Genomic DNA, 57,671 nt, shown 5'->3' with positions numbered 1-57,671 from the left:
AGAAAAACATGTTTTCGACATAATTCACTGCATGTGGACAATTTAAATAACAAGATGTTTATACTTCTCCACACTTTATCCACAATCTGTGGATAAACAGAAATCTATTTTTCATTGTTAAGAGTTAAAACACAAATATAATATCAAAATAAGTCAATAGTTGCAATGCTTTTAAAAAACTTATCCACATAACTAATATATTGTTTAAAAAACTTGTCCACAATGATATAATATGTGAAAAACATGTCGATAAATGATGTGGATAATAAAAAAGATGTTAAAAACTTATCCACATAGAAACTTAAAATCGATGAAGATCGTTTTAAGTTTTTTTTATTTACATTGGAGAAATTAATAGGGCTGTAGAGGTTGACAAATTTCAGCTAACTCACTATAATTAGCAAGACTGTCTTTAACAGCTATTCCTCAGAGGAGGTGTTATATATGAAACGTACTTATCAACCAAATAAACGTAAGCGTAGTAAAGTTCATGGTTTCCGTAGCCGCATGAGCACTCCAAACGGACGTAAAGTTCTTGCTCGTCGTCGTAGTAGGGGAAGAAAAGTATTATCAGCATAGACCACTGAAAATTATCAGTGGTCTTTTTTCACATATAAGGATTAATCGTTTAAATCACTTACATAATTGACATAATGATGGTGAGATTTTTGTAATCACAACCGGAGTGAAGAAAATGAATAAAAAAAATAGAATAAAAAAAAATGAAGATTTTCAAAAAATATTTAAACAGGGGAAATCAATGGCAAATCGACAATTTGTCATTTATTTTCTTGAAAGAGAAGAAAGTGAACTTAGGATCGGCCTTTCTGTCAGCAAGAAAATTGGGAATGCAGTTACGAGAAATAGGGTAAAAAGATTGATAAGACAAGTTTTTTTAGAAGAGAAAGAGCGGATTGTAAATAATAAAGATTTTATTATTATTGCAAGAAAGCCAGCTGCTGAAATGTCATATGATGAAGTAAAAAGCAGTTTGAACCATCTATTTAAAAAAATGAAGCTGTATCGTCCTTGAAATTTTATTCTATATTTAACCGGTAAGTAAGACTACCGACTAAAGATTCTAAAAAAGACAAGGAAGCCGAATGGGAGATTGGGAAATCAATTGCCAGTAAAGGTCCAATTAGTTGAATTTTATAAGAAATTGTAGAAATTCAGCTAATGAAAATCGAGAAAAAATCATGAAAAGATGGTAAAATGTGAGATGTAAAAATAATTATTCTCTCTTCTCGTTTTAAAGTTCATACTAGTGAAAGTCCTTTGTCACTACTTAATTTTTAGGAGGAAAAAAGATTGAAAAGGCGAATATTGCTATTGATTGGATTAGCGCTTCTTCTATCCTTATTAACTGGATGTATGGATGTGAATGAGCCGATCACAAAAGAAAGTGAAGGTTTTTGGAATACATATATCGTATATCCACTATCTTGGTTAATTACATATTTTGCAACTTTATTTGGTAACAACTATGGATTATCTATCATTGTCGTTACATTGATTATCCGTTTAGCTATTTTACCTCTTATGATAAAACAAATGAAAAGTTCTAAAGCAATGCAGGCATTACAGCCTGAAATGCAAAAGTTAAAGGAAAAATACAGTTCAAAAGATCAGCAGACCCAACAGAAATTACAACAGGAAACGATGGCATTATTCCAAAAGCATGGTGTTAATCCGATCGCAGGATGTTTCCCGTTACTTATTCAAATGCCGATTTTAATAGGTTTCTACCATGCCATTATGAGAACGCAAGAAATTGCACAGCATAATTTTCTATGGTTTGACCTTGGTGAACGTGATCCATTCTTCATCTTGCCAATCGTAGCCGGTATCACAACATTTATCCAACAAAAATTAATGATGGCCGGAACATCAGGACAAAATCCAGCGATGATGCCGCAAATGCAAATGATGCTTTGGCTTATGCCGATCATGATCGTTATCTTTGCTGTAAATTTCCCTGCTGCATTATCATTATATTGGGTAGTTGGTAACTTATTTATGATTGGGCAAACATTTTTAATTAAAGGTCCTGATCTGCAGGGGAATAAAGGTAAATCGGAGGGAACTAAAAAGTGAAAGAAATAACTGCTAGTGGACTCACCGTCGATGAAGCAGTAAAATCCGCTTTAGCCGAGTTAAATGTAGGCACTGATGAAGTAGAAATAAATGTTATTAGTGAAGGAAAACGAGGTTTTCTTGGATTATTCGGGCAAAAGCCTGCAACAGTTCATATTAAATTGAAAGTTAATCCTGTTGAGGAAGCCAGGAAATTTTTGATAGATGTAATCAAAAAAATGAATATTGAAGCAGATATAGATGTAGAACAAGGTGGAAGGCAGGTCCTATTTTCAATTAGAGGGAAGGAAATAGCTCTCTTAATCGGAAAAAGGGGCCAGACACTGAATTCACTTCAATATTTGACACAGCTTGTTGCAAATCGATATTCAAAGCAGTATTTACAAATTATTGTTGATGCTGAAAACTATCGTGAGCGAAGAAAAGCTACTTTGTCAGAGCTCGCAAAACGTTTGGCAAGACAAGTAGTAAAAGATAAAAAAGAAGTGAAGCTTGAGCCTATGCCTTCATATGAGCGAAAGGTAATCCATGCGGCACTTGCCAGTATAAAGGGGATAAAAACATCCTCCATTGGAGAGGATCCTAACCGTTATATCGTTATTTCTCCAAAATAAAATGAAAGCCTATCTAATATTCACAAGATTTTGTGAAATACTTAGATAGGCTTTTTTATGTAAATAATAACTTTTTTCTTTTCTGATTGAGAGTGAAAAATGATGGCTATTTTCTATCATTTAAAAATTTAGATGGGTATTCAGCAAATATTGTTATTAACATGTGGATAAGTTAAAATAATAAATAGAAAAATAAAAAAAGAACGATTGTGGATAATATTTATTTTTTATTTGGATTATGGTATCTTTAAGTTTTGCTGTTACTAGTTAATTTCAAATTTATTTTATATAAAAGAGAGGAATAAAGAGAGGTGAGTATAGGATGATATTTGATACGATAGCGGCTATTTCGACACCGCTTGGAGAAGGTGCAATTGCTATTATCCGTTTAAGCGGGGATGAGGCTTTTAAAATTGCTGATAAAGTTTTTAGAGCTCCTTCTGGTAAAAGATTAGCAGAAGAAAAGTCACATACGATCCATTACGGTCATATTATTGATCCTGATACAGAACAGATTGTCGAGGAAGTAATGGTTTCTATTATGAGAGGACCAAAAACTTTTACTAGAGAAGATGTTGTAGAAATAAACTGTCACGGCGGATTAGTGACAGTAAATAAAGTACTGCAATTGGTCGTAAGAAATGGAGCAAGAATTGCTGAGCCAGGGGAATTTACAAAGCGCGCATTTTTAAATGGAAGAATCGATCTTTCACAGGCAGAGGCTGTGATGGATTTAATTCGTGCAAAAACAGACCGTGCAATGAACATGGCTCTTGGTCAAATGGAAGGAAGACTGTCAAAGCTTATTAATAAACTGAGACAGGAAATAATAGAAACATTAGCACATGTAGAAGTGAATATTGATTACCCGGAGTATGATGATGTAGAAGAAATGACACATCAGATGCTGATTGAAAAAGGGACATATGTGAAGAAGGAAATAGAAAAATTATTATTAACATCAAGCCAGGGGAAAATATTAAGAGAAGGTTTATCAACGGTTATTATCGGTAGGCCAAACGTTGGTAAATCCTCTTTATTAAATAGTTTAGTTCAGGAAAATAAAGCGATTGTAACAGACATCCCGGGAACGACGAGAGATGTTATTGAGGAATATGTCAATGTAAGAGGTGTTCCGCTAAGACTTGTTGATACAGCGGGAATTCGCGAAACAGAGGACATTGTCGAAAGAATCGGAGTAGAAAGGTCAAGACAGGTATTAAAAGAAGCAGACCTTATTTTACTTGTGCTTAATTATCACGAAGAGCTTTTAGATGATGATCTTCAGTTATTTGAAGTAACGAAAGATATGGACATTATCGTGATTGTTAATAAGACAGATTTAAGTCAGAGAATTGATTTAGAAAAAGTGAAAGAATTAGCAGGAAATCGACCGGTTGTAACAACTTCCTTATTAGAGGAAAAAGGAATAGATGAATTAGAAGAAGCAATAAGCACGTTATTTTTCCAAGGCAATGTCCAAAGCGGAGATTTAACATATGTTTCAAATTCGAGACATATTTCTCTCTTAACAGAAGCTGAGAAAGCAATAGATGATGCGCTTACTGGGGTTCATTCCGGTGTGCCGATCGACATTGTACAAATTGATTTAACACGTTGTTGGGAGCTTTTAGGTGAAATTATCGGTGATGCAGTACATGAAAGTTTAATTGATCAATTGTTTTCCCAATTTTGTCTTGGCAAATAGGGAATTGGAGGTTTAAAAATGGGATATGAAGCAGGAAATTATGATGTAATCGTTGTAGGAGCGGGTCATGCTGGAATTGAGGCGGCGCTTGCCGCTGCCCGTGTAGGCACGAAAACATTAGTATTAACAATTAACTTAGATATGGTCGGCTTTATGCCATGTAACCCTTCTGTAGGCGGTCCTGCAAAAGGGGTTGTTGTTCGTGAAATTGATGCACTTGGCGGGGAAATGGCTAAAAATGTGGATAAAACACATATTCAAATGAGAATGCTCAATACAGGCAAAGGCCCTGCCGTTCGTGCACTTAGAGCACAGGCTGATAAATTTGCTTACCAGCATGAAATGAAGAAAACATTAGAGAATGAGAAAAATTTAACACTCGTACAAGGAATGGTAGAACGTCTTATTGTAGAAGATGGAAAATGCTGCGGGGTTATAACGAAAACAGGGGCGGAATACCGTTCGAAGGCAGTTGTCTTAACAACGGGTACATTCTTAAACGGCAGAATCATTATTGGAGATTTAAGCTATTCAAGCGGTCCGAATAATCAGCAGCCGTCCATTAAGCTGTCTGATCATTTAAAAGAGCTTGGATTTGAATTAGTTCGCTTTAAAACAGGTACGCCTCCACGTGTAAATGGCAATACAATTGACTATAGTAAAACAGAAATACAGCCTGGTGATGAAGAGCCGCGTGCTTTTTCATATGAAACAACAAAATTTATTACAGATCAGCTTCCATGCTGGTTAACATATACGAATTTAGAAACACATCAAATTATTGATGATAATCTGCATCGCTCCCCGATGTTTTCTGGAATGATTAAAGGTACAGGAACTCGCTATTGTCCTTCAATTGAAGATAAAATCGTTCGCTTTAATGATAAGCCGCGTCATCAAATCTTTTTAGAGCCAGAAGGACGCAATACGGAAGAAGTATATATTCAAGGATTATCGACAAGTCTTCCTGAAGACGTGCAGCATGAAATGATAAAAACAGTACCAGGGCTTGAGAATGCCCGAATGATGCGTCCTGGTTATGCGATTGAATATGATGCCCTCATTCCGACACAGCTTTGGCCAACACTTGAGACCAAACTAGTGGAAGGTCTTTATACAGCAGGTCAGTTAAACGGTACATCAGGTTATGAAGAGGCCGCTGCACAGGGTATTATGGCAGGAATAAATGCCGCACAAAAAGTTTTAAACCGCAAGGAAGTTATTTTAAGCCGTTCTGATGCCTATATAGGCGTATTGATTGACGATTTAGTAACGAAGGGTACGCTTGATCCTTATCGTCTTTTAACTTCAAGAGCCGAGTATCGCTTACTATTACGTCATGACAATGCCGACTTGCGTTTAACAGAAGTTGGCCATGAAGTAGGATTAATTTCAGAAGAACGTTACACTCAGTTTTTGGAGAAGAAAGAAGCTATTGAGAAAGAAAAGGAAAGACTTTCTTCGACGATTATTAAACCGAATGAACAAACTCAAGAAGTCATCAGATCAGCCGGCGGCAGCGAGCTGAAGGATGGAATTAAAGGTTCAGATTTATTAAAACGTCCAGAAATGTCTTATGAGCATATAAAAAAATTAATTCCTGCCGATAATGAAGTTAACGGCGATGTAGCAGAACAGGTGGAAATTCAAATCAAGTATGAAGGTTATATAGAAAAATCATTACAGCAAGTAGAAAAGCTCAAAAAGATGGAAAGCAAGAAGATTCCAGAAAATATTGATTATGATGCAATATCTGGTATCGCTACAGAGGCGCGTGTGAAATTAAAAGATGTAAGACCAATTTCTGTTGCCCAAGCATCGCGAATATCTGGCGTAAACCCAGCTGATATTTCTATTCTTCTCGTCTATCTTGAACAAGGTAAAATTGCAAAGATTGCAAATGAATAAGGCAGAAAGGTTTTGACTATGGATAAGGCACAATTTGAAGCAATGCTGAAGGAGAAGGGAATCATCCTTTCTCCAGAACAGCTTAGACAATTTGATTTGTATTTCCAATTGTTAGTTGAGTGGAATGAAAAGATGAATTTAACATCAATTACTGATGAAAAGGATGTCTATTTAAAGCATTTTTATGATTCTATCTCAGCTGCATTTTATTTTGATTTCACAAAACCGCTAACAATCTGTGATGTCGGAGCAGGCGCTGGTTTTCCAAGCTTACCCATTAAAATATGTTTCCCGAATTTAAAGGTTTCCATTGTTGACTCTTTGCAAAAGCGGATTAATTTCCTTACTCATTTAACAGAGCAGCTAGGTTTAACTAATGTGTCCCTTTATCACGACAGAGCTGAAACATTTGGGAAAAATAAGCTCCATCGTGAATCATATGATGTCGTTACAGCTAGGGCAGTTGCAAGACTTTCTGTTTTAAGTGAGCTATGTATTCCATTGGTAAAACAAAATGGAAACTTTATTGCAATGAAGGCTTCTTCTGCACAGGATGAATTAGAAAATGGAAAAAAAGCAATTCAAGTATTAGGCGGGAAAGTAAAGGACGTAAAGTCTTTTGAATTACCAATCGAACAAAGTGAAAGATCAATTATTATTATTGAAAAGCAGAAGTCTACTCCAAATAAGTACCCAAGAAAACCTGGAACACCTAATAAACTCCCGCTAGAATAGTTGTTCCGTAGAAAAGAGCTATTTTCTCTTTTAATACTTTAGCAGGGGAAAAGGGGAAAAAGAGAGAATAATAATAATTGGTAGTTTCTAAAGGTGGTGTAGGATCATGAAGCATACATTTTCTCGTTTTTTCGGTTTGGGAGAAAGGGAAGCAGCCGAAGTTGCCATTGAAGAGATCGATCGAGATAAACTGGAAGAAGTAAAGCAAATTCCTATTAAAAATATTATTCCTAATCGTTTTCAGCCTCGGACAGTTTTTTCAGAAGAAAAAATAGAAGAATTATCATTAACGATTCATACTCATGGCATTATTCAGCCTATCGTTGTTAGGCAGATAGATAATCATTACGAGCTTATTGCCGGAGAAAGACGCTGGCGTGCTGTTCAAAAATTAGGTTGGGATACGATTCCAGCGATTGTGAAAGATTTTAATGATGCTGAAACTGCAAGTGTTGCTTTAATAGAGAACTTACAAAGAGAAGAGCTCTCTTCCATTGAAGAAGCGGTTGCATATGCTAAATTATTAGAGCTGCATAATTTAACACAAGAGGCGCTAGCCCAGCGATTAGGCAAAGGACAATCGACTGTCGCTAATAAACTGCGCTTACTAAAGCTGCCTGAAGAAGTACAAAATGCTTTACTTCAAAAGGCAATTTCAGAACGTCATGCACGTGCACTTATACCATTAAAAAATGTTGAGTTACAGTTAAATTTATTAGAAGAAGTAATAAAAAAGCAGCTAAATGTGAAACAAACCGAAGATCGTGTCGTAAAATTATTAGAGAATAAACAAGAGAAGGCAAAACCGAAGCGTAGGTCATTTAGCAGAGATACGAGAATTGCCATGAATACAATTCGCCAATCACTCAGTATGGTTGCTGATAGCGGTGTAAATATAAATACAGAAGAAGAAGAATTTGAAGAATACATTCAATTAACGATAAAAATACCAAAGTAAAGTATATTTTTATTTCTTTACATAAGAGGGTAACAGCATTTGCTTTAGTTACCCTCTTATTTGTGTTGGAAAGATAAATGAATTGTTTCCCAGGAAATGAAATGTGGTCCTATGAATAAAGTCTAGTATCTCTAAGGATTGTGACACATCTTTACAATATAAGAAAAAGTGCAACTTTCCTTTCTTTTTCATGATAGAATAAAAAATAATGTTAGATAGATTCCATGTTTAATGAAAGCAGGTGACATTGTGGGAAAAGTAATTGCGATCGCAAACCAAAAAGGTGGTGTCGGGAAAACGACAACATCTGTTAATTTAGGTGCTTGCTTAGCATATATCGGAAAACGGGTGCTTCTCGTTGACGTTGACCCACAAGGAAATGCAACGAGCGGCACAGGTATTGATAAAGCAGAAGTCGAGCGTTGCATTTATGATATATTAGTTGATGATGTCAATGTTAAAGAAGTTATTAAACAAACAGAGATAGAAAATTTAGAGATTATTCCAGCAACGATTCAATTAGCAGGGGCTGAGATAGAGCTTGTCCCTACTATTTCGAGAGAAGTCCGATTGAAAAGAGCATTGGAAATGATAAGAAATGAATACGATTATGTCATTATTGATTGTCCGCCTTCACTAGGTTTATTAACAATTAATGCACTGACAGCATCTGATACCGTATTAATTCCTGTCCAATGTGAATACTATGCACTTGAAGGATTAAGTCAATTATTAAATACTGTCAGACTCGTTCAAAAGCATTTAAATATTGATTTAATGATTGAAGGGGTGCTTCTAACGATGCTGGATGCACGAACAAATCTTGGTATTCAAGTCATTGATGAAGTAAAGAAGTATTTCCAAGATAAAGTATACAAGACTATTATTCCAAGGAACATTCGATTAAGTGAAGCACCGAGCCATGGAAAGCCAATTATTATTTACGATCCGCGTTCAAAAGGGGCAGAGATGTATCTGGATTTGGCAAAGGAAGTGGTTGTAAATGGCTAGAGGTCTAGGTAAAGGCATTAATGCATTATTTTCTAATGTTGAAATAGATAAGGAAGAAGTTATTCAAGAAATTAAGCTTCATGAATTACGTCCAAATCCTTATCAACCTAGGAAAGTATTTGAAAAAGAAGCCATAGAAGAGTTAAAGGAATCGATTGAACAGCATGGTATTTTACAGCCTATTGTTGTGAGAAAAAGTATTAAAGGCTTTGAAATTGTTGTTGGAGAAAGGCGATTTCGGGCAGCGAAAGAAGCAAAATTAGCTACTATTCCTGCTGTCGTTCGTGAATTTTCGGAGCAGCAAATGATGGAGCTTGCTTTACTAGAAAATTTACAGCGTGAGGACTTAACACCGATTGAAGAAGCTCAAGCTTATTCTACTTTACTCGAAAAATTAAATTATACTCAGGAACAGCTGGCAAAAAGATTAGGAAAAAGCAGACCGCATATAGCGAATCATATTAGATTATTGTCATTGCCTAAACTAGTTCAATCCCTTATTTCAGAAGGGAAACTGTCAATGGGACATGGGCGGACAATTCTTGGCTTAAAAAATAAAGATAAGCTCCAGCCATTAGTTGATAAAATTATCAAGGAACATTTAAACGTTAGACAAGTGGAGCAAATTGTCCAGCAACTAAATGAAAATGTTCCACGTGAAACAAAACAAAAGCCGAGTAAAAATATTTTTATTCAAGAGAGAGAATCTCTTTTACGCGATTATTTTGGAACAGGCGTAACGATTAAGCAGCAAAAGGAAAAAGGAAAAATTGAAATTGAATTTTTCTCAAAAGAGGATTTAGAGCGTATTCTGGAACTAATTCACACAGATGAAACATTATAATAAATGCAGATAAGATAAACACCGTTTTCATTAAGTTGGGAAAGGTGTTTATCTTTTTTTTTCCACATATTTATAATCTGCCTCCATTGAAATGAATTATTAAATTACTCTTATTTATATTGGCATGGAGATAAAATTAGAATGTATTATCCATTTTATCCATCCAATTTGCTTTTAAGGAATTTCGTTTATGCAGATAAGATTTTTCGGTTTCAATAATTCCTTCTGCAATAATATTAGCCATATCCATCACAAGATGTAACCTTGTATTTTGTAAAACGAAATACTCCATAAATCCGCTTACATTTACAATTCCTGTAATGTGCATATTTCCTACTGCTGGAAGAACTTTATTCACGCCAGCCCCTGGTTTAATAGGCCCTTTACCTACTTGAATATATCCAACACTTTTTATTTTTCCTAAGCAAGCATCAATTGCAATGATGAAAGGATTATTAAACTCATTTTTAATTTTTTGCATCGTGTCCTCTAGATTTACAGCATGGACTGGATCTTTTAATGTACCAAATACATTAAAATGCGAGAGTTGTTTTTTTATTGTTGTACCAACAATAGGCCCTAGACTGTCGCCAGTCGACCGATCTGTTCCGATACAAACGATAACGATCGGCTTGGTCATTATTCGTGGTAGCAGTTCATATAGTGAGGACGATAAGATTTTATGGGCATTTTCTTCATCATAATAAATACGGTTTCGATCTTTATCAGCTTGAAATAGTCCCGATTTTAGATTCATAGAATTCACTCCCACGTCATAGTAGTAACAGTATACGGAAGAATATTCATTTCTATACATCAACGGTAAAAAATTGGACATCCTTACGAGGTGAAAATATGATTAGGTCAGGTTTGAAATGGATGTTTTTAATTTTAGGAACGATTATTGGAGCAGGATATGCATCTGGAAGAGAATTATGGGAATTTTTTGGTTTTGAAAGCGGACTAGCTATTTGTATTTTTACAGTTATTTTCATCGTTGCCTGCTATGTCATTATGAAAATCAGTTATGAAGAACAATCAGAACATTTCTTTCCAGTTATTGAGAGATTAGTTGGGACGAAATTATCTTATGTGTATGATGTATTAATTGTAGTATATTTATTTACTACGACAGTTGTGATGATTGCAGGCGGTGGAGCGACACTTGAAGCATACAATATTCCATATTGGGCGGGAATTATTTTTTTCTCAGTCCTGCTTGTGTTACTTTTTTTTAGTAATATCAATGGAATTATTCGCCTGAACGTTGTCATTATTCCATTGCTGATTACTGGTCTGCTTTATGTTTTATTTTCATACAGTGTTTCTAATAATCACTCATGGCTGCTAGATCTAAAACAGCAATATAATTGGCCGTCTGCATTTACATTTACATCCTTGAATATTCTTCCGCTTATTGCTGTTCTTTCGGCAATTGGAAAAGAAATTAAGGGGTTAAAAGAAGCAAAGATTGCAAGTGTTGGAAGCGGGGTAGTGCTCGGGGTTATTTCCTTCGTATATAATGAAGCACTAATCCAGATTTCTGATTATATAGGTGAATATGAAATTCCGTTATTTGCAGTTTTAAAAGGTTCTCCATTTTCCTTATTTATTTTTATGTCTTTTATGCTTTGGGTAGCAATTTATACGACAGCTGTTTCCGGAGTTTTTGGACTGGCATCAAGGTTTAAACAACAAATAAAAATACCTCTATGGTTAATGGCTTTTATATTAGTGTTGCTTATGATTCCATTCACAAAATTTGGATTTTCTAACTTGGTGGCCATTCTTTATCCGCTGTATGGCCTAATTAATTTATACTTACTTATGTCTATTTTGCTTTTCCCAATAACGAACCGCTACAAATAATAAAGAAAACTTGCTAAAATAGAAGAGACTTCTTAAATAAGGGTCCGCTTTTTCTAATTTTATTTTAGAAAAAGCGACCCTTATTTTTAAAAAGGTGATGAAAATGAGAGTAGCAGAAACGTTTTGGATTCAGTTTTACGAAAAAGTAACACAGCCTGAATTATGGATAATGATCGGTCAAGGAGCATTTAAGATTTTCCTGATTGTCATTGTCTCTTCCATTGTTATTAGAATTGGAAAAATAGCGATTCAGAAAATCTTTTTATTGCGAATGAAATCTCCTTTGAACTATTCAGAGAGAAGGGAAGCAACTCTTTTAAGACTGCTCCAAAATGTATTGAGATATGTTATTTATTTCAATGCTATTATTATGATTTTAGAAACGCTGACATTTAAAGTCGGCGCATTATTAGCAGGGGCCGGAATTGCTGGTTTAGCAATCGGTTTTGGTGCGCAGAACCTTGTTCGAGACATTATTACAGGATTTTTTATTATTTTTGAGGACCAGTTTTCAGTCGGAGATTATGTGAAAATAGGAAACTTAGAAGGAACGGTTGAAGAGATTGGTTTGAGGACTGTAAAATTTAAAAGCTGGACAGGGGAAGTACATATTATTCCGAATGGAAATATTGTCGAAGTAACAAATTATTCTGTTCATAATAGTGTTGCTTATGTAGATGTTAGCATTGCGTATGGAGAGAATATTGAAAGAGTGGAAAATATAATTAAAGAGGTATTGGAGGAAATGACTGATAAATACGAAGAGATCGTTAAGCCTCCGGAACTTTTAGGTGTACAAATGCTTGGAACATCAGAAATTGTGCTGCGTGTTACATGTGAAGTAAAACCAAGGCAAAATTTCTATATTGCAAGGGAACTTCGTAAAGAGATTAAAACAAGATTAGACGAAAACGGAGTTGATATTCCGTACCCGCGTATGGTCATGTATAGCAAAGAAGAAGTAAGAAGCAGTAATTAGGGGGTTTTTTCCATGGTTGATAAGGAATTCGGAATGAACGATGTCGTTGAGATGAAGAAGCAGCATCCGTGTGGAGCAAATCGATGGAAAATTATCCGCATGGGTATGGATGTACGAATTAAATGCGAAGGCTGTGGACATAGTGTGTTAATACCAAGAAAAGAATTCGCAAAGAAAATGAAAAAAGTGTTAGTGAAGCATGAGGAGTAATTAGGGATAAGCTTGTCTTTTCATAGATTGATAACTATAATTGGAAAGATAATAAAGAAGATTTCCATCAGTGGAGATCACACGTCCTTCACTGATGGTTAGTTGCACTTATCGGACCTTTATGGGCAGTTGGGTCTCCCGTCTATCTTCTTTGTATCCTCAAATTTTGAGATGAGAGTCTTACTGCCCGTTAAGAGTGGGATAAATGGAATTTAAAAATAAGAAAGTATAATTTTCTAATGGAGAGAATTGTGTGGCGTAAGCAAGTCTGCTTGCGCATTTCTTAAGAATAGAGGAGTGGAAACATGGCGTTAACAGCTGGAATCGTTGGTCTTCCGAATGTCGGTAAATCAACTTTATTTAATGCAATTACACAAGCAGGTGCAGAATCTGCAAACTATCCTTTCTGTACGATTGATCCGAATGTAGGAATCGTAGAAGTACCTGATCACCGTCTGCAGAAATTAACGGACCTTGTTAAACCGAAAAAGACTGTACCGACAGCATTTGAATTTACTGATATTGCTGGGATTGTTAAGGGTGCGAGTAAAGGGGAAGGATTAGGGAATAAATTCCTTTCTCATATTCGTGAAGTGGATGCAATTTGTCATGTTGTTCGCTGTTTTGCTGATGATAATATTACACATGTTTCTGGTAAAGTTGATCCAATTTCAGATATTGAAACGATTAATTTAGAGTTAATCTTAGCCGATCTTGAAACTGTTGATAAGCGAATTGACCGTGTTGGTAAATTAGCGAAGCAAAAGGATAAAAATGCTGTGTTTGAACATGAAGCATTAGTGAAATTAAAGGAAGCATTTGAGCAGGAAAAACCAGCTCGTTCAATCGAATTTACAGAAGAACAATTAAAGCTTGTTAAACAGCTCCATCTTTTAACGATTAAACCAATTTTATATGTTGCTAATGTTGGGGAAGATGAAGTAGCAGATTCAAATGATAATGAATATGTTCAAAAAGTTCGTGAATATGCAGCAGTAGAGAATGCAGAAGTAATTGTCATTTGTGCAAAGATTGAGTCTGAAATTGTTGAGCTTGAAGGCGAAGAAAAGGCAATGTTCTTAGAAGAGCTAGGAATTGAAGAGTCTGGACTGGATCAATTAATTAGAACTTCTTACCATTTACTTGGACTAGCTACTTATTTCACAGCAGGTGAACAGGAAGTAAGAGCATGGACATTTAGAAAAGGCATGAAGGCACCACAATGTGCGGGAATTATCCATACTGATTTTGAAAGAGGATTTATTCGTGCAGAAACAGTGTCATACGATGACCTTCTCTCAAACGGATCAATGACAGCTGCACGTGAAGCGGGAAGAGTGCGTTTAGAAGGAAAAGAATATATTGTCCAAGACGGTGATGTTATTCATTTCCGATTTAATGTTTAATTAAAAGTTGCGGGATATGAAAAAACTTGGTATAATCTCTAACTGTGAGTAATTTAATAACATTAATTGCTCCTTGCTCAATTTTTGAGCCGTTTAGACCAAAAGGAGGTGTAAGATGATGAAACAATACGAAATCATGTATATCATCCGCCCAAACATTGAAGATGAAGCAAAAACTGCTGTAACAGAACGTTTCAACGGTATTTTATCTGATAATGGTGCGGAAGTAGCTGAAGCAAAAGAGTGGGGAAAACGCCGCTTAGCATATGAAATTAACGATTTCCGTGATGGTTACTACATGCTTCTTCAAGTTAATTCTGAAGCTGCTGCTGTTCAAGAATTTGACCGCTTAGCGAAGATTAGCGAAGACATTATCCGTCATATCGTTATTAAAAAAGAAAATTAATCTTTTATTAGAGAAAAGATATTAAAAAAGGATGGTTCTGATGTTAAATCGAGTTGTCTTAGTCGGAAGATTAACAAGAGACCCTGAGCTTCGTTATACTCCAAGTGGAGCAGCTGTTGCTACTTTTACATTAGCTGTTAACCGTACGTTTACAAACCAGCAAGGTGAGAGAGAAGCAGATTTTATTAACTGTGTTGTTTGGCGCCGCCAGGCAGAGAACGTTGCAAATTTCTTGAAAAAAGGAAATTTAGCAGGCGTTGATGGCCGTTTACAATCACGCAGTTATGAAGATCAGACGGGAAAACGGGTCTATGTAACAGAGGTTGTTGCAGAGGGCGTTCAATTCTTAGAGCCTAAAGGCAGTAGCGGTGGCGGCGGTAATTTTGCTAATAACAATAATTACGGCAGCGCAGGTAATTACAACAGCAATAATAACAACTTTGGTCCTAATAACAACAGCAACCAAGATCCTTTCGGTTCAGATCAAAATCAGCGTAATCAAGAGCGTACAAGCTTTGATAATGATCCATTTGCTAACGATGGCAAACCGATCGATATCTCTGATGATGATTTACCGTTTTAATTTATATAAAAATAATAGGAAGGGAGGAAATTGACAATGGCAGGTGGACGCAAAGGTGGACGTGCTAAACGTCGTAAAGTCTGTTTCTTTACATCAAATGGTATTACACATATCGATTATAAAGATGTAGATTTACTAAAAAAATTCGTTTCTGAGCGTGGTAAAATTTTACCTCGTCGTGTAACAGGAACAAGCGCAAAATACCAACGTAAATTAACTGTTGCTATTAAGCGCTCTCGTCAAATGGCATTACTTCCATACGTATCAGGCGAGTAATAGTTTCTTTAAAAAAAGATACTCATTTTGAGTGTCTTTTTTTTATTTAGTAGAGTAATGGTGGCTTATAAAGATGTTATTGACTTGCATACTTCATTATCGGAGAAAATAAAAAGTAACTTCAATATTCTGCTGATTAATCATTATGAGGGGAATGAGGTTTCCGAAATGGATAGGGGTTTAAATAATATATGTTTAATTAATATTCCGAATGAATTGATTAGGTGACAAGGAAATGATACATGCTGGGATGAAATTTTAAAAGGTGGGGCACTTGTAATTAATAAATAATGTTTTATTGATAAGTTAAAATATGAAATGTAGTTATTAAATCAGATAATAGAACTCTAATTTTTAAAACAATTTATAATTTTCTATATCTAATTGAAAAATAATTTACTAAATGTTATATGTAATAAAATAGAAGTACTCTTCTTTTTATCGTTTAAATCATTAATATCTTCTTATCACTATAATTTTATACATGGTAATATGAGTATGTGTTAAAAGTGAAAAACAATTTTTAAAAAAATATTTCCCCTAACTGAATTTTTCCCTTTAATTAAAGAAAGGATATTCCATTTTCTTGAAATATAGTAATTTGAAAATATTAGCTAACGATATCACTATAAAATCTAGTTAAATATTGACTTGAAATTTTTACTCATTCTATTGGATTATTTAGGATAAATTCCTTGCGTCGAAAATTCATAAATGAATTCAAAAAATTGAAGAATGGTTTAAATATATAATATACTTAATGCTAAATAGAATTTTTATTTTTATTGCTTAAATATTTTTTATGACATATTATAAACAAAGGTTTCTGATTACAAAAGTTCTTTATTTAGAATATCCATAATGGATATTCTAATAAGTTATACAGATGTATTCGAATATGCATGCTTTTAGTAATTATCATCTGTTTTATATAATATTTTTTATGCTGTAACAATATTAGTTATAATTAACATAGACTTAAATATACGTGGAAATTTTAAATAATAGTAATGTTGGCTTCGCTGCCCGCGAGGAGATGAGAATGATTGCCAAGTTTTTATGATAAATCATTATTGAGATATCCTTTGATTGCTTTAATTGGGATAACGATAGCTGCTATTTTAGCTCTTCTTTTTTTCAACTGGATAATAGGAGTAATTGGAATCATTATATTATCCATTGTTTTATATTTTTTAAAGCAAGCTGATTTGAAAATCAAATCTATGATGGAAGATTATATTTCAACGCTTTCTTACCGGTTGAAAAAGGTTGGGGAAGAGGCATTAATGGAAATGCCGATTGGAATTATTTTATTCAATGAAAATTATTCCATTGAATGGACGAATCCATTTATTTCAGCAATTTTCGGTGAAAATTCATTGGTAGGTCAGTCTTTATATAATGTTGCTGACTCTCTGGTACCATTAATAAAGCAGGAAGTAAATACGGAAACAATTACACTGCATGAAAGAAAATTCAAAATTATTATAAAAAGAGAAGAACGTCTTCTTTATTTTTTTGATGTGACAGAGCAGATTGAAATTGAAAAACAATATGAAGATGAAAGAACGGTATTAGGTCTTATTTTTCTTGATAATTATGATGAAATAACACAGGGAATGGACGACCAATCACGGAGTACGATTAATAATGAAATTACATCTTTACTTAACAAATGGGCGAAAGATTTTGATATATATTTAAAGAGAGTTTCATCAGAACGTTTTTTAGCAGTCCTAAATGAAAATATTTTAACAGAGCTTGAAAAGTCAAAGTTTCTCATTTTAGATGAGGTAAGGGAAAAAGCAATGATACAAAACGTATCATTAACACTTAGTATTGGAGTTGGCTGCGGTGTTTCCTCTCTTTCAGAGCTTGGGGATTTAGCACAATCAAGTTTGGATTTAGCTTTAGGCCGCGGTGGGGACCAAGTAGCGATCAAGCAGACGAATGGAAAAGTGAAATTTTTTGGAGGAAAGACAAATCCAATAGAGAAACGGACGAGGGTAAGAGCACGTGTGATTTCTCATGCACTTAGGGAAATCATTATAGAGAGTGATAAAGTCATTATTATGGGACATAGATTTCCGGATATGGATGCGATCGGATCGGCACTTGGGATTTTAAAAGTTGCGCAAGTGAATGGAAAAGAAGGGTTTATTATAATTAATCCTGATGAGCTTGATTCAGGAATTGAGCGGCTGATCTTTGAATTGAAGCAGCATTCAGAATTATGGTCCTGGTTTATTACTCCTGATGAAGCTAATGAAATTATGACAAATGATTCATTATTAATTGTGCTTGATACACATAAACCTTCACTCGTTATTGATGAGAGACTGCTTTCCAAAAGTGAAAATGTTATTGTTATTGACCATCATCGCCGCGGGGAAGAATTTATTCAAGATCCGCTGCTCGTTTATATGGAGCCGTATGCTTCTTCTACAGCAGAGCTTGTGACAGAGCTTTTAGAGTACCAGCCAAAGCAATTAAAAATGAATGTTATCGAAGCAACTGCACTATTGGCAGGAATTATTGTTGATACAAAAAGCTTCACATTAAGAACTGGTTCAAGAACGTTTGATGCAGCTTCCTATTTAAGAGCTAAAGGGGCAGATACTGTACTTGTTCAAAAGCTTATGAAGGAAAATATTGAAAACTACGTTCAGCGTGCTAAACTTATTCAAAAGGCTGTTATTTATAAAGCTGGAATTGCTATTGCTGCAGCAGACTATCATGCGGAGGAATATTTCGAACAGGTGACGATTGCACAAGCTTCTGATACATTATTAACAATGAATGGAGTAGAAGCTTCATTCGTTATCGCCATGAAAGCTGAGGCTGTAATTGGTATTAGTGCAAGATCATTAGGTGATATAAATGTCCAGCTTATTATGGAAGCATTAGGTGGCGGCGGCCATCTAACAAATGCAGCCACACAGCTTCATAATACGACATTAGAAGAAGCTGAAAAGAGATTAAAGAATGCAATAGAGGAGTATCTTGAAGGAGGAATAAAGTGATGAAGGTTATCTTTTTGAAAGATGTAAAAGGAAAAGGGAAAAAAGGCGAAGTGAAAAATGTGGCTGACGGCTACGCACATAACTTTTTACTTAAACAAAATTTAGCTGTTGAAGCGACAAATGCTAGTATGAAAACATTAGATGCACAAAAGAAAAAAGAAGAAGTTATAGCTGCTGAAGAATTAGAACAATCAAAAGAACTGAAAGAAACTTTAGAAAAATTAACGGTTGAGTTAACAGCAAAATCAGGTGAAGGCGGCCGCCTTTTCGGTTCAATTACAAGTAAGCAAATTGCGGATGAGTTAAATAAATCCCATAAAATAAAGATTGATAAACGTAAAATTGAGCTTCCAGATGCAATTCGTTCACTAGGTTATACGAATGTACCTGTTAAGCTTCATCCAGAAGTAACAGCAACTGTAAAAGTTCATGTAAAAGAACAGTAATTTTTAAAAATGTGATTTTGTGGAAAGAGTCATAAATCTCTTGAAGCATGATCACATTTTTCATATGCTTAGTACTTAAGATTATTTTAATTAAATATAAAGGACGGTGATCATCATAAACGAGTTATTTGGTGATCGTATTCCACCACAAAATATTGAAGCAGAGCAAGCGGTATTAGGTGCTATTTTTCTAGAACCTTCATCATTAGTATTAGCTTCTGAAGTATTAATACCCGAAGACTTCTACCGGGCAACACATCAGAAAATATACAATGCGATGCTCACGTTAGCTGATAAAGGCGAGCCGGTTGATTTAGTGACGGTAACATCTATTTTAGCTGATCAGGAATTACTTGAGGAAATAGGTGGAGTTTCTTATCTGAGTGATTTGGCAAACTCGGTACCGACAGCGGCAAATATTGAATACTACAGTAAAATTGTCGAAGAAAAATCGATCTTACGACGTCTTATCCGAACAGCGACTCAAATTGCCACAGATGGCTACAGCCGTGAAGATGAAGTCCAGGTTCTGCTTGGTGAAGCCGAGAAGAGAATTATGGAAGTTGCTCAAAAGAAAAATGTCGGTGCCTTTCAGAATATAAAGGATGTACTAGTACAAACTTACGATAATATTGAACTTCTTCATAATAGGAAAGGTGAAACGACTGGTATTCCAACAGGGTTTACTGAGCTCGACAGAATGACTGCCGGCTTCCAGCGAAATGATTTAATTATCGTTGCAGCGAGACCTTCAGTAGGAAAAACAGCCTTTGCTTTAAATATTGCACAAAACGTAGCAACTAAAACAGATGAAAATGTGGCTATATTCAGTCTGGAGATGGGGGCTGACCAGCTCGTCATGAGGATGCTCTGTGCCGAGGGGAATATCGATGCACAAAATTTACGTACAGGCAATTTAACAGCGGAAGATTGGGGTAAACTAACTATGGCGATGGGAAGCCTATCAAATGCTGGTATCTATATTGATGATACACCAGGTATTCGCGTCGGTGATATTCGGGCAAAATGCCGTAGATTAAAGCAGGATAGCGGTCTTGGCATGGTATTGATTGACTATCTCCAACTTATTCAAGGGAACGGTAGAACAGATAATCGTCAGCAGGAAGTTTCTGAAATTTCTCGTTCGTTGAAAGAACTGGCTCGTGAACTTAAAGTTCCAGTTATTGCCTTGTCACAGCTGTCCCGTGGAGTGGAACAGCGTCAAGATAAACGACCGATGATGTCTGATATAAGGGAATCGGGAAGTATTGAACAAGATGCCGATATCGTCGCTTTCTTATACCGAGATGATTATTATGATAAAGAAACAGAAAATAAAAATATCATTGAGATCATTATTGCAAAACAGCGTAACGGTCCTGTTGGGACAGCACAGTTAGCTTTCGTAAAAGAATACAATAAATTCGTTAATTTAGAACGGCGATTTGATGATGCTACTGTACCGCCAGGAGCATAAACGAGTTTTTTTAAAAACTTTGTACCGATGCAGTTTATTCACCGACGCATTAAATTTGAAGTATATTTGCCAGTCCGAAACTATGGAGGTGCAGAAATATGTCATCAGTAGTAGTTGTTGGAACACAGTGGGGAGATGAAGGTAAAGGGAAGATAACCGACTTTCTTTCTGAAAATGCTGAAGTCATTGCACGTTATCAAGGTGGAAACAATGCAGGTCATACAATTAAATTTAATGGGGAAACGTATAAGCTTCATTTAATTCCGTCTGGTATTTTTTATAAGGATAAAATCTCTGTCATTGGAAATGGCATGGTTGTTGATCCTAAAGCATTGGTACAAGAATTAGCCTATCTGCATGAACGTAATATAAATACGGATAATTTGCGGATAAGTAACCGTGCCCATGTTATTTTACCTTATCACTTAAGATTAGATGAAGTGGAAGAAGAGCGAAAAGGTGCAAATAAAATTGGAACAACGAAAAAAGGGATTGGCCCGGCTTATATGGATAAAGCTGCGCGTATCGGGATTAGAATCTCTGATTTATTAGAACGCGATGTGTTTGAAGAGAAATTAGAACAGAATTTAAAAGATAAGAATAGACTTTTCGAGAAGTTTTATGAAATAGATGGATTGAGATCAGAAGAAATTTTAGATGAGTACTATGAATATGGCCAGCAAATTAAGCATTATGTGTGTGATACTTCCGTCGTTTTAAACGATGCACTAGATGTGGGACGCCGTGTCCTTTTTGAGGGGGCACAAGGGGTAATGCTGGATATTGACCAGGGAACTTATCCATTTGTTACATCTTCAAACCCTGTTGCTGGAGGTGTAACGATCGGTTCCGGTGTCGGCCCATCTAAAATTGATCATGTTGTAGGTGTTTCAAAAGCATATACAACAAGAGTGGGAGACGGCCCATTTCCAACGGAATTAAATAATGAGATTGGAGACCGCATTCGTGAAGTCGGACGTGAGTATGGAACAACCACTGGGCGACCGCGCCGTGTCGGTTGGTTTGATAGCATTGTAGTTCGACATGCACGTAGGGTAAGCGGTCTGACAGATCTTTCATTAAATTCAATCGATGTCCTAACAGGTATTGAAACATTAAAGATCTGTGTAGCATATAAATATGATGATCAAGTAATTGAGGAATACCCAGCAAGCTTAAAGATATTAGCACAATGTGAACCTATATATGAAGAGCTTCCAGGCTGGACAGAAGATATTACAAGTGTAAAAACTCTATCTGAACTGCCTCAGAATGCAAGGAACTATGTAGAGCGTATTTCACAGCTGACAGGAATCCCTCTATCTATCTTTTCAGTGGGCCCGGACCGTACACAAACGAATGTAGTAAGAAGCGTATACAGTTAGATAATAATTTAAAAAACAAAGGAGTATATTAGATCCTTTGTTTTTTAATTTGTTTGAAAAAAGCTTGTATACATTTATTTTTATATGGTAAGATGAATAGCGTCGGTTATAGAGTACGAGCCATTAGCTCAGTTGGTAGAGCACGATCGAATAAGCTGCAGAGCAATTACTTCAGCGTACTCATCGAGCTGCTTCTTGATTAAGCTTTCTGAGATGAGGACGTCGTAGAAAGAGTCTATACTTTAGTTGAATCTTATATATTTAATTTATAAGAGCCATTAGCTCAGTTGGTAGAGCATCTGACTTTTAATCAGAGGGTCGAAGGTTCGAGTCCTTCATGGCTCACCATTTTATTGGAAGATTATTTTATTTATGGCCCGTTGGTCAAGCGGTTAAGACACCGCCCTTTCACGGCGGTAACACGGGTTCGAATCCCGTACGGGTCATTTTGAAATTTAAAATTTAATTGCCGGGTCTCTTAGTTTAGCAACGAGCAATACTTCTTAGAATTTTCTAAGAGTTGTTCCGCCATATTTATCATCTCTGAAATTATTATCAGAGGAAGGGACAGTTTTTGTAACATTATACGTATAGTATGAATATATATAATATTAAAGGTCCCGTGGTGTAGCGGTTAACATGCCTGCCTGTCACGCAGGAGATCGCGGGTTCGATTCCCGTCGGGACCGCCATATATTTATTAATTCCTTTCTTTTTATATATGTGTAGGATATAATGAGGAAAGTCTTTAATAATTAAGAAATCTTAAATAATAATACATATGGCTCGGTAGCTCAGTTGGTAGAGCAATGGACTGAAAATCCATGTGTCGGCGGTTCGATTCCGTCCCGAGCCACTTTATAAAAGGTGTGATTCTAAAATAGAATCACACCTTTTATCGTTTTTGACAAAAAAAATAATAATGTAACTAATAATACAACTATGTTACATTTTATCGAAATAATAGGTAATTATGATAACGTATGATAAATTAATAGAGAACGAAAAGATGATATTTTGCTATTTTACTGCCTTTTGTTGTATATATTTGGGAGGAAACTATTGTGTTTATACGTTTTAAACAATTAGTGGATATGGAGCGAAAGTGTAGCCACTTAAATGATAAGCTACTGAAAAATACACTTTGCAGTTGTACAGTGGTAGCTGCATTAGTGTTAGGTCTTTCTAGTGCTTCTGCTGAAAAAACGTTAACTACAGTTTATTCTTCTGATTTAAGTAATGATTATATAAAGAATAGTGATAATATTGTTAATTCTACAGTTATGATCATAAATAATGAGCGGGCAGCCGCTTTTAAAGATAAAAAAGATGCTGAAGCCGTACTGCAAAAGTATAAAGCAGATTATATTTCTGAAAAATTAGAACATCAAATGAGCACAGAAAATACTTTACATACATTAGAACAAGAGGAATCACCTCGTATAGATATTTCTTTTGCTGAAGATATTCTCTATTCAAATGAAAAAGTTCTTGAAAAGGATATTCTAACCGTTGATGAAGGTTTACAGCTTTTAAAAAACGGTATTAAAAAAGAAGAGAAGTATGAGGTAACATATCGAACTAATATAAAAGAGATAGCAGAAAAATATCATTTAACAGTAGATGAATTGCTAGCTGCAAATCCAAATTTAAAGACAGATTCTATTATCGGACAAGGTGAGATTATTAATATAATTACACACCAGCCTTTATTAAATATAATTATTACAGATGGAACATTAGAAAAAGAAGTTACTGCATCTCCAAAAGACATAATAGCAGAAATGTCTCTATTTAACGATAATAAAGAGGTAAAAGAAACAAATCATAATGGGGAAGCTGAACAAAACTCCCTTACAATAAAAGAAACCAGTTTAGAAAAAAAAAGGGAAACAGCCAATGAAGAAATATTGAAAGAAGCTATTCCTTCACGCGGCGGCAGGGTTCTCTCTTGGCCAGCGGCTGATGGCTATATATCTAATAAAATGGGCCAAAGCTCTGGTAAATTACATAAAGGTGTCGATATTGTAAAAACAAGTAATTATACGGTCAAAGCAGCAGAGAATGGTACAGTCCTATTTGCGGGAAATGATGGCGGCTATGGAAATAAAGTTGTTATCGATCATAATAATGGTTTGAAAACAGTGTATGGCCACTTAAATTCAATTGCTGTATCTGCTGGAGAAACAGTAATAACAGGGCAAAAAATAGGTGTAATGGGCTCTACTGGACAGGCAGCAGATGTACATTTGCATTTTGAAGTATACGAAAATGATATAATTAAAAACCCGTTAAACTATTTAAAATAAACTTTTCCTTTATTTTTTGAATAAGGATTATCATACACCTCTAGCAATTATTGCTAGAGGTTTCTTTATGAAAGAATAAGTAAAAGATGATTTTAGTATAAGAAAATATGTTAAATTAAAAATATGTATATTAAAGCTACAAGAAGGGGCGAAAACAGTGGATAAAAAGATACTAGTTGTAGATGATGAGAAACCGATCGCAGATATATTGCAATTTAATCTGAAAAAAGAGGGCTATGAAGTTTTTTGTGCTTATGATGGAAATGAAGCATTAGAATTAGTCGAGGAAATTGTTCCTGATCTTATTCTTTTAGATATTATGCTTCCGAATCGAGATGGAATGGAAGTGTGCAGAGAAGTACGAAAAAAATACGAAATGCCAATTATTATGTTAACAGCAAAGGACTCTGAAATTGATAAAGTGTTAGGCTTAGAATTGGGAGCAGATGATTATGTAACGAAACCATTTAGTACGAGGGAACTTCTAGCTCGTGTTAAGGCAAATTTAAGAAGACAGAAATCAGTAGAAATTAGTGAACCAGAAGAAGAGACAAATGAGATTGAAATTGGTACTTTAATAATTCATCCTGATGCATATGTTGTTTCAAAAAGAGGAGAGACAATCGAGTTAACACATCGGGAGTTTGAATTGCTTCATTATTTAGCAAAACATATCGGGCAAGTATTAACACGTGAACATTTACTGCAAACTGTTTGGGGATATGATTATTTTGGCGATGTACGAACAGTTGATGTGACAGTTAGACGTTTACGAGAGAAAATTGAAGACAATCCGAGTCATCCAGCATGGATCGTAACGAGACGGGGAGTTGGATACTACCTGCGTAATCCTGAGCAGGAGTAATTGTATGAATAAAGTGAATTTTTTTCGGTCGCTTCATTTTAAGTTTGTATTAATTTATGTATTACTTATTTTAATAGCAATGCAAGTAATGGGTGTCTATTTTGTCCGCGAGCTTGAGAAATCATTGAATGAAAATTTCGAACAATCTTTGCGTCAAAGAATTAATATTCTTGCATACAGTATTGAGCAGGAAATGATGAAGGACAAGAAAGAAAGACCAGAGGGACAAACACTTCAGGATGATATAAGCGCTATTTTAATAGATAACCATACTGGAGAAATTGACGAGCTGCGTGTTATAGATAAGACTCAGACCTTTATTGGAACATCCAGTAATAAAGATATTCTCGGTAAGAAATCGACAGAGGTGATGGTTCAGAGAGCACTTATCGGTCAGGAATATAAAAATTCCTATATTTATGAGGATGGTCATCGTGTTTTAGTAATGACATTTCCGATTACTAAAGATTTTAGTGATGAAACAATTGGGGCCATTTATGTCGTTGCTTCCTTAGAAGAAGTATTCAATCAAATGAGTATTATTAATAAAATTCTTGCTACGGGAACGGTTATTTCATTAATTATCACTGCTGCATTAGGTATTTTCCTTGCTAGAACAATTACAAGACCAATGTCAGATATGCGAAAACAGGCACTTGAACTTGCCAAAGGGAATTTTTCCAGGAAGGTTAATGTGTATGGTGATGACGAAATTGGCCAATTAGCAGAGACATTTAATAACTTAACAGAAAAATTAGAAGAAGCTCAAGGGATGACAGAGGGAGAAAGAAGAAAACTTGCCTCTGTTATTGCCCATATGACTGATGGGGTAATTGCAACAAACCGTAACGGTGAGGTCATATTAATTAATAATCCTGCTGTTACAATGCTTAATGTTTCACGTGAAACATTAAAAAATATAAAAATTACAGAATTGCTCGGTATTGAAGAAGAATACACACTGGAAGGTCTGTTTGAGGAACAGGAAGATCTTATTTTAGACTTTAGTACGGAAGAGGTTCCATATATTTTGAAAGTCAGCTTCACTGCAATTCAAAGAGAAAAAGGAAGGATAGACGGCTTAATTATTGTTATCTATGATGTTACAGAACAAGAAAAAATTGATCAAGAACGTCGTGAATTTGTAGCAAATGTTTCACATGAGTTACGGACACCACTTACAACGATGCGAAGTTATTTAGAAGCGTTAGAGGAAGGTGCGTGGGAAGACAAAGAGCTGGCGCCGCAGTTTCTAAAAGTAACACAAAATGAAACTGAGCGGATGATCCGTCTAGTAAATGATCTGCTTCGTCTTTCAAAGATGGACAGCAAAGATTATAACGTGAAGAAACGTTCTGTGAATTTCACTGATTTCTTTAATACAGTTGTTGATCGTTTTGAAATGACGAAATCAGAACATATTACATTTTTTAGAAGAATTCCAACTGAGGATCTTTACGTAGATATTGATACAGATAAAATTACGCAAGTATTAGATAATATTATTTCGAATGCAATTAAATATTCTCCAGAAGGTGGACAAATTCATTTTCAAGTAGATATTCTGACAGATGAATTGCAAATTCGAGTACGGGACCAAGGTGTTGGAATTCCTAAAGAGAGTATCTATAAAATATTTGATCGATTTTATCGTGTTGATAAAGCGAGAACGAGAAAATTAGGAGGTACTGGTTTAGGATTGGCAATTGCAAAGGAAATGGTAACAGCGCATGGAGGAGATATTTGGGCTGAGAGTAAGGAAGGAAAAGGTACAACTATATTTTTTACGTTACCTTATAATCCGGAACAAGAGGATGAATGGAAATGAAAAAAGAACTAATTAAAACGATTGTGTTAACTTTTCTTGTTGCATTAAGTTTATTTTTTACTTGGGCAATTTGGACAATTCCTTCCTCGTATGACCAATTCCAAAACAGTGCGTACCAAGAAGGAAAGAAAATCAGCGATCAAACAAGAGATATTCACGAAGTTGTTCAGCCTTATCAAATTCTTTTCCATAAAAATAATGAGCATTATGGAGCTTTAGATAGAAATGATATAAAGAAAGTATGGAATGAAATATACAAATGGCAGATATTAGAGACGAAAGATATTTCTAATCAATTTTCAGAGGAACATTTCTTGAATTTTATTAATGGTGAAGATGGTAAAAGTAAAGTTGCTCTTTCATTTTATAATGAACTTCCAATAGAAACGTTCCGTTCTATTTTTAATTGGAAGACGGATGAATTGAGTCCTATGAGATATGATCGTATCATTATTCCATCTGTTAAAGAAAACGACAATCAAAGAGTACAGAAGCTTTATTTTGTTTCTTATAGCAAAAGAAAAGTAGTAGAAACAAAAGTAAATGATAATGATGCAATTCTTTTTATTAATGATATTTTAAATGATAATGACCGTTATCAAAAATATTTCGCCTTTAATTTAAATGAAAAAGATAAACTATTTCTACCAGAAAATGATGTGAAAATGCAGGAAGTTAATTATTATGTAGGTGAGATAGGCGGTGAGACGCTTAAACAAGCTCTTTTTAATAATCCGAAAAATGTAAAGCGTGATATAAGTACATCTACTAATAAAAATACGTATACAGATGGTACAAGGGTTTTGAATATTTTTCCACGTCAGCAGTTGGTGAGATATGTTAATCCGACAATCCTTGATGTGGTCCAACCTGAACTTGGAGTTATTATTAAACAAAGTATAGATTATGTAGAAAGCCATGGCGGCTGGACAAATGATTACATTTTATTTAATTTTGAAGAGAATTATCAGGAGCGAGAAGTAGTGAATTTTCAGTTATCATATAATTCTTATCCTGTACTGGATGCTTTTGATTCTGAGAAATCTTTTGGTCAAACAGCTATTACTCTGCGCTGGGGAAGGAATGAAGTTGCAAGTTATGACCGTCCTTTATATCAGTTAAAGGCATCTGCAAACACACAAGAGAGAATAATGCCTTCAGGTCATTCTGTTGTTAAATTAATCAAAAAGAATGAAGAGATAGCTGTATCAAATATTAAAAATATTATGCTGGGTTATGAACTCGTGAAATCTGTAAGTGAGGAATCCTCTGTTAAGCTGGTTCCGACTTGGTATGTTCATTTTAAGGATGGAATTATTAAAAAGATTGGAGAAGCACAAGAAAAGTCTGGAGGAGAGTTAAATGGATTGGAGTAAAACAAAAACGATCTTTATTATTGCTTTTCTTGTGCTTAATGCTTTTTTAGCTTTTCAATTTTTTGCTAAAAAAAACGGCAGTCAATATGGGATTATTCCGCAAGCCTCATTAGAGGGGCGATTAGCAGCAGAAGGTATCATTTATAGTGAGCTTCCAACTGTAGGTGAAAAAGGAGCTATAATTAATGCAAAAACAAAGGAATTCACCCAGGAAGAAATAAAAAAGCTTAAAGGGCAGAAATTTATTAGCTTGGGTGAAGGCTCAGAGGAAGGGAAATTCCCCAAAATAAGAATGGAACTTACTAAGCCTGTCAGCGCTCCAACGATGAATCTTCAAACAAAAGTAAATCAATTCCTAAGGGAATATGTACACAATGGTGAACAGTATCGTTATTGGCGTACAGATGAGGAATTGAACATTATTATTTGTGTTCAGCAATATAACGGAAAAATGATTTTTCAAAGCTTAGATAATGATATTGGAATGGTTATTTTATATTTGAATAATAAAGATGAAATTTATGCTTATGAACAAAAAATGCTTGTCGACTTTGAAGAAAAGGAAAGAGAGCAGTTGTTAAAGCCATTAGAAGCAATTGAATTAGTTTATAATAAAAGTTATTTAAAGCCAAATAGTAAAGTAAAGATTGAGTACGGATATTATACAAAGTATCCATTAGTAGATGTTCAAACATTACAGCCTACTTGGCATCTGATAGTAGAATCAGATGAAGGGGAAGTAGAGGATTTATATGTTCATGCTATTGAAGGTGTTGTTTTACAATCAGGAAATTAATGAGACGGAGTTGAGGTAAAATGAGCTTGCAATTCAGTGTGCTTGCAAGCGGAAGTACAGGGAACGCTATTTTTGTTGAAACAGAAGAGCATTCACTACTTGTCGATGCAGGTTTAAGCGGAAAACAGCTTCAAAGCTTATTTACACAAATTGGACGGGATATGAGTAAGCTTTCAGGATTATTAGTAACACATGAACATAGTGATCATATTAAAGGACTTGGAGTTATCGCGAGAAAATATAAATTGCCGATCTATGCAAATGAAAAAACATGGCATGCGATGGAGAAATTAATCGGTGAAGTGAGTACAGATCAGAAATTTGTCTTTGAAACGGGAAAAGTAAAATCATTCGGTTCATTGGATGTTGAATCATTCGGTGTTTCACATGATGCAGCAGAACCGATGTTTTACGTATTTCACCATGAAGGAAAGAAACTGACGCTTATTACAGATACAGGCTACGTCAGTGACCGTATGAAGGGCATAATTGATAACTCAGACATATTTGTCTTCGAAAGCAATCATGACGTCTCTATGCTCCAAATGGGGCATTATCCTTGGAGTATTAAGCGCAGGATCTTAAGCGATGTTGGACATGTTTCAAACGAAGATGCTGCACTTGCTATGGCTGACGTTATAGGTGATGCTACGAAGCGGATTTATTTAGCACATTTAAGTCAGGATAATAATATGAAAGATTTAGCAAGAATGTCTGTTGATCAAGTATTAGCAAGCAAAGGTTTTTATACTGGTGAGCAGTTTGAATTATATGATACAGATCCAAAAGCACCTACACCGCTTGTTTTAGTATAGCTTTTCCAAGAACCTTAAGATTATTTTTCATAAATTAAGATTATAATGAGGAATGTTATCCAAACTATTCATATAGCAGTCAGTCATATTCAGATAGGATGGTGGAACAAACTTGGGATATTATGATCAAGATTATGAAAATGAAGGAAGAAGGAAACAGAAAGGCAATCGAGGCGGTGCGTTCTTAGCGGGGATAGTCGGTGCTATCTTAGGCGGTTTGCTTATAATTGTGGCAATCCCAGCTTTATCGAATTTAGGTATTTTACCTTATGAGATGGGAACGGATGAAGAAAATAATGATATAACTAATGGTGAGGGAGCAGGTGTCCCAGCAAAAAATATTTCTGTCAATGTGAATACAGCAGTAACGGAAATCGTTAATCAAGTATCAGATGCTGTTGTTGGTGTTGTGAACATTCAGGAAGCGGGCTTTTGGAATGAAAAAGGCGAAGCCGGTACAGGCTCGGGAGTTATTTATAAAAAGGATGACAAGAATGCTTTTGTTGTAACGAATCATCATGTTATCGCCGGCGCTACACAGGTGGAGATAAGCCTAAGCAATGGTGAAAGGATTCCTGCCACAATAGTTGGCAGCGACGAATTAATGGATTTGGCTGTATTAAGAGTAGCCAGCAATAAAATTGAGCAGGTTGGACAGTTCGGAAATTCTGATAAAGTGAAGGTGGGAGAGCCGGTCATTGCCATTGGAAATCCGCTTGGATTGCAATTTTCAGGCTCTGTTACACAAGGAATTATTTCAGGAACAGAAAGGGCAGTTCCGATTGATTTAGATAATGACGGACAAATAGACTGGAATGCTGAGGTTTTACAAACAGATGCAGCAATTAATCCTGGAAACAGCGGTGGGGCTCTTATTAATATCGATGGAAAAGTCATCGGTATTAATTCAATGAAAATTGCTCAATCAGCTGTAGAAGGAATCGGCTTGTCCATTCCATCGAACTTAGTAAGACCGATTATCGAGGACTTAGAGAAATATGGTGAAGTACGCCGTCCATATATGGGAATCGGAATGAGATCATTAAGTGATATTTCAAGCTATCACTGGCAAGAGACATTAAAATTACCGAAAGATGTAACAACAGGGGTTGTTGTAATGGGAGTAGAGCCTCTCTCACCGGCAGCTAAAGTTGGTATGAAGGAATTTGACGTTATTACTGAATTTGCAGGTAAAAAAGTAGATGATATTCTTCAATTAAGAAAATATCTCTATCAGCAAAAAGTAGGAGACACCGTTAAATTTACTTATTACCGAGGCGGTAAAAAACAACAGGGATCAATGAAATTGGGAGAGCAGAAACGTTTACAGGGGAGCTAATTTTATTAGCTCTCTTTTTTTGACATGTAATTTTTCCTTCTTTGTTGATAAAATAAAAATAAGATTCATCCACATGTGGATAAGGAGGAAATGAAATGTTTTGTTGTGAAGAACATATTGAATTAGCGCTTGATATGTATGTAGATGAGAAGGAAAAGGCTCCAAAATTAGAAAAAATCGATGAAAAAGGCGAGTTATCCACAACGTGTGAATTATGTGATAAGCTTGCTATATATGTATTGGAAGACTAAATTTACCATTAAATATGGTAAAGTAATCCACAGCTGTTGATAAGTGTTGTGGACAACTTGTTTTAGAGTGGGGATGGCATGTGAATATCTTAATAATAACGGTCGGAAAACTGAAAGAAAAATATTTAAAACAAGGAATCGACGAATATTTAAAACGTCTAACACCTTACGCAAAAATAGAAGTGGTTGAGCTCCCAGACGAGAAAGCACCAGAAAATTTAAGTGAAACAGAAATGGAGCAGATTAAAGGGAAAGAAGGCGAAAAAATCCTTTCCAAGATTTCTGATGACACTCATGTTATAGCCCTTGCAATAGAGGGGAAAATGAAATCATCTGAACAGCTCGCAAGCGATATTGATAAGCTTGCAACATATGGAAAGAGCAAGATCGCTTTTGTAATAGGCGGGTCATTGGGACTTAGTAAGGATGTGATGAAGAGAGCTAATGATACCCTTTCCTTTTCGAAAATGACGTTTCCGCATCAGTTGATGAGATTAGTGCTTGTCGAACAGATTTATCGGGCGTTTCGGATTAATCGGGGAGAACCGTATCATAAGTAAATGAGGTTTTTCTACTATTAGACCGACAGCATTCAAGGAAATTAGGTAGTGGCATAAATGTATTTAAAGTAGAAATAGTAAAAATGACTTTAGAAGAGAAGCATATAGCTCCTCTTTTTTCATTTCAAAGGCAGACCATGAGAGCAAAAGTGAGGATGAAATGGAGGTAGATTACTTGTTAAAATGGGTCCAATAAATATTAGGAGGTTAGGAGGAGATAAAATGAAAAAGAGTCAGGAATTCGTGATGATGTATTTTTTAGAGAAAGTATTATTTTAGGAAATGTTAGGAATTTGCTTTTTGCCTCAACGCTTATCCCTCTCCTCTCTTACAACTAAAGATATTGCTTTATCCAACCTAGTTTACTATTTTTAAATTAAGATGTAATTGTATTCTAAAATGGTATGATAATATATACATGGGAAATCCGAACCATATTATTAAAGTAAAATAAGAAATTTCTAATAAACTATCAAAAATGGGGTACATTATGAAGGAAATTCATACTCAAATAAATAAAAAAGTATACTATATTGCAATGTTAATTGTAATAACCATCATGATAATGGGGTTATTTATTGGTAATTCACATATGGGTGAGCATGGGGGCGGCTTTATCTTACATGTTACACTTGGGGTCATTCTATCTGTCTGTTTATTACTTTATCCTAGATATGTAACTCATGTTTTTAGAATAATATTAATAATAGTAGCGTCCGTTTACTTTTATACTCTTTTCTTTTTATATCCAGAGACTGGGTCCAACTTTATATTTCTGTGTTTTATTCCAATAATATCCATATTGTTTTTTGATGCCAAGCTCTTTTACTTTTCTTTACTAGTAAACACTATATCAACAATGTTTACTTTTAGTTATATTATACTAATTGATCAAGGCAATCAATTCTACTTTATAAAACAAGATTTATCAGGAAATGTTATAAACTTTATTGGTAGTCAAGTGATAATCTATTGTGTATTTTATTTATCTTATGGACGAATTAAAAAACAGCAATTATATTATGAAAAAATAAAACAGACAGAGCGTTTGAAGATATCTGGCCAACTAGCAGCTGCTGTTGCTCATGAAATCAGAAATCCTTTGACAGTTGTGAAGGGATTTTTGCAGCTAGACGAAAAAGATCCTTCAGTTAGTGATGATATAAAGAGACACTATACTTTGATGATTGGTGAATTGAATGCTGCTGAGCACGTGATTTCTCAATTGTTATCTGTTGCAAAGCCAAATAATGATCAAGAAACGGAAACTGTGGATGTAAGGAATGTACTTCAGACTGTAACAGATTTACTTCATTCATATGGAGTTTTGAATGAGAATAATATTGAATTAAATGTAATAGAAGATTGTGCTATCGTCGCAAATCCCATAGAATTTAAACAATTATTAATAAATATAATTAAAAATGCAATTGAGGCCTCTGAAATAGGTGATTCGGTTGAGATAACGGCTAATATGAAGAATGACTTTGTTGAGATTAAAGTAATCGATTATGGACAAGGAATGTCAGAAGCAGAAGTAGGGTCTTTAGGTACTCCTTTTTACTCTTTAAAAAGTAAAGGGACGGGATTAGGTATGATGATTTGCTACAATATTGCAGCAAAATATAAAGGAACAATAGATATCCAAAGTTCGAAAGGTGAAGGTACTACGGTTACTATTAGCTTTCCATCAAAGAATAATACAATAGGGCCTAAAGGTAGAATATAAATCGAATTCCCTTTTAAGAAGACTAGGAGAGATTCCACTGAATGTCCAGGAATCCAATTCTTTTGCTTATAAAAAGTGAAACCTCATTTTGATTAGGTGTGGTGAACCTTATCATAAGTAAATGAGGTTTTTAGCCAAATGCCTCTCCTTAAGGTTGGGGGATTGGTTAAGCCCCCAATCAGATAAATAGTCGGAAAAAATTCGCTTCTTTTACTTTCGCTGGTTACTTAATTAAAGATAGGAGACTTCCAGGGGACGTAAAACATAAGAAAAAATCCCTTGCTACTTTTCTGTAGTGAGGAATTTTTCGGGAGGGTGTGCCTGTCTAGTTACGGGCAATTTGGTTTATTCTGTGCTTGGACTTTTCTCTATACATTTCCTTGTCCGCCAGTTCAAGGATTTCTTCAGGACTAAAGTTGGTTCCAGATTTACATTGATACAAACCGTGGCTGGCTGAGATTGGATAGGGCTTTTGACCAGTTATAACCATATCTTGAAACTCACTTTGAATGCTGGACCAGATTGCCTGTGCGACATCCATTTGTCGATCGAAAATTAGAATTATAAATTCATCACCGCCAAGGCGGAAAAGGACGTCCTTTTCTCTGATATGGCGTTTGATTGTTTCGCAGCAAGAAATAATCAGGTCATCGCCTGCAGAATGTCCGTACCTGTCATTTACCATTTTTAAATTGTTTATATCAATATAGCAGACGATGAAATCTGATGCTCCGTCTATGAGGTGTTGTGAAAGTATTTCCATTCCTCGCCTTCTGTTGAGGACCCCTGTAAGCGGGTCAAACGATGCATGATGATAAAGCTCTTCTTCCGTTTCCTTCAAATCTGTAATGTCAGTGCTTCCAATAAGGACACAGCACTCCCCTAAGTAATTGACCAGTTCAAAATTAAGCATTGACCATTTCTGTTTATGTTTGAACATATAATTTTTTAAGCTCTGATGTTCTTCGAGTTTTTTTACTATCGTTTGTTTTTCCTCAGGCGTAGTCAGCATGAACCATCCATCAAGTTTTGTCATATCTTTATTTTTTAAATGAAAGTATTCGATAGCCTGCTGATTCAGGAGCAAAATGTTGCCGGTTTTAAGGTTGAAAAGGACCAACGGATTAGGATTCATGTGAAATAATCTGCGAAAGCTCTCTTCATTCTTCTTTAGTTTCCATTCGTTTGTAAAATTATTTTTGCGAAATGAATAGAAGGCATACGCTATCGTAAATGAAATGACAGCTGCACCTGTTGAATTCACCAGCTTAAATAGGAACGAAAAGTGATTTTTTTCAAGCAGGAACAACCCTGTAATGAAAAATAGATGAATTCCTGTGATGAGGCAAGCCTGGTACCTTGGCTGAACCGGGAAGATAGCAGCAGCGGCTAAGAGAATAATAATATAAGCATAGATATTACCGTTATTAAGCTGGCTGTTGATCGAAGAGACGGCGCCTATAAACAAATAAAGAAATAAATAGGTGAGAATAATCGACCCTTTGGCGTTGCCTTTGCTACGGCGGTAGAGGATTAAAAAGATTAGGGAGATCATCAGGCCTATGATATGAAAGGTTGAAAGGATAAATTTATAAATCGGATTGTTCAATTTAGCCAAAAGGATAAAGTCCATAATGAAAAAACAGGGATATGTGAAGATGAGCATATAGGAAACGTACTTAATTCGCTCGAATAATAGGTTTTCATTACAATCGATAAATTGTTGCTCTATATCATTTCCACTTGTTGCGTTTTTTGCCAATAACTCCATCGGAACAACCATCCTTTGTAATCAAATCACATCTGTATTTTATCATTGAAAACAGCGACCTGTCACGGAAACAGGGGCCGGTTCTTGTGTCTCATTTCATTGTAAGGATAAGTTTTGTAAAAAAATTGCCGGTTATATAGGTGCGGAGAAACGTATCATAAGTAAATGAGGTTTTTAAGTAATGGTGTTTCCTAAGACTACATAAAATGAAGTACATTATGTAGTAGAAAAGTTTTGGTTAAAATTTCGACAATATATTAGTTACCTAATCGTTCGCTAATATGTGAAGACCATTGGAGGAAATTCTCTGATGGTCTTCTGCTATTATGTAAACAGTACAAGTGAAGGAATTCTTGTGCAGATAGCAGTAGGATAACTGATAGGAAAAGTACAAGTGCATTCTGTTAAATAGAAAAATGGTAACGGTAGTTTCCTTGAATAAGCATGTTTTCATTTAGGAACAAATATGCTGTAATAGTGATAGAATAATAGTTCATCCTGTTCTAAGCAGTCAAAGAAGTGGGGAATTGATAGTGAAAAAATTTAAGAAGTTTTACCTAGAGATTACAAGTGTATGTAATCTTGCATGCAGCTTTTGTCCGCCAACAGAACGACAGAAGCAATTTATTTCTGTGGAGGATTTTTCTAAGAGATTAGACCAAATTAAACCGCACACAGACTACATTTATTTACATGTAAAAGGTGAGCCGCTGCTCCATCCTAAAATAGACCAATTGTTAGACTTAAGTCATGAAAAAGGGTTTAAAGTTAATATCACAACTAATGGGACATTAATTAATAAAAAGAGGGAAAAATTATTAAATAAGCCTGCGCTAAGACAAATGAACTTCTCACTCCATAGCTTTGATGGCCATATTGGTTCTAAAGATAAGGAAGGGTATGTGAAAAGTATTCTTTCTTTTATTAAAGAAGCAACGAGCCAATCAGAAATGATTGTTTCCCTGAGATTATGGAACCTTACACAAGACAATACGACGAATATTGAAAGAAAACGAAATAGAGAATTACTAGAAATTATTGAGAAAGAATTTGATTTAGACTACAAAATTGAAGAGAAGGTCGTACCAGGAAGCGGTGTGAAAATTGCGGACCGCATCTTCATTAATCAAGATTACGAGTTTCAGTGGCCTGCGTTACATGAAGAAGAAGATGATGGGAAGGGCTTCTGCTATGGCATGCGAAATCAAGCAGGTATTTTAGCAAACGGAACTGTTATTCCCTGTTGTCTAGATGGTGAAGGAGTTATTAACCTCGGAAATATTAATGATAATTCATTTTCTGATATTATCGAGATGGATAGAGCAAAAAATCTTGTAGATGGTTTTTCACGAAGAGTAGCAGTGGAGGAATTATGTAGAAAATGCGGATATCGCAAAAGGTTCGGAAAATAGATAAGCAAATGGCTAAGATTTAGTAAAGTTAGATAGAATCATTCCAGCTCATTACTTTATTTAGATATAACGCGGTAAACCATATCATAAATATTGTTAAATCGGAAATTTGAATTTGCTATGGATAATTTTTAATTTAAATTGTTTAACTTGTAGATGAATAATATGAAAAACGGCAGAAATACTGTCGTTTTTCTATTTTTCTTGATTTTATTCTGCATCCTCTGCTTTTCCACGGTGGAAAGTGTAATCCAATTTTTTTGTTTTGGGGCTAATAAAGTAAATTCAATAATGCCACCAGAATTAAAATTAGGAATCTTTTCACTCGCAAAGAATTTATGAACTTTATTATTGGATGAAACATTTCAAAAGCCCTGTCTAGGGGATATTTCTAGCCAGAAACAATATAATTAGAACTATTGACACCTTGCTGATGATTATGAAAGTAACATTTTTTAAATACTACTAGACTTTTAATTTGCTATACTAAGATTAAGAAAGATATAGCATGAGGAAATAGTCTTTATATAATTAAGTGTCAAATCCACCGAGAAAAGATCATTCCAAATTGCTTTTTTTAAAATAGTAATTTATAACTATTTAACTACACTTAACTGTCGAATGAATATATAGAGTAAAGTAATGTTCGAAATAGACGATAAAAATACTGAGACTTTAGTTGAAATATTAAGGGCTTACATAGAAAAGAAGGTGACATAATTATGAAATTTCAACCAGAGGTGTTCACAGAAAATGGATTATTTTATGGTGATAACTTGTATATTATGCAAGGGCTAATGAAGATAGGATACAAAGGAAAATTTGATATGATTTATTTTGATGGTCCATTTAACTCAGGATGGATTTTTTCTATATTTAATAAAGAATTGAATGAAAATATCATTGATCCTTGGAATGAGATAGCTACAATCAAAAACTTCTATGATTCAGATGCTTACCGGTCGAATTATCGGAGGAGAATAGAAGCTGCCAAGGAACTGTTAAATGAAAAAGGGATTCTTGTTTTCCAAACATCGCAAAAAGAAGGGCATTATATGAAGGTGATTTTGGATGAGATATTTGGATCTCGTCATTTTCTTGGAGAGGTCATTTGGAAGTTTGCTGATGGCCCTTTATATGAAAAATCACAATTTGGTTTAAATCATGAAACTCTCTTTTTCTATGCTAAGAGTGACAATTATCTTAAGAAAACAGGTGTTTCTTATTCATCGGTTTGGGATGATATTGGAAAATATGGGTATTTAGGAGAAGAAGATACCTTTTATGCTACGCAAAAACCTGAAAAACTCATGGAACGTATTTTGCAGATGACAACAGATGAGAATGCTTTAGTGGGTGATTTTTATTGTGGCAGCGGTACAATGCCCTTAATAGCTGAGAAAATGAAAAGAAGATGGATAGCGAGTGATCACTCCCGCGTAGCGATTCAGACTGCTGCGAGTAGAATGGAAGCAGCAGGGACTGATGTTACTATGTACCAGCTAGTAGAGGATTTTAATCTTTCTTATCTTCAGGGGAATGAATATAAAAAGAAAACACAAATTCCCTTTTCTTTAAATGAATTGCAAGGAATAAAAGAAAAGTTTCCTAACAAATCTATTACGATTCAAGCTTATGAATATACTCCTGAAATTGATCTCATTCAAGATCAGAAGTATACCTTTCAATTGATTATGCCTTCTGTCGCTCCTAGCGGTAGTAAAGATGTCGTTAAAAGGATGATTCCAAGGCCTGTTCCAATACTAACAGAAGACGGTTATCAGCTTTTGATTGCGAACCCGTTAGATTGGATTCTGCATCATATTGTACATGGGGAGATTACGGAAGCTCATTATATTATGGATATTGAATCCTTGCAGCGAAGAGTAAATGATGTTTATTTGAGAATTAAGGATAATTGGATTGATTCTATTAAAGAGTACGAAGGTTATGATTTATTAAAAGATGTGTTTGGGCACTTTTACAAAGTTCCTAAAGGAAGAGAGTTGTCATATGGAAAATAAAGTAGCTGTTGTTATAGGGGGGTTAAGAGGGATCGGCAAGGCCATTAGTCTCGATCTTGTGGACAAGGGATTTATTACCTATGCCACAACCAGGGAAAAGAATGTAGATATCCCTGTGGAAAATTTGTTTCCCTTACAGATGAATATGATGGATGAAAAAGAAGTACGGGATACTTTTAAACTCATTAGTGAAAAGCATGAGGCTATAGATGTAATCGTGAACAATGCCGGAATTGGCTATTTTAAAGCGTTTGAAGAGTTCAACGCTAAAGAATGGGAAGAGATATTTCAAACAAACGTCTTCGGCACGTTCCATTGCATTCAAAATGCTTTTCCGTTATTGAAAGAGAGAGGGGGACGTATTGTGAATATTAGTTCAATTATGACTAAAAGAAGTCTTCCTACCCAATCCGTCTATACAGCCTCAAAACAAGCAGTGAATGGTTTGGGAAATGTTTTAGCAGAAGAATGGTATCAACATCGTATTTTTACTACTAATATTCAACTAGGTGCGACCTATACAGATATTTGGAAAGATGTTGAAGAGTTCTCTCCTAGAGATATGCTGGATGTTCATGATGTAGCACGTGTCGTTTCATTTGTTGCTATGACTCCTCTTCACGTTCGAATGGATGAAATTACATTGACTCCGCCAAAAGGTGTGTTGTAATTTACGAATGATCATTAAAACTTCTTAGATGCATACATTGGGGGGAGATTTTTTTGTCTTTAAAGAAGAAACTAGCCCTTATATTTTCTATTATTGTGACGCTCATCTTAATTTTTAATAATACTTTATCCTATTACTATACGAGAGATTTATTAATAAAAGATCAGGAAAAACAGATGGAACTCTTGGCCAAGGAAATTAGTATAGCTATTAAACATTCAGAATATGGAGTAGACGCTTTAGAAAATCAAATAGGAGAAAAGCTTCGGATTGCAGCTATTGCAGCAAAAGATGAGCTGGATCCGAATATTAATAATGTGACGAATGAACAACTTATGGAACTTAGCCAAAAGCTAGGTGTCTCTCATATTACCCTGATGGTAAGGGAAAAGGATGATATTAGAGGAGTGAAATCTTCGGATCCACATGAAAGAAACTTAAGTATGAAGGACTGGGGTTATTGGTATACTGCATTTCAGCAGTTATTTACTGATCACAATGTTACGATTCCTGAAGGACAAAAGCTGCCAAACTATTGGTCAGGTCCCATTAATGTTTCAGCATCCAACCCGGATCATGTTGATAAATGGGGCTATTATTATGATGGTACAACGAATTATATTATCAGTCCTTATATGAGAGATAATCAGATTATGGATGTAGAGGATGAGATTGGTCCGAATGCAATTGCGAAGAAAAGTGTAAGCAATAATGAAAATTTGTTAAGTATAACTGGATTTAATCCGAAGACATTTGGTTTACCGCCTGTTTATACAGAGTGGAATGGCACAAAAGTGATTGAACTAAAAAACGAAGCTATTCAATTCGGAAAGCATAGATATCAAGATCAAAAAGCTGATGTTTCGGCTGTCAGAAAGGCTATGAAAACGGGTAAATTAGTTAGTTTTCAAAGTACTATTTCTGATAAAAAGGTGTTTAAAAGTTTTATACCCGTTCAATCCGAAAACCCATATGTCATTGGAATTGTGACTGATTATAAGGTGATTCAAGATGTATTAAACAAGCAGCTGCTAAACAATCTGGTTATTTCTATTGTGGTTTTAGTATTTGTTCTTATTATCAGTAATCTTTTAGCCCGATATATTGTTAGACCGATCAATCAAATTCTATTAGAAGTAAATAAAATTGCAAAAGGGAATTTTGGGGCACAGGTATTTATTAAGCGACGTGATGAATTGGGTTTGCTTTCTAATCAGGTCAACATCATGTCATCGAATCTATTAAATTATACAGATGAACTGAAGAAAAAGAATGAAGAAATCCAATATCATGCCTATTATGATTTTCTAACCGGACTTTCTAATTTGCGTTTTTTTCATAAAACTGCATTAGAGCTAGCTGAGTCAAATGAGGAAAAAACAATGGCATTCTTATTTCTTGATTTGGATCGCTTTAAATTTATCAATGACATGCTTGGACACTCCGCAGGTGATTATATTTTAAAGGCTGTCACGAATCGCATTTTACCTCTTCTCGAAGAAGGAGAAATCATGTCACGAATCGGGGGAGATGAATTCATTTTGCTTTTACCTAACAGCAGCAGGGAGAAAGCAGATGATATAGCAAAAATGATCCTGAAAGAGTTGGAAAAGCCCTTTTTTTACGAAGGAAATGAGCTTTTTATGACTTCAAGCATAGGAATAAGCATGTATCCGATTGATAGTGACAAGATTGACAATGTCATTAATAACGCTGATATGGCTATGTACCGTGCAAAAGAACAAGGAAGGAATAATCACCAGTTCTATACACCTGATATGAATGATGCTATTCAGAGACGGGCTGTTTTAGAAAAAGGTATGCGTCAGGCACTGGAGCGTAATGAATTCACTTTATTCTATCAGCCTAAAGTTGATCTTAATATGGGTATGATTACAGGAAATGAAGCCTTAATTCGATGGTTTCATCCGCAATTAGGACCGATTTCTCCATCAGAATTTATTCCGTTAGCGGAGGAAACTGGATTAATTGTTTCAATTGGAGAATGGGTTCTACGTACAGCCTGTAAACAAAATTTGGAATGGCAGAAGTCCGGATTATCTCAATTGAGTATATCTATTAACCTTTCTCCACGTCAGTTTCAACAAGCTAACTTAGTGGAAGCTGTTCGTGAAGTATTAAATGATACCGGCCTTGATCCGCAATATTTAGAGTTAGAAATTACAGAAAGTATTGCGATGTATAATGAGGACTATGTGATTGATAAGTTGCATGCATTGAAGGATCTGGGTGTCAAAATTGCTATTGATGATTTTGGAACAGGATATTCCTCACTAAGCTATCTTAAAAGGTTTCCGTTCCATAGTTTAAAGATTGATCAATCATTTGTTAGAGACATAGAAATAGATTCTGAGGATACTAAAATTATTAATACGATTATTGCTATGGCTCATAATTTAAAGGTTAATATTATTGCTGAAGGAGTCGAAACAGATAATCAGCTTAAATTCCTTCAACAGCAAAAATGCAATGAAGTACAGGGATATTTATTCAGCAAACCTTTATCTGTTGAAGAGTTCAACAGGACATTCAAGCAGCTTCAGGAAACTGCACTCATGAAAGTCAGTAAGTGGTCTTCATTATAAAGATTTGAAATTTAAGATTTTCTCAAAAGGATTTCTCTTCCTTCGTCCAATGAAGGACACAGCCTAATAATAGGGAGGAGGAATTCGTATTTCTATACCAATAGATTGAGTTAGGAAGGTGAGAGACCTTGGTTTTATTAACAAGAAAAGTAGAGTTTTCAGCGGCACATAGTTATGAGGTGGCAGCTTGGGATAAAGAGAAAAATAGAGAAGTATTTGGTTTATGCAGTAATCCTAATGGTCATGGTCATGATTATATATTAGAGGTTACAGTAAAAGGAAATCTTAATCCTAAATCTGGAATCGTCGTTAATATTACAGATGTCGATAAAGCAGTTAAGGATGTTGTTTTAAAGGAATTAGACGGGAAATTCTTAAATCGGGAACATTCTTTTTTTAAAGAGCATATTCCAACGACAGAAAATATTGTAGCGTACTTATGGAATGCTTTAAAGGATAAGTTCGATGATTGTGAACTTCATAAAATTATATTGCATGAGAATCCATTTTTACTCTCTCAAAAGGGGGAAAGGTCAATGATACAATTAACGAGGAAATATCATTTTTCAGCAGCACATAGATTACATAGTGATCAATTATCTGATGAAGAAAATATAAAGATTTTTGGGAAATGTAATAATCCTAATGGACATGGTCATAATTACGTTCTTGAAGTAACGGTAGAGGGAGAAATTGACCCTGTAACAGGAATGGTCATAAATTTAGCGGAACTGGACAGAATAGTTGATGAGGTAATCATTGAAAAATTTGATCATAAACATCTTAATTTAGATACAGAAGAATTTAACGGATTAAATCCAACTGCTGAAGTTATGACAATTGTCTTTTGGAAGCTGCTTCAATCTTCTTTACCAAATCTATATAAAGTAGGACTTTGGGAAACAGCAAAAAATTATTTTGAATACTGTGGTCCAATAAAAGAGTAAAGAAGTATCATGAGTTTTTAATAATAAATATTATTTATAAAAAAACATCTGATATAATTTTTTAAAAACTATTTCTTTGGGCGTTACAAGAGGGGAAGTTAAAGTGCTTCCCTTCTTTTATTACTAAATCTTCTGTTTGAACCCGTTGATAGAATTCATTTGGAGGTAAATCTAAAATACTGGAATGGATTCTTCGATGATTATAAAAATCCATGTACTTAGCTACCTCTCGGTACGTATCCTCGTATGAGGTGAAAATAAAACGTCTTAAACATTCAACTTTAGTAATCGATGAAACGATTCAATAGGGGCATTCATATTTGGTATTCTCGGTGGAACCCGTTCGTGTTCTGCTTTTAAAGCTTCACAATCTGCTCGGCGCCATAGCTAATAAAGTGTAGACCAATATGATAATCAATAATGGAGCAATCATAGACATCAATGAGAGAAAAGGCGATGCCCATTCGCTAAAATTGAACTCATTCTGAATTACTTAAGCGATGTAAGTATCACGTCTATTGTATTATCAACAAATGATCGCTCTGGACGAGATTTTATTATTACAGTTAGTCCAATTAACGATACGATTAGCGCCTGTGATAAAGCCTTCGCGTTTCCCTCGATCTCGAGCTCACCAGATTGTATACCTCGTTCAATGGTTTCTTGAAATATGACAGATAGGTACATTTGATGTTCCCTTGTAAGAATTTCAAATTTCTCATCATGAGGGGCAAGTTCGACCATTGTGTTGATACAAAAGCATCCTCGACTGCAACCTTCTCCATATTCCTCGGCAACTACATCTTCAAAAAAAGTGCGAAATGCATCTTTTACAGATGGACTATTTTGAAGTTTGGTTCGGACATGAGAGGCACGAGACATCATGTATTTGCGTAACGCAGCTTCGAACAATTCTTTTTTTCCTCCGAAAGCTGAGTATATACTAGGTCGTTGAATTCCCATTCTAGAAGTTAAATCACTTAATGACGTAGCTTCATATCCTTTCTCCCAAAAGAGTTGCATAGCTGCATCTAATGCTTTTTCTTCGTCAAATTCGCGAGTTCGTCCCATAATCAATCCCTCTCGTTACTCTTCATTTTTTCTTAAATCATATGTAACTGCCAACTACCGATATTATGTACCGTTCAGTATATAATAATTATATTATTAGTCTTTGTTATTGTCAAATTTAGGTTGAATCATCTTAATAAAGAAAGATTGGATATTGATTTATAGCTAATTAAATCCAATATTTTTATTGACATTAATAATTTCTATAAGTTATATTTATTAGAAATTATAACGTACCGATCGGTATGATATAATTTAGGTCTTCAAAAATAATGTAGATAGGGTGTGTACAGAATGCAGGAGATTAAAGAAAAAATAGCAATCGATGACGACTTAGAGGCGAATTCGTCAGAGAGTTCAATGATCACAACGGATTTAGTTCATAGTTCATCTATGTCTCACTATGTAACATTATTGTTTGCTGCTGCCTGTGGGTTGTCTGTTGCCAATGTTTATTTCGCACAACCACTACTGGATAATATATCGAGTGAGTTCGGTATTGATTATGCAATTATTGGCATTATCATTACTATCACTCAAATCTTTTATGCAATAGGACTGTTACTACTCGTACCACTGGGAGATTTATTGAACCAACGCCGACTCATTATCGGTCAGATGCTATTGTCGGTGATATCTCTCGTTGTAGTTGGTACTGCTTCTTCAAGCACAGTACTATTCGTAGGTATGGGATTAGTGGGATTGCTTGCCGTTGTGACGCAGACTCTTGTAGCATTCGCGGCGACAATGGCTGCACCTGCAGAACGAGGACGTGTTGTTGGCATCGTAACAAGTGGTGTTGTGATTGGCATACTTCTTGCACGAACCATTTCAGGAATATTAACGGATTTGGCGGGTTGGCGTTCTGTATACTTGTTTTCTACTGTATTGATGCTTCTTATGATTTTTGCATTATACAGGGTGCTGCCGAATGTTGAATGTAAGGTAAAAACACTTTCCTATCCTCAGCTTCTTAAGTCAGTGTTTATATTACTCGTACAAGAACGATTATTACGAATCCGAGCTATTCTGGCTCTACTAATTTTTACTGCTTTCAGTATTTTATGGACGCCATTAGTACTGCCTCTTAGTGCACCGCCATTATCTCTTTCTCACACGGCAATTGGGGCTTTTGGTCTCGTAGGAGTTATTGGAGCGTTGGCTGCAGCAAGGGCAGGGAGACTAGCTGATCAAGGTTACGGACAGAGAACGACGGGGGTAGCTTTGATCTTACTATTATTATCATGGCTGCTAATCAGCTATATGCAACAGTCGCTGTTTGCATTGGTCATCGGTATTGTTCTTCTAGATTTGGCTGTTCAGGCCGTTCATGTCACTAACCAAAGTATGATCTTCACATTACGTAAGGAGGAGCGCAGTCGGTTAACTGCTGGGTACATGATTTTCTATTCCATCGGAAGTGCTGTCGGTTCCATCACTTCAACCCATACATATGCACACTATGGCTGGAGCGGAGTATGCTTGCTTGGTGCCTTTGTTAGTGCTTTAGCTCTTCTGTTTTGGACAATAACGAGCCGTGCAACGGTAGCTCATCACAATAAATCTTGCACCCTATGAATGACAGATTTGCAGATTCAACAGTATTAATTGAAACTACATACAAACTTGTTCGAAAGAATCAAATAATAGTTTGAAATGAAAATATATAACATGAGGATTTTGAAAAGGGGAGATTACTTGTGGAGATTGGTATTACTTCGTTTGTTGAAACAAAGCCGGATATTCACACTGGTGAAGTGATAAGTCACGCACAGCGACTACGTGAAGTGGTAGAAGAAATTGTCCTTGCCGATGAGATAGGACTTGATGTATTTGGAATAGGTGAACATCATCGGCAGGATTATGCGGCATCTTCACCAGCAGTTGTACTGTCTGCGGCTGCACCACTAACGAAACGAATTAAGCTGACTAGTGCAGTATCAGTGCTTTCTTCAGCTGATCCAGTTCGCGTTTTTCAGGATTTTGCTACACTGGATGGTCTTTCAAATGGACGGGCAGAGATTATAGCGGGTCGAGGTTCTTTTATCGAGTCTTTTCCGTTATTTGGATATAATTTAAATGACTATGATGAGCTATTTGAAGAACATTTGGAATTGCTCCTGAAAATACGGGAGTCTGAAAAAGTAACATGGAATGGTCGGCATCGGCCAGCGATTAACAATTTGGGGGTATATCCACGGCCAGTTCAAAATACTTTGCCAATATGGATTGGCAGTGGGGGAAATACAGATTCTGCTATCCGTGCAGGTCTGCTGGGACTACCACTGATGCTTGCGATAATTGGTGGTAACCCGGTACAATTTGCACCGCTCGTGCAAATTTACAAGAAAGCGGCAGCGCACGCTGGTCATGACGTATCGCAGCTTACAGTTGGGTCACATTCAATAGGATTTATTGCAGATGAAACGGAACTTGCAGCAGATACATTTTTTCCTTCTACCCAAGCAGGCATGAATAAAATCGGTAAGGAGCGGGGGTGGTCATATTATGATCGTTCTAGCTTTGATGCCGCGCGCAGCTTTGACGGTGCACTGTATGTTGGTGATCCAGATACAGTTGCCCAAAAGATCATTCATCTTCGCAAGAATGTAGGTATTACGCGCTTCATGATGTATGTGCCGTTAAGCACGATGCCACATGACCAAGTGATGAGAGCTATTGAACTGCTAGGAACAGAGGTAGCGCCCCGGGTTCGAGATGAAATAGCCAAGTGGGAAGCTGAGATGGAAGGTAAACAGTGAGAAATAGATGAACTTCACTGAGATAGTTGAAAAAGCAATTGACTAAGAAAAGAAGCTACTAGTAAGGGTATTAATAAAAGGAGATGCATTAGATTTTAAACCTCATTTAGATTGCTTACGGGGAACTGTATCATAAATAGAGGCAGGTTTTATATGCTCCTAGGTTAGTATGTAAAAAGTTGAATTTTATATCTCATAGTATATAAACAGCCTCACCCTATAGAGGATTAAGGATGGGGCTGTTTATATGCTTATTTTACGTTTCTCGTAAGATAGGAAGAGTGCAACAACGGAAGGATCCACCAGATTTAATAATTTCCGTGATATCTACTTCAATAACTTTAAAGCCACGGCTGCGAAGCTGTTTGTTTACCTCCTTATTTACAGGTAAACTTAATATCCTTTTGTTACCAATACTTAATACATTTGTGCCCAATTGAAATTGTTCTTCTTCCGAAACTTCAATTAAATCATAGCGTGAAGCAAAAAGGTCGATATCTTTTTTTGTTAAGGCATTTGAGTAAATAAGGGCCACCTCTGATGAAACGACATTAAATACACAATCCAAATGCAGATATTTTTCTTTAAATGAGATGGGAATAACATTGAATTGATTCAAAAGACGCTGTAATTGTTCAGCAGCTTTTTGGTCCGTTCGATTGCTCAATCCTACATAAATGGTTGTGCCGTCAATCACGACATCTCCACCTTCAATTAATTCCTCGGCTAAATTATAATAAGAGATTTCTTCGTCCTCCAGCCATTGCTTTAAAATATTTTCTTCCCCAGCACGAATATCTGTTGCCATCTTAGCTACAAAGATGGTCTGCCCAAGTGTAAAACCAATATCCCTTGTAAAAACCTGTTCAGGATATTTTTTATGATAAGGCAATAAAATAACTTCGATGTCATTATCCTTTAACGTTTTGACAAATTCAGCGTGCTGCTCGAGCGCACGTTCAATATGGATACCTTCATTCTTAAAATGCTCCTGTGTTTCATTAATCACTTCGCGAATCGTCATATATTGAGGCTGACAAAGAATTACTCGCTTTAATACATCGTATTCACTCATGCAAAAAGTCTTATTATTTATATTTGGGTTCTCTTCCATGTGTTTATCCTCCTATTTTCTCTCTTTAAAGTTAGTTTTTCCTAAAATATCGTTATTATTTACTAACAGACATGGGGAAAATATCTTTGAAACATGGAATTTTTAATTGGCCGTTTGTAAGGAAAAATATTTCTATCATCATGAATCATTTGGAGGATGACTACGTTATTATTGACGATATGCATTTATTGGAGTGAGCCATGAACAACCTATTGGATAATGCTGTAATATATACACCTTGCTTGGGTAAAATTTTTATTCAATGCTATAAAGACGGTAACAATGTGGTTTTTATGGTAAAAGATACAGGAGAGGGCTTCTCATCAGAAGATTTTCCACGTGTTTTCGAACCACTACTCGTAGATAAGTATCGAGAAATCGCTCAACCGGAGGAAGTGGGTTAGGATTGACTATTTCACAAAGGAACATTAGGTTGCACGGTAGGGACCTAGTCGTAGGAAATCAAGCGGAGGACGTTGCCATCTTAACAGGTTGGATACGCTTGTACAATAATTTTGAAAAACTTTATAATAATTTCTCCTAGTTTACTTCTTTCAGATAGGATTTTAGCTAAATTTTAAAAGGAATAGTATTGATTAAATATTCGATAGGTATTATATACTTTACTATAATACTAGAGATGAACTGTATCATAAGTAAATGCAGTCTTTTATGAGTTGAATAGATTAGTAAGGTATACAAATGTCTTGATTTGCATACCTTTTCTCGTTAAGGAGGTATTCGATATAATGTGTTGAATCTATGTAATGAATATATTTTCCTCTTTATGAAATTTTCTCAAACAAGATACAAAAAATCTACTTCTATCATAATATCTATCCATAATGAAATCGGCACTTGCTCTATTGATGTCCCATCTATACTGCCCATATCTGATAGTTGATTAGCTGTCCAAATATATTTATCTGACATAATAATTGTCATTATTTTCGTTACTAATACAACAAATAAGAGAGTTAACTTTAGCATCTGATAACACCCTCTTACCTGGTCCCATTCATAGTCAAATTTAGTATAGTAGGATAGATTTTATATTAGAAAATACTATTTATGTAAGATAGAAAAATAATATATTTTTAATAATATGCTATATCAAAGGAGGCATAGTATGAAGCAGCTTTATATAAAGCAAAAGGTATTCAGTCTAAGTGGCAAATTTACTGTAAAGGATCAGCAGGAGAAGGATATTTATTACGTGGAGGGCAGTTTTATGCAAATTCCAAAGACTTTCTCCATTATGAATACAAAAAGAAATGAAGTTGCGCTCATTACGAAAAAGGTGTTTAGCTTTTTACCGAAGTTTTTTGTTGAGGTGAATGGTCGAGAGGTGTTAACGATTAACAAGGAGTTTTCTTTCTTTAAAGCACGCTATACGATTGATGCGGCAGGCATTGAAGTAAATGGTAACTGGTGGGATATGGATTTTCAAGTATTACAGCATGGTGATGTCGTCGGTAAAGTGAGCAAGGAGTGGTTCACTTGGGGCGATAGCTACAAGGTTCAAATATTGAATGAAGAGATGGAGACCATTATTATTGCGCTTGTTGTCGCAATTGATTGTGTGAGAGCTGATCAAGCGGCTGCTTCCTCAACAGCAACGACTTAACGTATGGACCTCCACTATAAATGTGAACGGTTTTTCTTCAGAAATTCAAAAAAATATCAGAAAAGTAGGGAAATCACGAACGGATTCCCTACTTTTTTATTATGGAGTTTCTATGTGTATATTTCTCGGGAAAATATTTATAATGAAAGAAAAAATTGCTCTTAATGAATAAATGAACAGGAAGATAGAGGGGATTGAATTTAGACCAATATGAAAATGGGAGGTAAATAAAAATCTTTACGTGATGACTGAATTAGTTTTATAAAATTGCATTTAGAATAGTCACGGTGAACCGTATCATAAGTAAAGGCGGATAAAATAAAAATTGAAAAGGATCCTGTTTTAAAACAGGTACCTTTTCAATTTAATTATTTTATTTACTTTCTTCTTCTTTATAGAAACGCTCACCGGATTCTGGGTTGAAATAAACTACTAATCTTTTATTTGTGCTTGGATCAACTGATACCTCATTTGTACGTACGAAGCCTTTTGGAACTTGCTTGCCATGTTTTGTTTTGAAGCGGCGATCCCAAATGAACCATGATCCAATAATTAAAACAATCAGAATTAAGAATTGGATACCGTAAAATCCTATAATCCATTCCATTAACTATCTCTTTTCCACAATAACGGCTGTTCCATAGGCTACAATTTCACTCATATTCTGACCGATCTCACCAGAGTCAAAACGCATCATAATAATAGCATTTGCACCCATTGCTGTAGCATTTTTCACCATGCGATCCATTGCTTGTTTTCTGGCATCTTCAAGCATTTCTGTATACTGATTTATTTCTCCACCTACTAGCCCCTTAAGAGAAGCAACGATATCTTTACCAATTCCTCTGGCTCTTACGGTTAAACCAAATACTGGACCTAACACTTCTGTAATTTGATGATTAGCAATATTCTCGGTTGTTACGATAATCATATGAATCCACCCCTTAATAAAAATAGTTACTATATATTTATTATATGATATATCTTTGAAAAAACAGGAATATTAAACAATGAAGATTAATATATTATGGGCCAAAAACTCATTTAGATATATTATGGAGAATTGTATAACCTATATTGTTACATTTATTAAAGATGGTAGTACAAAAGGGGGAGGGTGGTTCCATATGCCTTCCTTTTGTACACTTTGGCGTTCTCTTACAAGATGGATAAATTCTTCCGTGTTTATTGGTCATATTTGCTGTTTAATCATTTCCTTTGAATAAAATCGGTCACTCTTATCTTCAGAAACAGTAGGGCTATTCATAAGAAACAGCCCCAAGTAAAACTTTCAACAATGACTGCAGATCGATCTGCTTCGAATGTATTCCAGCCTTCTTCTACTAACTGCTTTTTGTTTTCATTAAAAGATAAATAAAATAGGGAGCACCTAAAGTCGCAGTAAATACACCAGCAGGTACAATTAATGGTAAGAATAATGTGCGTCCAATTAAATCTGCTACCATAACAAGAATTGCCCCTATAAGAGCAGATACAGGTAATAGTGAACCAAATGAGGAACCAACAAGTCTGCGTGCCATATGTGGTGCCATCAGTCCTACAAATCCAATACCTCCTGCGAAGGCAACAGCTGTTCCTACTAAACCTGTACTAATAATAAGTAGAAGAAAACGATGACGCTGGACTGGACTTCCAACTCCTGTTGCAATATCTTCCCCTATAGATTGAATGTTAATATTTCGCGACGAAATGAAAGCTATTAACAGCAACACAACTGTAACCGGAAGAAGTACATGAACATCCTCCCATGTTACACTATTTACGCTGCCTGTAATCCAAATATTCGCTTGACTTGCCGCATGAATTGGACTTAAAACCATAAATGTGGTTGTTCCAGCCTGCATCAGAGCTGAAATACCGATACCTATGAGCACAAGACGAATAGGTTTAACCCCATCCTTCCAAGACAAGAAATATACAGCTACTGCAACAAGGGAGGCTCCAACAAATGCTGCGACAGGCAACCATTTTATACTAACAATTAATGAATAATTTTTATCACTAAAAAGCCATAAAAAAGCTACAACAGACATACCTGCTCCTGCTGTTACTCCTATTGTCTCTGGTGCCGCTAGAGGATTCCGAATCAGACCTTGGAGAATTCCCCCTGCGACGGCTAACCCCATACCGACTAACATAGAAACGACTATTCTTGGTAGTCTAAATTGATAGACGACGAGTTGTTGCAGTTCTGTCCCTCCACCAAATAATAGATTCACTACTGTTAATGGGTCAATCTTAACATCTCCTAGACCAATACTTACAATAAAAGTAGTCAAGGTAATAATGGCGAGTATCACTAATTTTACAAGGGCATTTTGGTCTAAAAGCATGGAGATCTTATCCCTGTTTATGCGAAAACTTCGATATCCTTTCATCCTTTATGAACCCCCTTGCGTGCAATATATATAAAATATGGTGTTCCTATAAGAGCTGTCATTACTCCTACTGGTACTTCTTGAGGCATAACAATATATCTGGCACCTATATCTGCTGCTAATAAAAGAATACCTCCTAAAAGGCCTGCAAATGGCACTAGCCATCGATGATCGGTACCTATCAATCGGCGGGCAATATGAGGAATTATAATACCAATAAAACCAATTGGACCAGCAACTGCAACAGATCCCCCTGCAAGTAGTATGGCAATAATCCCAACAGTTATCTTTAACAGTCCAACTTTAAGCCCCAGACCTTTGGCTACATCATCTCCCATAGCAATTACATTCATCATTGGAGCTACAATTAGAGCTAATACCCATCCAATCACTAAATAAGGAAATACGGAAGCTAATATTTCAAGCTTACGTCCTTGAACCGATCCAGATAGCCAAAATAGTGCTTGATCCAGAGCAGCTTCATTTGTCGTTAATATCCCTTGAGTAAAAGAGGAAAATAAAGCTGTTAGTGCTGCTCCTGCGAGTGTTAATTGCATTGGTGTTAACCCTTGCCTGCCTATTCCTCCAACAAAATAAACGGTTAGTGCCGCAATCGTTGCACCTAAAAAGGATACCCAAGTAAATATACTGAGACTTGAGACCTGAAAGAAAGTAAGCACAGACACTACAGCAAAGCTTGCTCCTGCATTTATCCCTAATATACCTGGCTCAGCTAGCGGGTTTTTTGTCAGAGTTTGCATATATACACCTGCTATAGCAAGAGAAGCACCTATACTCGCAGCAATTAATGCTCTTGGCAAACGAACAGTTTGAATGATTAAGTGTTCGTTACTTCCATCAAAATTTGTAAAAGCCTCATAAGCCAATTGTACAGATGTATTCGTGTATCCAAAGACGATACTCATCCCAATTAATAGAATAAGAAAAATTGCAGTAACTACTAACTTTGATATTCTTGGCAAATCAAATATTCCATTCATTTTCGTCATCCATCCTAAATATTAGATATTGATAGTGTAGAAGATATTAAAATTGTAGTCAATAATAGTGAGAATCATTTTCAATTTTCTATTGACAGTATTTTCATCTTAATTTAAGATAGTGATTGATAGCTGATAATGATTATCAACATCAATTATTTTAGAAAATTTGGGGGTACAGGAATGAAGGGTAAATTATGGTCATTATTATCAATCTTTGCAATCTTATCACTTTTTGTGTTAGCAGCTTGCGGAAACACAAATGAGAAGACTTCAAAGGAAGAAGCAAAAACACCAAAACCTGAAGCTACAAGCTATTCAGTAGAACATGCGATGGGGACAACGGAAATCCCAGCAACTCCAGAACGTGTAGTTATTTTAACTAATGAAGGAACAGAAGCATTATTAGCACTAGGAGTTAAGCCTGTTGGAGCTGTAATGTCATGGGATCAAGATCCTTGGTATGAACACATCAGCGCTGAAATGGACGGCGTTGAGGTTGTTGGAGATGAAATGGAAGTAAATATTGAGAAAATTGCTGAGTTAAAGCCGGATTTAATTATCGGAAATAAAGTTCGTCAAGAAGCAATGTACGATAAATTAAAAGCGATTGCTCCAACTGTTTTTTCTGACGACCTTGCAGGTGATTGGAAAATTAACTTTGAACTATATGCAAAAGCACTAAATTTAACTGAAAAAGGTCAAGAAGTAATAGCAGAGTATGACAATAAAGTAGAAGAAGTAAAAGCTAAGCTTGGAGATAAAGTTAACCAAGAGATTTCAGTTGTTCGCTTTAGCTCTCGCCCTACTCGTATTTACTACACAGATTCTTTCTCAGGTGTTGTATTTGACCAACTTGGATTTAAGCGCGCAGAACACCAAGCAAAATTATTTACTAAAGACAATAAAATGGGGAATTTCGCGGTTGAAGTAGATAAAGAATTAATTCCTGAAATGGATGCAGATGTATTATTCTACTTTACATATGCAGATTCTCAAGCGGTTGAAGATGAATGGACAAATGATCCACTTTGGAAAAACCTAACAGCTGTTAAAGAAGGTAATGCTCACAAAGTAAGTGATATCATCTGGAATACAGCTGGTGGAGTTAAAGCAGCTAATATTATGTTAGATGACATTGAAAAGATTTTCACTGAAAAATAAGTTATATGTAAAGGAAAAAGTCAGGTAGCCTGAAGAAGATGATCTCTGTATTGAACAGAGGTCATCTTTTTTAAGTTTCATTGATACATATAATAATTGTAGCAGGTCATATACTGTTATCTTTTCCAAAATTTAATCCGGAAATAAGCGTACATATACTCTATATTCAAATGAATTATGTACTTAATTGATATTTTATAAACCGTATCACAAATAGAAATCACTCTTTAATTGGTGAGTTATGTATATATTCAAAATGTCTATCCTTTCCGGAAGTCAATTTGTAAATGGATGACGATTCCATTAATCTAAAGTATAATTCATTATAAAAAGGCTGATAGGACGTGAGTATAGATGAAAAAAATAACGGTTGAAGATTTAGTCCAGAAGTTTTCATTGAAAGTGCTGACTGGTGAAGATCAACTTCAAAAAGTGATTACACAGCCAAGAGTGCATCGTCCAGGCCTGGAATTTGTCGGCCATTTTGATTTTTTTCCTACAGAGCAGGTTCAAATTTTGGGGAGAAAAGAAGTTACCTATTTACATAAATTAAGCCATGAAGAACGTAAACTTCGAATTGGTAATATTGTTCACTATCATCCGCCATGTTTTATTGCAACAACTGGTGAAGAAGATCTTACATATTTAATTCATCATTGTGCAGAGCAGGAAATCCCTTTGTTAATAACGAGTAAGCCTCAGATAACTTCAGAGTTCATCCCTAGATTGGATGGGTATTTAACAAAAGAATTGGCACCCGAAATGGCGATACACGGAGTTTGTATGAATGTGTCTGGCATTGGGATATTAATTCGTGGAAGCTCAGGAGTAGGGAAAAGCGAGACAGCACATACATTAATTCGCCGGGGACACCGGCTGGTTGCCGATGATATCGTTGTTTTAAAGAGGCTTAGCCCACAAACGATTCTAGGCACACATGATGAGAAAACTAAAGAGTTCTTGGCCCTTCGTAGTATTGGATTACTGAATGTAGTTCGCTTATACGGTCGTAAGGCATTTCAAGATGAAACACGAATTACTCTTGATATCCATTTAACGAAGTGGGAAAAGGATGCCTTGTATAATGAGTTGGAACAGGAATTTCACTATACTGACTATATGGGTGTGAAAATTCCTTCTATAGAAATTCAGCTTCAGCCCGGACGTGATGTGGCAGGGTTAATTGAGGTAGCTGCAAATAATTGGTATTTAAAGGAGCAGGGATACAGCGCAGCAGAGGAGTTTATGCGCAGGATTGAGGCTGATATTACGAAATCTGACATGTAAATAGAAGGCGATTAAGTTAAAATCTCTATTTATGACTATTCAATCGGTGACTTTCTAGTAATACTTCTTTTTGCGGTTATAGAAAAGGCAGTAAGAAATAAAATTTGGATGATAACTGTCATCTTTTCATGTGACACCTTTTATAGGTGTCTTTTTTATTCTCATTATCTTAGTAGGTACGGTGCACTGTATTATAAATAGATAAAAAACAACTATAAATATATGTAAAAATCGAAAAATCCCTACCCTCTTGAAGACAGGTGGGATTTAGATTTTTTCCATGTGCCTCTACTTATTTATTAATGTTTGCAGCTTTAATTATTTTATCCTGATAAGCCTTTGTTGCAAGTATGGCTAGCATTAATAGAAATTCAGATATATTATGTGGGGCATCAGTTTTTAAAAGTAAGTTGATTATGGGTATTATCCCCATAGATAAAATCCCTACAAAATACCAGGGCCATTTCTGTTTCCACCAAATAATAATCGATGTTACCAATAGCATGATTGATATACCTATTATCATAATAGGAGGGCCGTCTGCTCCTTCTCCTTTTTTATAGCTTAAAACTCCATTATTCCAAGCAGGTTCTAAAGAGATAACAGGTACTATTGTGATTAGTTCGAAGATAATCAAACAAAGTGTAAGTAATATCATGAGCCACTTTACTATTCTTTTTTTTGCCCACTGTAAATTTGCATTTACCAGGGTGTGCCAGGCAAACAGTACGAGTAAGGGGGTAACAAAAGCATGCAACCAATATCGCATTTGATTTAATATTCTAAGTAATTCTCCTTCTCCCAAATATTTTCCGAGTGCCAGAATTCCGTTATCATAGAGTAATGCCAAAATAACAATTAGGATAACATTACTAATGTTAATCCAACCGCGATGTTTAGCTAAAAGGATACCTATGATAAATATAATAATGTAAGCTATGGAAAGTAAGAAATAGATGGCTGTATCCATAAACTGCTGACCTTCTTTCACTTCTATTTAGAGAGAAACAAATTTAAAGTTTTCTTAGTATATATGTCTACCCTGATTTTATCCGAAAATCACAATATAGTTACGATAGTTCATTGAACTATTAGGAGGTAAAAGTAAAGTAAGAGCACGTACACTTTAAAAAATCCAGCTATTTGAGGGCAGAAATATTTATTAAACGTTAGTTAGATTTATAACCAGTCACATAATGTAAGTAATGAAGGCATTGTGATTTGAAGAGAATGGGCTTCCACTGCTATGATATTTAAAAAGTATAAATTAAAAAGTCGGGGTAAAGAAAAATGAATGAGTATAACAATCATTTCAAAGAGGAAGTTGTAACAGCTGAAGTAGAAGATATTGAAAGCATGCTTTTATTAAATGATAAAATTTATCCAAAAGAGTGGCATGTGTCTCCTGAGTATATTAAGGAAATTATGCTTAGGAATCCTAATATTTATAAAATTTTTAAAACTCCTGTTGGAGTAAAAGGAATATATGGACTATTTCCTTTGAACAAAACGGATTATACTGCTGTATTGGAAGGAAAGATAGAAGAAACTGAGATTGGACAATATCTTCTTGACTACATTAATCCAACAACTGTATACCTTTATCTTGTTACGATAATAGTTGATATTGACGATGCCCGCAGAAAAGAATACGCAAGTAAGATCATAAAAGATATCCCTTTGGAATTAAAGCGTCTTAAAGAAAAAGGAATCGATATAAAAGAGATTGGTGCCTTCGCAGTCAGCCCAGAAGGAGAAAAGATTTTACCTAAAATTGGATTTGTTCATTTAGGAGAAAAATTAATGCTTAATGATATGGAATACCCGGTATTTAGAGCAAAACCAGAGGATATCATTGATAAAATAAAAGTTTAAATTATATAGTTAAGAAGAATTAAAGCACTTAATCATTAGTTATTCTTAAAAATAGAATAATATTGAAACATTAAAGCGATGCAATTTCCTTGTGAAATGCATTGCTTTTTAATTTATCCCAGCCTTAACGGGCAGTAA

Annotated in this window: 54 protein-coding genes and 4 tRNA genes; 47 read left to right on the top strand and 11 right to left on the bottom strand. The window is 35.3% G+C overall.

Annotation, left to right across the window (positions count from 1 at the left end):
- Positions 1–444: 444 nt before the first annotated feature.
- From rpmH to BFA01S_RS05380, 10 genes are all read left to right on the top strand, one after another.
- Positions 445–579, top strand: a complete 135-nt coding sequence (rpmH, locus tag BFA01S_RS05425; RefSeq protein WP_066226677.1) for a 50S ribosomal protein L34 — start codon at positions 445–447, stop codon at positions 577–579.
- A 115-nt stretch (positions 580–694) separates the two neighbouring features.
- Positions 695–1,033 carry a ribonuclease P protein component gene (gene rnpA / locus BFA01S_RS05420; RefSeq protein WP_066226674.1) on the top strand — a complete coding sequence of 113 codons (339 nt, stop codon included), beginning with the start codon at positions 695–697 and terminating at the stop codon, positions 1,031–1,033.
- 278 nt (positions 1,034–1,311) lie between these two features.
- Positions 1,312–2,097: a YidC family membrane integrase SpoIIIJ gene (spoIIIJ, locus tag BFA01S_RS05415; RefSeq protein WP_066226673.1), complete on the top strand. Its 786-nt coding sequence runs from the start codon at positions 1,312–1,314 to the stop codon at positions 2,095–2,097.
- Positions 2,094–2,711 (top strand): RNA-binding cell elongation regulator Jag/EloR, encoded by a 618-nt coding sequence (jag, locus tag BFA01S_RS05410; RefSeq protein ID WP_066226671.1) that lies wholly within the window; start codon positions 2,094–2,096, stop codon positions 2,709–2,711. Before spoIIIJ ends, jag begins: the two co-directional genes overlap by 4 nt.
- Before the next feature lie 322 nt (positions 2,712–3,033).
- On the top strand, positions 3,034–4,419 hold the full coding sequence (mnmE, locus tag BFA01S_RS05405) for a tRNA uridine-5-carboxymethylaminomethyl(34) synthesis GTPase MnmE (protein ID WP_066226669.1): 1,386 nt from the start codon (positions 3,034–3,036) through the stop codon (positions 4,417–4,419).
- A gap of 18 nt (positions 4,420–4,437) precedes the next feature.
- The gene (gene mnmG, locus BFA01S_RS05400) at positions 4,438–6,327 is read left to right on the top strand and encodes a tRNA uridine-5-carboxymethylaminomethyl(34) synthesis enzyme MnmG (protein ID WP_066226668.1); all 1,890 of its coding nucleotides are present in this window, start codon (positions 4,438–4,440) and stop codon (positions 6,325–6,327) included.
- Between the two features lie 18 nt (positions 6,328–6,345).
- Entirely contained in the window at positions 6,346–7,062 is a 717-nt protein-coding gene (gene rsmG, locus BFA01S_RS05395) for a 16S rRNA (guanine(527)-N(7))-methyltransferase RsmG (protein WP_066226666.1), read from the top strand.
- Between the two features lie 106 nt (positions 7,063–7,168).
- On the top strand, positions 7,169–8,020 hold the full coding sequence (gene noc / locus BFA01S_RS05390) for a nucleoid occlusion protein (RefSeq protein WP_066226664.1): 852 nt from the start codon (positions 7,169–7,171) through the stop codon (positions 8,018–8,020).
- Between the two features lie 249 nt (positions 8,021–8,269).
- The gene (locus BFA01S_RS05385; protein ID WP_066226662.1) at positions 8,270–9,031 is read left to right on the top strand and encodes a ParA family protein; all 762 of its coding nucleotides are present in this window, start codon (positions 8,270–8,272) and stop codon (positions 9,029–9,031) included.
- The gene (locus tag BFA01S_RS05380; RefSeq protein ID WP_066226660.1) at positions 9,024–9,875 is read left to right on the top strand and encodes a ParB/RepB/Spo0J family partition protein; all 852 of its coding nucleotides are present in this window, start codon (positions 9,024–9,026) and stop codon (positions 9,873–9,875) included. The genes BFA01S_RS05385 and BFA01S_RS05380 overlap by 8 nt, the downstream gene beginning before the upstream one ends.
- Positions 9,876–10,011: 136 nt before the next feature.
- On the opposite strand, the gene yyaC is transcribed toward BFA01S_RS05380, so the two are convergent.
- Positions 10,012–10,632, bottom strand: coding sequence for a spore protease YyaC (gene yyaC / locus BFA01S_RS05375; RefSeq protein WP_066226658.1), 621 nt, complete (start codon positions 10,630–10,632; stop codon positions 10,012–10,014).
- A 98-nt stretch (positions 10,633–10,730) separates the two neighbouring features.
- On the opposite strand from yyaC, the gene BFA01S_RS05370 reads away from it, so the two are divergent.
- From BFA01S_RS05370 to BFA01S_RS05255, 25 genes are all read left to right on the top strand, one after another.
- Positions 10,731–11,744 carry a YkvI family membrane protein gene (locus BFA01S_RS05370; RefSeq protein ID WP_066226656.1) on the top strand — a complete coding sequence of 338 codons (1,014 nt, stop codon included), beginning with the start codon at positions 10,731–10,733 and terminating at the stop codon, positions 11,742–11,744.
- A gap of 103 nt (positions 11,745–11,847) precedes the next feature.
- Entirely contained in the window at positions 11,848–12,723 is an 876-nt protein-coding gene (locus BFA01S_RS05365; protein WP_066226655.1) for a mechanosensitive ion channel family protein, read from the top strand.
- A 12-nt stretch (positions 12,724–12,735) separates the two neighbouring features.
- Positions 12,736–12,933, top strand: a complete 198-nt coding sequence (locus BFA01S_RS05360; RefSeq protein ID WP_066226653.1) for a DUF951 domain-containing protein — start codon at positions 12,736–12,738, stop codon at positions 12,931–12,933.
- Between the two features lie 305 nt (positions 12,934–13,238).
- Entirely contained in the window at positions 13,239–14,339 is a 1,101-nt protein-coding gene (ychF, locus tag BFA01S_RS05355) for a redox-regulated ATPase YchF (RefSeq protein WP_066226651.1), read from the top strand.
- Positions 14,340–14,457: 118 nt separating this feature from the next.
- A complete protein-coding gene (rpsF, locus tag BFA01S_RS05350; protein ID WP_066226695.1) occupies positions 14,458–14,745 on the top strand; it encodes a 30S ribosomal protein S6 in 288 nt (95 codons plus the stop codon).
- Between the two features lie 40 nt (positions 14,746–14,785).
- On the top strand, positions 14,786–15,328 hold the full coding sequence (ssb, locus tag BFA01S_RS05345) for a single-stranded DNA-binding protein (RefSeq protein WP_066226649.1): 543 nt from the start codon (positions 14,786–14,788) through the stop codon (positions 15,326–15,328).
- A gap of 36 nt (positions 15,329–15,364) precedes the next feature.
- Complete coding sequence (rpsR, locus tag BFA01S_RS05340; RefSeq protein WP_066226647.1) at positions 15,365–15,604, top strand: 30S ribosomal protein S18; 240 nt, start codon at positions 15,365–15,367, stop codon at positions 15,602–15,604.
- 1,046 nt (positions 15,605–16,650) lie between these two features.
- Positions 16,651–18,627, top strand: coding sequence for a DHH family phosphoesterase (locus BFA01S_RS05335; protein ID WP_066226645.1), 1,977 nt, complete (start codon positions 16,651–16,653; stop codon positions 18,625–18,627).
- Complete coding sequence (gene rplI / locus BFA01S_RS05330) at positions 18,627–19,073, top strand: 50S ribosomal protein L9 (RefSeq protein WP_066226643.1); 447 nt, start codon at positions 18,627–18,629, stop codon at positions 19,071–19,073. The genes BFA01S_RS05335 and rplI overlap by 1 nt, the downstream gene beginning before the upstream one ends.
- Positions 19,074–19,188: 115 nt before the next feature.
- Entirely contained in the window at positions 19,189–20,550 is a 1,362-nt protein-coding gene (gene dnaB / locus BFA01S_RS05325; protein ID WP_066226693.1) for a replicative DNA helicase, read from the top strand.
- A 98-nt stretch (positions 20,551–20,648) separates the two neighbouring features.
- Positions 20,649–21,935: an adenylosuccinate synthase gene (locus tag BFA01S_RS05320; RefSeq protein WP_066226642.1), complete on the top strand. Its 1,287-nt coding sequence runs from the start codon at positions 20,649–20,651 to the stop codon at positions 21,933–21,935.
- Positions 21,936–22,207: 272 nt separating this feature from the next.
- Positions 22,208–22,283, top strand: a tRNA-Lys gene (locus BFA01S_RS05315).
- A gap of 26 nt (positions 22,284–22,309) precedes the next feature.
- Positions 22,310–22,381: transfer RNA gene (locus tag BFA01S_RS05310), tRNA-Glu, on the top strand.
- A 170-nt stretch (positions 22,382–22,551) separates the two neighbouring features.
- Positions 22,552–22,627, top strand: a tRNA-Asp gene (locus BFA01S_RS05305).
- Between the two features lie 91 nt (positions 22,628–22,718).
- Positions 22,719–22,791 (top strand) — tRNA-Phe (locus BFA01S_RS05300).
- A 208-nt stretch (positions 22,792–22,999) separates the two neighbouring features.
- Positions 23,000–24,244: a LysM peptidoglycan-binding domain-containing M23 family metallopeptidase gene (locus tag BFA01S_RS05295; protein WP_066226640.1), complete on the top strand. Its 1,245-nt coding sequence runs from the start codon at positions 23,000–23,002 to the stop codon at positions 24,242–24,244.
- Positions 24,245–24,401: 157 nt separating this feature from the next.
- Positions 24,402–25,109 carry a response regulator YycF gene (gene yycF, locus BFA01S_RS05290; protein ID WP_066226638.1) on the top strand — a complete coding sequence of 236 codons (708 nt, stop codon included), beginning with the start codon at positions 24,402–24,404 and terminating at the stop codon, positions 25,107–25,109.
- A gap of 4 nt (positions 25,110–25,113) precedes the next feature.
- Positions 25,114–26,937, top strand: a complete 1,824-nt coding sequence (gene walK / locus BFA01S_RS05285; RefSeq protein ID WP_066226634.1) for a cell wall metabolism sensor histidine kinase WalK — start codon at positions 25,114–25,116, stop codon at positions 26,935–26,937.
- Positions 26,934–28,313 carry a YycH family regulatory protein gene (locus BFA01S_RS05280; protein ID WP_169800435.1) on the top strand — a complete coding sequence of 460 codons (1,380 nt, stop codon included), beginning with the start codon at positions 26,934–26,936 and terminating at the stop codon, positions 28,311–28,313. The genes walK and BFA01S_RS05280 overlap by 4 nt, the downstream gene beginning before the upstream one ends.
- Positions 28,300–29,109: a two-component system regulatory protein YycI gene (locus tag BFA01S_RS05275; protein ID WP_066226632.1), complete on the top strand. Its 810-nt coding sequence runs from the start codon at positions 28,300–28,302 to the stop codon at positions 29,107–29,109. The genes BFA01S_RS05280 and BFA01S_RS05275 overlap by 14 nt, the downstream gene beginning before the upstream one ends.
- Before the next feature lie 20 nt (positions 29,110–29,129).
- On the top strand, positions 29,130–29,924 hold the full coding sequence (locus BFA01S_RS05270; protein WP_066226630.1) for an MBL fold metallo-hydrolase: 795 nt from the start codon (positions 29,130–29,132) through the stop codon (positions 29,922–29,924).
- Between the two features lie 112 nt (positions 29,925–30,036).
- Positions 30,037–31,263 carry a S1C family serine protease gene (locus BFA01S_RS05265; RefSeq protein WP_066226628.1) on the top strand — a complete coding sequence of 409 codons (1,227 nt, stop codon included), beginning with the start codon at positions 30,037–30,039 and terminating at the stop codon, positions 31,261–31,263.
- Positions 31,264–31,358: 95 nt separating this feature from the next.
- Positions 31,359–31,514, top strand: a complete 156-nt coding sequence (locus BFA01S_RS21750) for a CxxH/CxxC protein (RefSeq protein ID WP_082799867.1) — start codon at positions 31,359–31,361, stop codon at positions 31,512–31,514.
- 80 nt (positions 31,515–31,594) lie between these two features.
- Entirely contained in the window at positions 31,595–32,074 is a 480-nt protein-coding gene (gene rlmH / locus BFA01S_RS05260; RefSeq protein ID WP_066226626.1) for a 23S rRNA (pseudouridine(1915)-N(3))-methyltransferase RlmH, read from the top strand.
- A gap of 490 nt (positions 32,075–32,564) precedes the next feature.
- Positions 32,565–33,803 (top strand): sensor histidine kinase, encoded by a 1,239-nt coding sequence (locus BFA01S_RS05255; RefSeq protein WP_066226624.1) that lies wholly within the window; start codon positions 32,565–32,567, stop codon positions 33,801–33,803.
- A 325-nt stretch (positions 33,804–34,128) separates the two neighbouring features.
- On the opposite strand, the gene BFA01S_RS05250 is transcribed toward BFA01S_RS05255, so the two are convergent.
- Positions 34,129–35,574 (bottom strand): diguanylate cyclase domain-containing protein, encoded by a 1,446-nt coding sequence (locus BFA01S_RS05250; RefSeq protein WP_066226622.1) that lies wholly within the window; start codon positions 35,572–35,574, stop codon positions 34,129–34,131.
- Between the two features lie 533 nt (positions 35,575–36,107).
- Here BFA01S_RS05250 and BFA01S_RS05245 point away from each other — a divergent pair.
- The 5 genes from BFA01S_RS05245 to BFA01S_RS05225 all read left to right on the top strand — a co-directional run bounded on the left by BFA01S_RS05245 (position 36,108) and on the right by BFA01S_RS05225 (position 43,233).
- On the top strand, positions 36,108–36,986 hold the full coding sequence (locus tag BFA01S_RS05245; RefSeq protein WP_066226615.1) for a radical SAM/SPASM domain-containing protein: 879 nt from the start codon (positions 36,108–36,110) through the stop codon (positions 36,984–36,986).
- Positions 36,987–37,708: 722 nt separating this feature from the next.
- Entirely contained in the window at positions 37,709–39,010 is a 1,302-nt protein-coding gene (locus tag BFA01S_RS05240) for a DNA methyltransferase (RefSeq protein ID WP_066226613.1), read from the top strand.
- Entirely contained in the window at positions 39,000–39,680 is a 681-nt protein-coding gene (locus BFA01S_RS05235; protein ID WP_066226610.1) for an SDR family oxidoreductase, read from the top strand. The genes BFA01S_RS05240 and BFA01S_RS05235 overlap by 11 nt, the downstream gene beginning before the upstream one ends.
- Before the next feature lie 53 nt (positions 39,681–39,733).
- The gene (locus tag BFA01S_RS05230) at positions 39,734–42,286 is read left to right on the top strand and encodes a bifunctional diguanylate cyclase/phosphodiesterase (RefSeq protein ID WP_235842969.1); all 2,553 of its coding nucleotides are present in this window, start codon (positions 39,734–39,736) and stop codon (positions 42,284–42,286) included.
- A gap of 128 nt (positions 42,287–42,414) precedes the next feature.
- Positions 42,415–43,233, top strand: coding sequence for a 6-carboxytetrahydropterin synthase (locus tag BFA01S_RS05225; protein WP_066226606.1), 819 nt, complete (start codon positions 42,415–42,417; stop codon positions 43,231–43,233).
- Between the two features lie 61 nt (positions 43,234–43,294).
- Here BFA01S_RS05225 and BFA01S_RS23630 read toward each other — a convergent pair whose 3' ends face one another.
- Positions 43,295–43,522: an IS3 family transposase gene (locus BFA01S_RS23630; protein ID WP_369690800.1), complete on the bottom strand. Its 228-nt coding sequence runs from the start codon at positions 43,520–43,522 to the stop codon at positions 43,295–43,297.
- Between the two features lie 200 nt (positions 43,523–43,722).
- A complete protein-coding gene (locus BFA01S_RS05220) occupies positions 43,723–44,304 on the bottom strand; it encodes a TetR/AcrR family transcriptional regulator (RefSeq protein WP_066226604.1) in 582 nt (193 codons plus the stop codon).
- A 294-nt stretch (positions 44,305–44,598) separates the two neighbouring features.
- Between BFA01S_RS05220 and BFA01S_RS05215 the strand changes: the two genes are divergently transcribed.
- Positions 44,599–45,882, top strand: a complete 1,284-nt coding sequence (locus BFA01S_RS05215) for an MFS transporter (protein ID WP_082799863.1) — start codon at positions 44,599–44,601, stop codon at positions 45,880–45,882.
- 122 nt (positions 45,883–46,004) lie between these two features.
- Positions 46,005–47,066, top strand: coding sequence for an LLM class flavin-dependent oxidoreductase (locus BFA01S_RS05210; protein ID WP_066226602.1), 1,062 nt, complete (start codon positions 46,005–46,007; stop codon positions 47,064–47,066).
- 256 nt (positions 47,067–47,322) lie between these two features.
- Here the strand turns inward: BFA01S_RS05210 and BFA01S_RS05205 are convergent, their stop codons facing one another.
- Entirely contained in the window at positions 47,323–48,180 is an 858-nt protein-coding gene (locus BFA01S_RS05205; protein ID WP_066226601.1) for a dimethylarginine dimethylaminohydrolase family protein, read from the bottom strand.
- Between the two features lie 242 nt (positions 48,181–48,422).
- Here BFA01S_RS05205 and BFA01S_RS23165 point away from each other — a divergent pair, with 242 nt between their 5' ends.
- A complete protein-coding gene (locus BFA01S_RS23165; RefSeq protein WP_235842968.1) occupies positions 48,423–48,584 on the top strand; it encodes a hypothetical protein in 162 nt (53 codons plus the stop codon).
- A gap of 394 nt (positions 48,585–48,978) precedes the next feature.
- Here BFA01S_RS23165 and BFA01S_RS05195 read toward each other — a convergent pair whose 3' ends face one another.
- Positions 48,979–49,170, bottom strand: a complete 192-nt coding sequence (locus BFA01S_RS05195) for a hypothetical protein (protein WP_066226596.1) — start codon at positions 49,168–49,170, stop codon at positions 48,979–48,981.
- Between the two features lie 139 nt (positions 49,171–49,309).
- On the opposite strand from BFA01S_RS05195, the gene BFA01S_RS05190 reads away from it, so the two are divergent.
- Complete coding sequence (locus BFA01S_RS05190) at positions 49,310–49,807, top strand: LURP-one-related/scramblase family protein (RefSeq protein WP_066226593.1); 498 nt, start codon at positions 49,310–49,312, stop codon at positions 49,805–49,807.
- Positions 49,808–50,180: 373 nt separating this feature from the next.
- Here BFA01S_RS05190 and BFA01S_RS05185 read toward each other — a convergent pair whose 3' ends face one another.
- The 4 genes from BFA01S_RS05185 to BFA01S_RS05170 form a co-directional block, all read right to left on the bottom strand.
- Positions 50,181–50,414, bottom strand: coding sequence for a hypothetical protein (locus tag BFA01S_RS05185; protein WP_066226592.1), 234 nt, complete (start codon positions 50,412–50,414; stop codon positions 50,181–50,183).
- A gap of 3 nt (positions 50,415–50,417) precedes the next feature.
- The gene (locus BFA01S_RS05180) at positions 50,418–50,738 is read right to left on the bottom strand and encodes a YbjQ family protein (RefSeq protein WP_066226590.1); all 321 of its coding nucleotides are present in this window, start codon (positions 50,736–50,738) and stop codon (positions 50,418–50,420) included.
- A gap of 412 nt (positions 50,739–51,150) precedes the next feature.
- Positions 51,151–52,206, bottom strand: coding sequence for a FecCD family ABC transporter permease (locus BFA01S_RS05175; RefSeq protein ID WP_066226589.1), 1,056 nt, complete (start codon positions 52,204–52,206; stop codon positions 51,151–51,153).
- Positions 52,203–53,207: a FecCD family ABC transporter permease gene (locus BFA01S_RS05170; protein ID WP_066226586.1), complete on the bottom strand. Its 1,005-nt coding sequence runs from the start codon at positions 53,205–53,207 to the stop codon at positions 52,203–52,205. The genes BFA01S_RS05175 and BFA01S_RS05170 overlap by 4 nt, the downstream gene beginning before the upstream one ends.
- 183 nt (positions 53,208–53,390) lie before the next feature.
- On the opposite strand from BFA01S_RS05170, the gene BFA01S_RS05165 reads away from it, so the two are divergent.
- Both BFA01S_RS05165 and hprK read left to right on the top strand, forming a co-directional pair.
- On the top strand, positions 53,391–54,371 hold the full coding sequence (locus tag BFA01S_RS05165; RefSeq protein WP_066226584.1) for an ABC transporter substrate-binding protein: 981 nt from the start codon (positions 53,391–53,393) through the stop codon (positions 54,369–54,371).
- Between the two features lie 354 nt (positions 54,372–54,725).
- Positions 54,726–55,658 (top strand): HPr(Ser) kinase/phosphatase, encoded by a 933-nt coding sequence (gene hprK / locus BFA01S_RS05160; RefSeq protein ID WP_066226583.1) that lies wholly within the window; start codon positions 54,726–54,728, stop codon positions 55,656–55,658.
- A gap of 292 nt (positions 55,659–55,950) precedes the next feature.
- On the opposite strand, the gene BFA01S_RS05155 is transcribed toward hprK, so the two are convergent.
- On the bottom strand, positions 55,951–56,628 hold the full coding sequence (locus BFA01S_RS05155) for a hypothetical protein (protein WP_066226581.1): 678 nt from the start codon (positions 56,626–56,628) through the stop codon (positions 55,951–55,953).
- Positions 56,629–56,948: 320 nt separating this feature from the next.
- Here BFA01S_RS05155 and BFA01S_RS05150 point away from each other — a divergent pair, with 320 nt between their 5' ends.
- The gene (locus BFA01S_RS05150; RefSeq protein ID WP_066226579.1) at positions 56,949–57,533 is read left to right on the top strand and encodes a hypothetical protein; all 585 of its coding nucleotides are present in this window, start codon (positions 56,949–56,951) and stop codon (positions 57,531–57,533) included.
- Positions 57,534–57,671: the final 138 nt, after the last annotated feature.

Source organism: Metabacillus fastidiosus NBRC 101226 (assembly GCF_001591625.1).
In the GTDB taxonomy this organism is placed as follows: Bacteria; Bacillota; Bacilli; order Bacillales; family Bacillaceae; genus Metabacillus; species Metabacillus fastidiosus.
Note: the sequence above shows the minus strand (reverse complement) of the source record. Positions and strands in the feature narration are given on the sequence as shown.

What these genes read in the sequence shown, in the direction of transcription:
- walK (WP_066226634.1), top strand. Translation starts at nt 25,114, where the DNA reads ATGAATAAAGTGAATTTTTTTCGGTCGCTTCATTTTAAGTTTGTATTA.
- BFA01S_RS05250 (WP_066226622.1), bottom strand. Translation starts at nt 35,574, where the DNA reads ATGGAGTTATTGGCAAAAAACGCAACAAGTGGAAATGATATAGAGCAA.
- BFA01S_RS05170 (WP_066226586.1), bottom strand. Translation starts at nt 53,207, where the DNA reads ATGAATGGAATATTTGATTTGCCAAGAATATCAAAGTTAGTAGTTACT.
- BFA01S_RS05205 (WP_066226601.1), bottom strand. Translation starts at nt 48,180, where the DNA reads ATGGAAGAGAACCCAAATATAAATAATAAGACTTTTTGCATGAGTGAA.
- mnmE (WP_066226669.1), top strand. Translation starts at nt 3,034, where the DNA reads ATGATATTTGATACGATAGCGGCTATTTCGACACCGCTTGGAGAAGGT.
- BFA01S_RS21750 (WP_082799867.1), top strand. Translation starts at nt 31,359, where the DNA reads ATGTTTTGTTGTGAAGAACATATTGAATTAGCGCTTGATATGTATGTA.
- BFA01S_RS05280 (WP_169800435.1), top strand. Translation starts at nt 26,934, where the DNA reads ATGAAAAAAGAACTAATTAAAACGATTGTGTTAACTTTTCTTGTTGCA.
- BFA01S_RS05165 (WP_066226584.1), top strand. Translation starts at nt 53,391, where the DNA reads ATGAAGGGTAAATTATGGTCATTATTATCAATCTTTGCAATCTTATCA.
- BFA01S_RS05255 (WP_066226624.1), top strand. Translation starts at nt 32,565, where the DNA reads ATGAAGGAAATTCATACTCAAATAAATAAAAAAGTATACTATATTGCA.
- BFA01S_RS05175 (WP_066226589.1), bottom strand. Translation starts at nt 52,206, where the DNA reads ATGAAAGGATATCGAAGTTTTCGCATAAACAGGGATAAGATCTCCATG.
- hprK (WP_066226583.1), top strand. Translation starts at nt 54,726, where the DNA reads ATGAAAAAAATAACGGTTGAAGATTTAGTCCAGAAGTTTTCATTGAAA.
- mnmG (WP_066226668.1), top strand. Translation starts at nt 4,438, where the DNA reads ATGGGATATGAAGCAGGAAATTATGATGTAATCGTTGTAGGAGCGGGT.
- BFA01S_RS05155 (WP_066226581.1), bottom strand. Translation starts at nt 56,628, where the DNA reads ATGGATACAGCCATCTATTTCTTACTTTCCATAGCTTACATTATTATA.
- rpsF (WP_066226695.1), top strand. Translation starts at nt 14,458, where the DNA reads ATGAAACAATACGAAATCATGTATATCATCCGCCCAAACATTGAAGAT.
- BFA01S_RS05240 (WP_066226613.1), top strand. Translation starts at nt 37,709, where the DNA reads ATGAAATTTCAACCAGAGGTGTTCACAGAAAATGGATTATTTTATGGT.
- BFA01S_RS05195 (WP_066226596.1), bottom strand. Translation starts at nt 49,170, where the DNA reads ATGCTAAAGTTAACTCTCTTATTTGTTGTATTAGTAACGAAAATAATG.
- rsmG (WP_066226666.1), top strand. Translation starts at nt 6,346, where the DNA reads ATGGATAAGGCACAATTTGAAGCAATGCTGAAGGAGAAGGGAATCATC.
- ssb (WP_066226649.1), top strand. Translation starts at nt 14,786, where the DNA reads ATGTTAAATCGAGTTGTCTTAGTCGGAAGATTAACAAGAGACCCTGAG.
- BFA01S_RS05360 (WP_066226653.1), top strand. Translation starts at nt 12,736, where the DNA reads ATGGTTGATAAGGAATTCGGAATGAACGATGTCGTTGAGATGAAGAAG.
- BFA01S_RS05235 (WP_066226610.1), top strand. Translation starts at nt 39,000, where the DNA reads ATGGAAAATAAAGTAGCTGTTGTTATAGGGGGGTTAAGAGGGATCGGC.
- rpsR (WP_066226647.1), top strand. Translation starts at nt 15,365, where the DNA reads ATGGCAGGTGGACGCAAAGGTGGACGTGCTAAACGTCGTAAAGTCTGT.
- rnpA (WP_066226674.1), top strand. Translation starts at nt 695, where the DNA reads ATGAATAAAAAAAATAGAATAAAAAAAAATGAAGATTTTCAAAAAATA.
- BFA01S_RS05190 (WP_066226593.1), top strand. Translation starts at nt 49,310, where the DNA reads ATGAAGCAGCTTTATATAAAGCAAAAGGTATTCAGTCTAAGTGGCAAA.
- BFA01S_RS05220 (WP_066226604.1), bottom strand. Translation starts at nt 44,304, where the DNA reads ATGGGACGAACTCGCGAATTTGACGAAGAAAAAGCATTAGATGCAGCT.
- BFA01S_RS05150 (WP_066226579.1), top strand. Translation starts at nt 56,949, where the DNA reads ATGAATGAGTATAACAATCATTTCAAAGAGGAAGTTGTAACAGCTGAA.
- ychF (WP_066226651.1), top strand. Translation starts at nt 13,239, where the DNA reads ATGGCGTTAACAGCTGGAATCGTTGGTCTTCCGAATGTCGGTAAATCA.
- rpmH (WP_066226677.1), top strand. Translation starts at nt 445, where the DNA reads ATGAAACGTACTTATCAACCAAATAAACGTAAGCGTAGTAAAGTTCAT.
- BFA01S_RS05380 (WP_066226660.1), top strand. Translation starts at nt 9,024, where the DNA reads ATGGCTAGAGGTCTAGGTAAAGGCATTAATGCATTATTTTCTAATGTT.
- BFA01S_RS05320 (WP_066226642.1), top strand. Translation starts at nt 20,649, where the DNA reads ATGTCATCAGTAGTAGTTGTTGGAACACAGTGGGGAGATGAAGGTAAA.
- BFA01S_RS05275 (WP_066226632.1), top strand. Translation starts at nt 28,300, where the DNA reads ATGGATTGGAGTAAAACAAAAACGATCTTTATTATTGCTTTTCTTGTG.
- yyaC (WP_066226658.1), bottom strand. Translation starts at nt 10,632, where the DNA reads ATGAATCTAAAATCGGGACTATTTCAAGCTGATAAAGATCGAAACCGT.
- rplI (WP_066226643.1), top strand. Translation starts at nt 18,627, where the DNA reads ATGAAGGTTATCTTTTTGAAAGATGTAAAAGGAAAAGGGAAAAAAGGC.
- BFA01S_RS05365 (WP_066226655.1), top strand. Translation starts at nt 11,848, where the DNA reads ATGAGAGTAGCAGAAACGTTTTGGATTCAGTTTTACGAAAAAGTAACA.
- BFA01S_RS05215 (WP_082799863.1), top strand. Translation starts at nt 44,599, where the DNA reads ATGCAGGAGATTAAAGAAAAAATAGCAATCGATGACGACTTAGAGGCG.
- BFA01S_RS05185 (WP_066226592.1), bottom strand. Translation starts at nt 50,414, where the DNA reads ATGGAATGGATTATAGGATTTTACGGTATCCAATTCTTAATTCTGATT.
- noc (WP_066226664.1), top strand. Translation starts at nt 7,169, where the DNA reads ATGAAGCATACATTTTCTCGTTTTTTCGGTTTGGGAGAAAGGGAAGCA.
- BFA01S_RS05270 (WP_066226630.1), top strand. Translation starts at nt 29,130, where the DNA reads ATGAGCTTGCAATTCAGTGTGCTTGCAAGCGGAAGTACAGGGAACGCT.
- BFA01S_RS05370 (WP_066226656.1), top strand. Translation starts at nt 10,731, where the DNA reads ATGATTAGGTCAGGTTTGAAATGGATGTTTTTAATTTTAGGAACGATT.
- BFA01S_RS05180 (WP_066226590.1), bottom strand. Translation starts at nt 50,738, where the DNA reads ATGATTATCGTAACAACCGAGAATATTGCTAATCATCAAATTACAGAA.